Source organism: Paenibacillus tengchongensis, assembly GCF_008973665.1.
In the GTDB taxonomy this organism is placed as follows: Bacteria; Bacillota; Bacilli; order Paenibacillales; family Paenibacillaceae; genus Paenibacillus_AQ; species Paenibacillus_AQ tengchongensis.
In genome coordinates this window covers 230686-283170 of record NZ_WACP01000009.1, presented here as the reverse complement: position 1 = coordinate 283170, position 52485 = coordinate 230686, and the positions used below count along the sequence as shown (strand labels likewise).

42 protein-coding genes, 6 tRNA genes and 2 rRNA genes (1 of these 50 only partly in view) are annotated in these 52485 nt (G+C 55.5%); 42 read left to right on the top strand and 8 right to left on the bottom strand.

The genetic code is table 11. The features are described from left to right. The 9 genes from F1381_RS16835 to F1381_RS16795 form a co-directional block, all read left to right on the top strand. Positions 1–678: ribosomal RNA gene (locus tag F1381_RS16835) — 23S ribosomal RNA — on the top strand; the annotation flags it as partial. 214 nt (positions 679–892) lie between these two features. Beyond that, positions 893–1009, top strand: a 5S ribosomal RNA gene (rrf, locus tag F1381_RS16830). An 82-nt stretch (positions 1010–1091) separates the two neighbouring features. Beyond that, complete coding sequence (locus tag F1381_RS16825) at positions 1092–1625, top strand: AAA family ATPase (protein WP_151735999.1); 534 nt, start codon at positions 1092–1094, stop codon at positions 1623–1625. Positions 1626–1722: 97 nt separating this feature from the next. After that, positions 1723–1794, top strand: a tRNA-Glu gene (locus F1381_RS16820). Positions 1795–1864: 70 nt separating this feature from the next. Then, positions 1865–1940 (top strand) — tRNA-Val (locus F1381_RS16815). Positions 1941–1969: 29 nt separating this feature from the next. Further along, positions 1970–2043, top strand: a tRNA-Met gene (locus F1381_RS16810). 37 nt (positions 2044–2080) lie between these two features. After that, positions 2081–2157: transfer RNA gene (locus F1381_RS16805), tRNA-Asp, on the top strand. Between the two features lie 35 nt (positions 2158–2192). After that, positions 2193–2267 (top strand) — tRNA-Gly (locus tag F1381_RS16800). A 5-nt stretch (positions 2268–2272) separates the two neighbouring features. After that, positions 2273–2349, top strand: a tRNA-Arg gene (locus tag F1381_RS16795). A gap of 77 nt (positions 2350–2426) precedes the next feature. On the opposite strand, the gene F1381_RS16790 is transcribed toward F1381_RS16795, so the two are convergent. Both F1381_RS16790 and fabV read right to left on the bottom strand, forming a co-directional pair. Next, positions 2427–2939, bottom strand: coding sequence for a hypothetical protein (locus tag F1381_RS16790; RefSeq protein ID WP_151735998.1), 513 nt, complete (start codon positions 2937–2939; stop codon positions 2427–2429). A gap of 150 nt (positions 2940–3089) precedes the next feature. After that, positions 3090–4283 (bottom strand): enoyl-ACP reductase FabV, encoded by a 1194-nt coding sequence (fabV, locus tag F1381_RS16785; protein WP_151735997.1) that lies wholly within the window; start codon positions 4281–4283, stop codon positions 3090–3092. A gap of 188 nt (positions 4284–4471) precedes the next feature. Here fabV and F1381_RS16780 point away from each other — a divergent pair, with 188 nt between their 5' ends. From F1381_RS16780 to yajC, 9 genes are all read left to right on the top strand, one after another. Next, positions 4472–5716, top strand: a complete 1245-nt coding sequence (locus F1381_RS16780) for a serpin family protein (RefSeq protein ID WP_187355389.1) — start codon at positions 4472–4474, stop codon at positions 5714–5716. Positions 5717–5831: 115 nt separating this feature from the next. Then, the gene (locus F1381_RS16775; protein WP_187355388.1) at positions 5832–6566 is read left to right on the top strand and encodes a BofC C-terminal domain-containing protein; all 735 of its coding nucleotides are present in this window, start codon (positions 5832–5834) and stop codon (positions 6564–6566) included. Positions 6567–6785: 219 nt separating this feature from the next. Further along, positions 6786–7289: a crossover junction endodeoxyribonuclease RuvC gene (gene ruvC, locus F1381_RS16770; protein WP_151735994.1), complete on the top strand. Its 504-nt coding sequence runs from the start codon at positions 6786–6788 to the stop codon at positions 7287–7289. After that, positions 7286–7903, top strand: a complete 618-nt coding sequence (gene ruvA, locus F1381_RS16765; RefSeq protein WP_151735993.1) for a Holliday junction branch migration protein RuvA — start codon at positions 7286–7288, stop codon at positions 7901–7903. The genes ruvC and ruvA overlap by 4 nt, the downstream gene beginning before the upstream one ends. 63 nt (positions 7904–7966) lie before the next feature. Continuing rightward, positions 7967–8974, top strand: coding sequence for a Holliday junction branch migration DNA helicase RuvB (gene ruvB / locus F1381_RS16760; RefSeq protein ID WP_150266598.1), 1008 nt, complete (start codon positions 7967–7969; stop codon positions 8972–8974). Between the two features lie 77 nt (positions 8975–9051). Next, on the top strand, positions 9052–11151 hold the full coding sequence (locus F1381_RS16755; protein WP_151735992.1) for a SpoIID/LytB domain-containing protein: 2100 nt from the start codon (positions 9052–9054) through the stop codon (positions 11149–11151). Positions 11152–11195: 44 nt separating this feature from the next. Continuing rightward, positions 11196–12224, top strand: a complete 1029-nt coding sequence (gene queA, locus F1381_RS16750; RefSeq protein WP_151735991.1) for a tRNA preQ1(34) S-adenosylmethionine ribosyltransferase-isomerase QueA — start codon at positions 11196–11198, stop codon at positions 12222–12224. A 22-nt stretch (positions 12225–12246) separates the two neighbouring features. Then, positions 12247–13383 carry a tRNA guanosine(34) transglycosylase Tgt gene (gene tgt, locus F1381_RS16745; protein ID WP_151735990.1) on the top strand — a complete coding sequence of 379 codons (1137 nt, stop codon included), beginning with the start codon at positions 12247–12249 and terminating at the stop codon, positions 13381–13383. 65 nt (positions 13384–13448) lie between these two features. Beyond that, positions 13449–13799, top strand: a complete 351-nt coding sequence (gene yajC, locus F1381_RS16740; protein WP_151735989.1) for a preprotein translocase subunit YajC — start codon at positions 13449–13451, stop codon at positions 13797–13799. A gap of 50 nt (positions 13800–13849) precedes the next feature. Here the strand turns inward: yajC and F1381_RS16735 are convergent, their stop codons facing one another. Both F1381_RS16735 and F1381_RS16730 read right to left on the bottom strand, forming a co-directional pair. Further along, entirely contained in the window at positions 13850–14674 is an 825-nt protein-coding gene (locus tag F1381_RS16735) for a phosphatase PAP2 family protein (RefSeq protein ID WP_151736012.1), read from the bottom strand. A gap of 111 nt (positions 14675–14785) precedes the next feature. Then, a complete protein-coding gene (locus tag F1381_RS16730; protein ID WP_151735988.1) occupies positions 14786–15178 on the bottom strand; it encodes a TIGR04086 family membrane protein in 393 nt (130 codons plus the stop codon). Positions 15179–15379: 201 nt separating this feature from the next. Between F1381_RS16730 and F1381_RS16725 the strand changes: the two genes are divergently transcribed. Beyond that, positions 15380–16141, top strand: a complete 762-nt coding sequence (locus F1381_RS16725) for a YetF domain-containing protein (protein WP_151735987.1) — start codon at positions 15380–15382, stop codon at positions 16139–16141. Positions 16142–16158: 17 nt separating this feature from the next. Here F1381_RS16725 and spoVB read toward each other — a convergent pair whose 3' ends face one another. Continuing rightward, the gene (gene spoVB / locus F1381_RS16720) at positions 16159–17745 is read right to left on the bottom strand and encodes a stage V sporulation protein B (RefSeq protein ID WP_151735986.1); all 1587 of its coding nucleotides are present in this window, start codon (positions 17743–17745) and stop codon (positions 16159–16161) included. Positions 17746–17970: 225 nt separating this feature from the next. Here spoVB and F1381_RS16715 point away from each other — a divergent pair, with 225 nt between their 5' ends. From F1381_RS16715 to F1381_RS16690, 6 genes are all read left to right on the top strand, one after another. After that, a complete protein-coding gene (locus F1381_RS16715; RefSeq protein WP_151735985.1) occupies positions 17971–18225 on the top strand; it encodes a post-transcriptional regulator in 255 nt (84 codons plus the stop codon). A gap of 219 nt (positions 18226–18444) precedes the next feature. Beyond that, the gene (gene secD / locus F1381_RS16710; RefSeq protein WP_151735984.1) at positions 18445–19695 is read left to right on the top strand and encodes a protein translocase subunit SecD; all 1251 of its coding nucleotides are present in this window, start codon (positions 18445–18447) and stop codon (positions 19693–19695) included. Continuing rightward, positions 19685–20587: a protein translocase subunit SecF gene (secF, locus tag F1381_RS16705; RefSeq protein WP_151735983.1), complete on the top strand. Its 903-nt coding sequence runs from the start codon at positions 19685–19687 to the stop codon at positions 20585–20587. Before secD ends, secF begins: the two co-directional genes overlap by 11 nt. Positions 20588–20715: 128 nt before the next feature. Further along, positions 20716–21681, top strand: coding sequence for a cation diffusion facilitator family transporter (locus F1381_RS16700; protein WP_151735982.1), 966 nt, complete (start codon positions 20716–20718; stop codon positions 21679–21681). A 30-nt stretch (positions 21682–21711) separates the two neighbouring features. After that, positions 21712–24111, top strand: a complete 2400-nt coding sequence (gene recJ, locus F1381_RS16695; protein WP_151735981.1) for a single-stranded-DNA-specific exonuclease RecJ — start codon at positions 21712–21714, stop codon at positions 24109–24111. A 531-nt stretch (positions 24112–24642) separates the two neighbouring features. Beyond that, positions 24643–25161 (top strand): adenine phosphoribosyltransferase, encoded by a 519-nt coding sequence (locus tag F1381_RS16690; protein WP_151735980.1) that lies wholly within the window; start codon positions 24643–24645, stop codon positions 25159–25161. Between the two features lie 125 nt (positions 25162–25286). Here the strand turns inward: F1381_RS16690 and uraA are convergent, their stop codons facing one another. Continuing rightward, positions 25287–26594 (bottom strand): uracil permease, encoded by a 1308-nt coding sequence (uraA, locus tag F1381_RS16685; RefSeq protein WP_151735979.1) that lies wholly within the window; start codon positions 26592–26594, stop codon positions 25287–25289. A gap of 382 nt (positions 26595–26976) precedes the next feature. Here uraA and F1381_RS16680 point away from each other — a divergent pair, with 382 nt between their 5' ends. From F1381_RS16680 to F1381_RS16635, 11 genes are all read left to right on the top strand, one after another. Further along, the gene (locus F1381_RS16680; protein ID WP_151735978.1) at positions 26977–29157 is read left to right on the top strand and encodes a RelA/SpoT family protein; all 2181 of its coding nucleotides are present in this window, start codon (positions 26977–26979) and stop codon (positions 29155–29157) included. Positions 29158–29181: 24 nt separating this feature from the next. Beyond that, positions 29182–29625 carry a D-aminoacyl-tRNA deacylase gene (gene dtd / locus F1381_RS16675; RefSeq protein ID WP_151735977.1) on the top strand — a complete coding sequence of 148 codons (444 nt, stop codon included), beginning with the start codon at positions 29182–29184 and terminating at the stop codon, positions 29623–29625. Positions 29626–29786: 161 nt separating this feature from the next. Further along, complete coding sequence (locus F1381_RS28365) at positions 29787–29942, top strand: hypothetical protein (RefSeq protein WP_187355387.1); 156 nt, start codon at positions 29787–29789, stop codon at positions 29940–29942. A 148-nt stretch (positions 29943–30090) separates the two neighbouring features. Beyond that, positions 30091–30597 (top strand): type 1 glutamine amidotransferase domain-containing protein, encoded by a 507-nt coding sequence (locus tag F1381_RS16670; protein WP_151735976.1) that lies wholly within the window; start codon positions 30091–30093, stop codon positions 30595–30597. A gap of 28 nt (positions 30598–30625) precedes the next feature. Next, a complete protein-coding gene (locus F1381_RS16665; RefSeq protein WP_151735975.1) occupies positions 30626–31066 on the top strand; it encodes a hypothetical protein in 441 nt (146 codons plus the stop codon). Positions 31067–31872: 806 nt separating this feature from the next. Then, positions 31873–33129: a histidine--tRNA ligase gene (gene hisS, locus F1381_RS16660; protein ID WP_246188070.1), complete on the top strand. Its 1257-nt coding sequence runs from the start codon at positions 31873–31875 to the stop codon at positions 33127–33129. A 69-nt stretch (positions 33130–33198) separates the two neighbouring features. Next, the gene (gene aspS, locus F1381_RS16655; RefSeq protein WP_151735973.1) at positions 33199–34974 is read left to right on the top strand and encodes an aspartate--tRNA ligase; all 1776 of its coding nucleotides are present in this window, start codon (positions 33199–33201) and stop codon (positions 34972–34974) included. A 70-nt stretch (positions 34975–35044) separates the two neighbouring features. Beyond that, positions 35045–35800: a tRNA threonylcarbamoyladenosine dehydratase gene (locus F1381_RS16650; RefSeq protein ID WP_151735972.1), complete on the top strand. Its 756-nt coding sequence runs from the start codon at positions 35045–35047 to the stop codon at positions 35798–35800. Positions 35801–35811: 11 nt separating this feature from the next. Further along, on the top strand, positions 35812–36453 hold the full coding sequence (locus tag F1381_RS16645) for a YdeI/OmpD-associated family protein (RefSeq protein WP_187355386.1): 642 nt from the start codon (positions 35812–35814) through the stop codon (positions 36451–36453). A gap of 177 nt (positions 36454–36630) precedes the next feature. Continuing rightward, entirely contained in the window at positions 36631–37932 is a 1302-nt protein-coding gene (locus F1381_RS16640) for an NCS2 family permease (RefSeq protein ID WP_151735970.1), read from the top strand. 147 nt (positions 37933–38079) lie between these two features. After that, a complete protein-coding gene (locus tag F1381_RS16635) occupies positions 38080–40293 on the top strand; it encodes a HelD family protein (RefSeq protein ID WP_151735969.1) in 2214 nt (737 codons plus the stop codon). 113 nt (positions 40294–40406) lie between these two features. On the opposite strand, the gene F1381_RS16630 is transcribed toward F1381_RS16635, so the two are convergent. Beyond that, entirely contained in the window at positions 40407–42410 is a 2004-nt protein-coding gene (locus F1381_RS16630; RefSeq protein WP_151735968.1) for a methyl-accepting chemotaxis protein, read from the bottom strand. A 488-nt stretch (positions 42411–42898) separates the two neighbouring features. Between F1381_RS16630 and F1381_RS16625 the strand changes: the two genes are divergently transcribed. The 6 genes from F1381_RS16625 (at position 42899) to F1381_RS16600 (ending at position 51514) form a co-directional block, all read left to right on the top strand. Then, positions 42899–43180 (top strand): CD3324 family protein, encoded by a 282-nt coding sequence (locus F1381_RS16625; protein ID WP_150266541.1) that lies wholly within the window; start codon positions 42899–42901, stop codon positions 43178–43180. A 129-nt stretch (positions 43181–43309) separates the two neighbouring features. Continuing rightward, positions 43310–44614: a replication-associated recombination protein A gene (locus F1381_RS16620; RefSeq protein ID WP_151735967.1), complete on the top strand. Its 1305-nt coding sequence runs from the start codon at positions 43310–43312 to the stop codon at positions 44612–44614. Positions 44615–44633: 19 nt separating this feature from the next. Beyond that, complete coding sequence (gene crcB / locus F1381_RS16615) at positions 44634–45041, top strand: fluoride efflux transporter CrcB (protein ID WP_151735966.1); 408 nt, start codon at positions 44634–44636, stop codon at positions 45039–45041. Beyond that, the gene (gene crcB, locus F1381_RS16610; RefSeq protein WP_151735965.1) at positions 45038–45397 is read left to right on the top strand and encodes a fluoride efflux transporter CrcB; all 360 of its coding nucleotides are present in this window, start codon (positions 45038–45040) and stop codon (positions 45395–45397) included. Before crcB (F1381_RS16615) ends, crcB (F1381_RS16610) begins: the two co-directional genes overlap by 4 nt. 355 nt (positions 45398–45752) lie before the next feature. Further along, positions 45753–48485: a glycoside hydrolase family 9 protein gene (locus F1381_RS16605; RefSeq protein WP_151735964.1), complete on the top strand. Its 2733-nt coding sequence runs from the start codon at positions 45753–45755 to the stop codon at positions 48483–48485. Positions 48486–48514: 29 nt separating this feature from the next. Then, positions 48515–51514 (top strand): glycoside hydrolase family 48 protein, encoded by a 3000-nt coding sequence (locus F1381_RS16600; protein WP_151735963.1) that lies wholly within the window; start codon positions 48515–48517, stop codon positions 51512–51514. Positions 51515–51696: 182 nt separating this feature from the next. Here F1381_RS16600 and mnmA read toward each other — a convergent pair whose 3' ends face one another. Further along, positions 51697–52485 carry the 3' portion of a tRNA 2-thiouridine(34) synthase MnmA gene (gene mnmA, locus F1381_RS16595; RefSeq protein ID WP_151735962.1) on the bottom strand. 333 nt of this gene lie beyond the right edge of the window, so only the last 789 of its 1122 coding nucleotides appear in the window; its start codon lies beyond the right edge, outside the window; its stop codon occupies positions 51697–51699.

The following is a 52485-nucleotide window of genomic DNA, read 5'->3' as shown; positions in this document are numbered from 1 at the left end:
CGGGTACGGGGACCGTGTCAGGCGGGCAGTTTGACTGGGGCGGTCGCCTCCTAAAGAGTAACGGAGGCGTTCAAAGGTTCCCTCAGAATGGTTGGAAATCATTCGCAGAGTGCAAAGGCAAAAGGGAGCTTGACTGCGAGACCTACAAGTCGAGCAGGGACGAAAGTCGGACTTAGTGATCCGGTGGTACCGCATGGAAGGGCCATCGCTCAACGGATAAAAGCTACCCTGGGGATAACAGGCTTATCTCCCCCAAGAGTCCACATCGACGGGGAGGTTTGGCACCTCGATGTCGGCTCATCGCATCCTGGGGCTGAAGTAGGTCCCAAGGGTTGGGCTGTTCGCCCATTAAAGCGGTACGCGAGCTGGGTTCAGAACGTCGTGAGACAGTTCGGTCCCTATCTGTCGTGGGCGCAGGAAATTTGAGAGGAGCTGTCCTTAGTACGAGAGGACCGGGATGGACGTACCGCTGGTGCACCAGTTGTTCCGCCAGGAGCATGGCTGGGTAGCTACGTACGGACGGGATAAGCGCTGAAAGCATCTAAGCGTGAAGCCCCCCTCAAGATGAGATTTCCCAATATGTAAGACCCCTTGAAGACGACGAGGTTGATAGGTTGGAGGTGGAAGTGCAGCAATGCATGGAGCTGACCAATACTAATCGGTCGAGGGCTTATCCAAAAGAATCCCCACAAAGTGAAGAAAAAGCTGACGAAGCCGATTCCGAGTACTTTGCGGGGGCCCCAGTAAATCTAAAACACAAATTCGTTTCGATCCAGTTTTCAGGGAGCAAGAAGGGTATTAATGTGGTCCAAGCGGCCGGATTAATATAGGATTGCTTTCAGCATTTGGCGATGCTGAAACCTGAATTATGCATTTGCACCGCAGATGCCCGTTTGGTGGCGATGGCGGAGGGGTTCCACGCGTACCCATCCCGAACACGACCGTTAAGCCCTCCAGCGCCGATGGTACTTGGACCGAAGGGTCCTGGGAGAGTAGGACGCCGCCAAGCACTGAAGACCATTGTTGATTATTCAGCAATGGTCTTTTGTGATTCACTAAGAAGAATTATGCGTTTTAGGAGAGACTGTAATATGATAATATGGATCAATGGCGCATTTGGAGCAGGCAAGACTTCGGCTGCGCAGGAGCTTCATCGAAGAATTCCCGGTTCCTATATGTTTGATCCTGAAAACGCAGGTTATTATATTCGGGAGAACCTTCCTGCTGCAATGATTAAAGATGATTTTCAGGACCATAGACTGTGGCGGGAAATTAATAATTCGATGCTGCATGAAATTGCCTTGAATTTTCCTGGAGTGGTGATTGCCCCTATGACCATTACGGATCCCGGGTATTATCATGAGATCATCGGGAGATTGCGGGAGCAGGCAGTGACTGTTCACACAATTACTCTCTATGTGCCCCGTGAAATGCTTCTAGAACGGTTAATCGCCCGAGGAGAGGAGGTGGACTGCTGGCCGGCCAGACAGATTGACAGATGCCTTGCAGGCTTTGAGCATGAGCTATTCCTTCCGCGCCTATATACGGAGAAATTAACTATCCCTCAGGTTGCCGAGGCAATTGCAGCATTAATAAATATAGATCTGTTGCCGACTGATACTTAGTAAGGCCAAGCAATTAAGAAATACTCTCGAAAAAAACTGTTGCATTATTTCCCTATAGTTGATATAATCTTATTTGTTGCTAAAAGATATTACATAAGGCCCGTTGGTCAAGGGGTTAAGACACCTCCCTTTCACGGAGGTAACATGGGTTCGAATCCCATACGGGTCACTCTTATTCTTAAAATAAGATTTGCTTTTTGAATAAAAACATGTTATGATCATTAAGTTGCTTCTTCAATGGAGGCTTAGCTCAGCTGGGAGAGCATCTGCCTTACAAGCAGAGGGTCGGGGGTTCGAACCCCTCAGCCTCCACCAGCAGAATTTAATAGCTATTCTTTTACTGACGCGGGGTGGAGCAGCCCGGTAGCTCGTCGGGCTCATAACCCGAAGGCCGCAGGTTCAAATCCTGCCCCCGCAATTATCTCCACTGGGTTGGAGAGTGAAGTTTAAATCGCGGAACCGTGGTGTAGAGGCCTAACATGCCTGCCTGTCACGCAGGAGACCGCGGGTTCGAATCCCGTCGGTTCCGCCATTCTTTCATTAAAGTTGTATCACTAGTTACCGCATGCGGACGTGGCTCAGCGGTAGAGCATCGCCTTGCCAAGGCGAGGGTCGCGGGTTCGATTCCCGTCGTCCGCTCCATAATTGCGCCCTTAGCTCAGCTGGATAGAGCGTTTGACTACGAATCAAAAGGTCGGGAGTTCGAATCTCTCAGGGCGCGCCACTTCATTCTTTATATTAATGTGTAATTTACAAGAGCTTATGAAATTGCCTTCGTGCAATTCATAAGCTCTTTTTGGCTTAATCAATAGTATAAATCGTCCATACTCCTTGGTCGGATCGCCGGATGGCGTACATCATTTTGACCTCTTCTGTTATATCGGTGTGTGTATCATAACGTTCGCCAAGTACAGTGATATGCACTTGATTCTTGATTTGCAGATTCTGCTCAATACTTTCGATGGCAGTGAACTTATATTGATATTGATCGCTGTAGTAGACCTCCATAGCATCCGCCAATTGGTTATTAACGAACCCGGACCGGAAAAGCGTATGATCATGATCAACCAGTGCAGTGAGATTCTGTTCGAGTACCTCAAGGACAGGGAGGTCGTTGGTCTTTAGTTGATCTTGATACGACTGCACATCCAATGATAGTTCCGCTTTAAACCCGTCTTTGTTCTGCGGATTGGATTCCGCAGTGCCAATAGCTGTAGGAGCAAGGGGACTGGCGGGACCGGACTTTTCTCCGGAACAACCCACGCAAAGGGCCAGTAACAGAATAATTCCGCCAATATACGTCTGCGTTCTCATTGTGATCCTCCATACATCTTAATTCTTTATTAGCGATAAGACGCTGCCGTATGAATAAAGTTGCGCTCCATTATTACATGCAGAAGAGGCTGGCCCCAGGGGTCAGCCTCTTCTGCATACTTTACACTCTGACTAAAAATGTATGTTTGTTTATTCCACCAAGTTCACAATCTCCACCGCAGGATCGGTATCGGCTTCGTAATCCACGCCTGCCGTCTGGAAGCCGAACAGGTTGAAGAAATCCTCGCGGTAGCCCTCAAGGTCGGTCAGCTCGGAAGCATTGTCCGTACTCAGCTCACTCCAGCGGCGCATGACTTCTTCCTGCACATCCTCGCGCATTTCCCAATCGTCGATACGGATCAGGTGGCTGCTGTTGGCAGCAGCCGCTTCGCCGGTATACAGATGCTCCGCGAATAGGCGGTACATTTGCTGGATGCAGTTCTCATGCAGTCCCTTTTCCTTCATCACCTTGTAGAGTGCTGAAATATACAGTGGTACAACCGGAATAGCTGCGCTGGACTGGGTAACCAGAGCCTTGTTGACGGAGACGAAAGCTCGCCCGCCGCTAGCGCCAAGCTGCTCATTAAGGGCGATGGCCGTCTTCTCCAGATCGTTCTTGGCTTGACCGATCGTACCTTCTTTGTAAATAGGATGGGTTACTTCGGGCCCGATATAGGAATAAGCGACGGTGGTAGCCCCTTCGGCCAATACCCCTGCCTCCTGCAGCTGCGTGATCCACATCCCCCAGTCCTCGCCGCCCATAACGCCAATGGTCTGGCGGACTTCATCGTCCGTTGCCGGTTCAATAGTCGCTGTGGACACCTCGCCTGTGTGGAAGTTCAGCGTTTTGTTGGAGTAGGCTTCGCCTACAGGCTTGATTACGGAAGAGAACGTCTCTCCGGTAACCGGATGCGTACGGCGCGGTGACGCTACACTGTACACCAGGAGATCAATGGAGCCGTATTCGGCTTTGATCAGCTCGATGGTCTTGGCCTTAATCTCATTGGAGAAGGCATCTCCGACAATACTGTGCGATTTGCGGCCCAGCTTGGCCGCCTCGCGTTCAAACGCCGCAGAGTTATACCAGCCTGCCGAGGCGGTGCGGCTGCCTTCTGCAGCCTTGTCGAAATAGACGCCGATGGTGTTCGCACCGGCACCGAAAGCAGCAGTGATCCGGGAAGCGAGTCCATATCCGGTCGATGCGCCGATAACGAGTACATTCGCGGGTCCATTCAGTGGTGCTTGCTCTTTAACATAGTCAATCTGCTGCTGAACCTGCTTGGCACATCCTGCCGGATGGGCGGTGGTGCAGATAAAGCCGCGTGTTTTTGGCTGAATAATCATCAAGGTTGTCCCCTTTGTTCAGTATTGGCTTGGTTTCACTATTATTGAGTATAGCAAATGATGGCCTGGAAAGATAAGTTTTGAAACAATTTCACATGGAACATCTCTCATCATACAAATAAATGCGTTATGATAAAAGAGCCCAGTAAATTTTTACCTGTACATAAATGAGGAAGGAGATAACAGAATTGAAGCTGATACAGAATATTTTGGCGGTACCCTTAATTCTTCTGCTGGCAAGCTGCGGATCCGGCCCTTCCTCCCCGGCTGCGCCAGCGGATGGGATTCATGCGGAGCAGGCGGGAAACGGACTTGCCCGGCACATTAACAGTATGGGAATACAGGTGCTAGATGAATTGCGGCAGGAGAAGCAGGGGAATCTTATCATTTCACCTTACAGCATTTACACAGCGCTGGCGCTTGCCTATAACGGCGCTGCCGGAGAAACGGCCGGGGAATTGGGCAAGCTGCTCGGCTACGCACCGGATGAGCGGGAGGTGATGAACAATAACCACCGAAACCTGTTTGAATCGTTTGAGAAGTGGGGAGACGGGGCTGAGCTGAAAACAGCGAACTCAGTATGGGGCCAAAAGGGGCTGAAGCTGCTGGGGTCTTATAAGGAGCTGGTAGGCGATAACTATTCTGCTTCGGTCCACACTGCCGACTTGTCCAGTGACCAGACGGTTGCAGACATTAACCGGTGGGTATCGGACCACACGGAGGACAAAATCACTGAACTGCTGGATACTCCATTCACCACCAATCCGGCGGCCGTATTGCTGAATGCGCTTTACTTTTCTGCCGCCTGGAAGGAGGCTTTCCCGGAGCAGCTTACAGCAGCGGGTGAATTTACGTTGGAAGACGGAACCGCTGTCCAGGCAATGATGATGCAGCAAGGAACTGTGTATATGTACGCGGAAACCGCAGACTGGCAAGCCGTCCGCATTCCCTTCAGCAGTAGAGGGTTGGGAATGCTGGTTCTGCTGCCTGGGGAGCATTCCTCGGTAGAGGATATACAGCGGCAGATGATGCGGGGAGAGATTCCTGAGGCCCAGCGAATGGAAAGCAAACAAGGTAGACTGATCCTGCCGAGGTTCTCGGCCAGCTTTGCTGCGGATTTGCGGGAATCGGTGCAGGCGCTGGGAGTGGAGCGGGCATTTAGCCCGAAAAAGGGGGATTTCTCGGAGCTGGTCCAGCTAGCAGACCCCATCTACATCGACTGCATCCTTCATAAGACCTTCATTCATGTCGATGAACAAGGCACGGAGGGTGCGGCCGCCACACTGGCCGGTTTGCTTGTAGGAGGTGCAGCGCCGGAGGAGGAGCCTTTTGAAATGAAAGTGAACCGTCCGTTTCTCTTTGCTATCGAAGATTGGGCGAGCGGAGTCTGGCTGTTCCTTGGAATCATTGCGAATCCGCTGGATCCGTCCTGAACGGGAAGGCTCTGAAGAGTACCGGTAGTTCATGCGGACAAGCGCATATTCTTTCCCTGCACAGGCCATAATAGGCAAAAAGCAGAATGAAGGGATGAACGTGAACGCTTTTCGTTTGAAAAAACAGTTGTGGCGGCGGTGGCGGCGGTGGAAGAATGCGCCGTGGGTGGGTGCGGCCTGTATCGTTCTGACGCTGCTGGCCTGGCGCGGCATGCAGGTGCCCGAGACCATGAGCCGCCTCTTAAGCCGCTCGGCCATCAATATGACGAATGTGCTCGGCGGGCGTCCGGGAGGTGCAGGCGAGAGTAGCAGTATTGCCGCTGTTGCGCCGGCCGCCGGAGGCGGGGAGGAAGTTGCTCCGGCGTTGGAACGCGAGGAACTGCTGGATGCCATTGTAAGGGAGAACCATTACCGGAGGGTCCACCTGCAAACCACTTATGTATCCGGTGAGGAAGTGACGACGCTTCCGGGGGAGCGGAGCCCGGCGGAGCAGAAGCTCCTGGTAGAGGGACATCCGGGCTGGAACGGCTGGATCAGCAGCGATGGCAGTCTGTGGCTGGAGCATACGGTGAACGATTTGTCGCCGGTCACGAAGAAGGATGCCTACATCGGTGTGGACGAGCAGGGCAACCTGACCCTGTTCAAGGGCAGACCTGCGGCGGACAAGGCGCTGAAGACTTTTTTTCAGATGGATATGGGCTCCATGAAGTCATCGCTGCCTGAAGAAATATGGGAACAGCTTCATCAAGGGATCCGTGTGCAGGATATTGAAGAATACAACAGCGTGCTCTCCACATTCAGCGATTATGCGAGGGATTCGGCGGAGCAGGCCATGCAAAGAAAACAATAAGCAGCATTTCACATGGGTCGTTCTTGCCGTTATAGCGGGGGCGGCCTTTGTGGCATTTCAGGAGAGTACCGTATGGAATAGTTGGTGTACTGGGTCCAAAGTTCGTTTTTACAATAGGGAACAAAGTTTTTCTCTCCGGCGGGGCGATTTTTGTTATAATGTTATAAAGGAATACATATGTTCGCTTTAAGCGTGCTTGTTATAGAGGAGAGATCGGATTTGCGCATTCTGGGAATTGACCCGGGGCTGGCGATTGTCGGCTTCGGATTTGTGGATAAGCAGGGGAACAAAGTAACGCCGGTGCAATACGGGAGCATTCAGACCGAGGCGCATACGCCGGAGGGGGAACGTCTGCAGCATGTCTATGAAGGCATGGTACAGCTGCTGGAACGGTACAAGCCCGATGCCGTGGCGTTTGAGAAGCTGTTCTTCAGCCGCAACGTGACGACGGCCCTTCCCGTAGCCCAGGCGCGCGGCGTTCTGGTGCTGGCCGCTGTGCAGCGGGGGCTGCCGATTGCGGAGTATACGCCGGTTCAGGTGAAGCAGGCCGTTGTCGGTTACGGCAAAGCAGAGAAGAAACAGGTTCAGGAAATGGTCAAGGTGCTGCTTAAGCTCAGCGCCGTCCCGAAGCCGGACGATGTGGCTGACGCCCTGGCGGTGGCCGTGTGCCATGCCCATTCGGTCAGCCTAAATTCCAAATTAAATGAGGTATTGCGAAAATGATAGATTTCTTGCGGGGACCGGTCGTCCATCTGGAGACCGAATATGTAGTGCTGGATGTGCAGGGGGTAGGATACCGGGTGTTCTGCCCGAATCCGTATGCTTTTGCCAAGATTGAAGGCCCGGTAACGGTATATATTCATTACCATACGCGCGAAGACGCAACGCAGTTGTTCGGCTTCGCATCGCGGGAGGAGCAGAAGCTGTTCCGCAAGCTGATTGAGGTGTCGGGCATCGGCCCGCGCGTGGCGCTGGGGATCCTGACCGGAGGAACACCGGACCAGCTGATCTCGGCGATTTACCAGGAGAACATCACGTTCCTTACCCGGTTGCCGGGCATCGGCAAGAAGACCGCCCAGCGGATGATCCTCGATCTGCGGGACAAACTCGACGGCCTGAGCGCGGTGTCCATGCAGACCGGATTATTCGCTGTAGCGCAGGAAGAGCTGGATACGGCCACGCCATGGCAGGAGGCCAGGGATGCACTTAAAGCGCTCGGATACACCGAAGCAGAGCTGGACCGTGTCTGGCTGACGATGAAGAAGGAAGGCTCGGATCTTGGTACGGTCGACGCGCTGATGAAGAAGGCGCTCGGTCATTTATTTATTGCCAAGTAAGCTTAAAGCGGGTCTGCCTCTTTAGAAGGATGGGGAACCCCGGAGAATTGGAGTGATTAACTTATGGACGACCGGATCATATCGGCGAATCTGATGATGGACGAGCAGGCGGTCGAATTAAGCCTGCGGCCCCGTTATCTTGGCGAATACATCGGCCAGACCCAAGTGAAAGAGAACCTTAAAATATACATTGAAGCGGCCAAAATGCGCAGTGAGGCTCTGGATCATGTGCTGCTCTACGGGCCTCCGGGCCTTGGCAAAACAACGCTGGCCAATATTATCGCCAACGAGCTTGGCGTTAATCTGCGGACCACCTCCGGACCGGCGATTGAACGGGCGGGGGATCTGGCGGCGCTGCTGACCAATCTGCAGGAGGGCGATGTACTCTTTATCGACGAGATTCACCGCCTGCACCGCACGGTGGAGGAGGTCATGTATCCGGCGATGGAGGATTTCGCGCTTGATATCATGATCGGCAAGGGGCCAAGCGCACGTTCAGTGCGGCTGGACCTGCCGCCGTTCACACTAATCGGCGCGACCACGCGGGCCGGACTACTGTCCGCGCCGCTGCGCGACCGCTTCGGTGTCGTCAGCCGGCTGGAGTATTATACGATCGATGAGCTGAGCTACATCATCTCGCGCAACGCCGAGCTCCTGGGCGTGGAGATCGTCGGCGATGCCGCCGAAGAGATCGCCCTGCGGTCACGCGGAACGCCGCGGATTGCCAACCGCCTACTGAAGCGTGTACGCGATTTCGCCCAGGTGCGCGGCGACGGCATCATTACCCCGGACGCGGCCGGCGAATCGCTGAAGATGCTGCAGGTTGACCCGCGCGGGCTGGACAGCATCGATCATAAAATGCTGCGGGCGATGATCTCTTCCTTCCGCGGCGGCCCTGTCGGGCTGGATACCATCGCCGCAACCATCGGTGAAGAGAGCCAGACCATCGAGGATGTCTATGAGCCGTATCTGCTGCAGATCGGCTTCCTGCAGCGTACGCCGCGGGGCCGGGTGGTCACCCCGGCAGCCTATCACCATCTGGGCTTGCCGCTGCCGCCGGAGCAGCACTAGCTGCTGAGCCTTGCTCTAAGTAAATTCGGGGAACGCCACTCATAAATGAGATAACGACATATATTAGGAGGCTTACGATGAATTTTCGCAGGCGCACATCAGGACGGACAGGACCGCTTGGCCGCAGTCTGCTGGCGGCAGCGCTGCTGGCCGGCAGCTTTCTCGCTCCGGCAAGCTACAGCCATGCTGCAGCGGGTCAGACGATCCGGGTAGCTCTATATGCCGATATCGGCAGCAAATATAAGTCCACCACACAGCAGGTTACGCTGCAGTCGGAGAATGCTTTTACACTGAACTCTGTTCAGGGCGCATCGGCTCCGTTGTTCACAGTGCCGGCCAGAAGCCAAATCCGCGTCAGCCTCGACAGCTATAAGGTCAAGGTGCTGGAGACGGCTTCCTGGCAGGAGGCTGCCGAAGCTGCGAAGAAGCTGCAGTCCACCTCGGACAAGCCGCAGCTGTTCTCGGCTTCGCGCAGCGGAAGCAAGGTCTACCAGCTGTACACCGGACCCTACGCCAGCGAGAGCGCGGCCAAAGAAGGCCTCGCCCGCGTAGGAAAGGCGGGCCTGTCCATACCTACCGGTCAAGCTCCGGCCTTGGCCGGGCCTAAGCATTTGTCGGCCGGTCAGTACGCCACTCTAGAGGAAGCGGCCGGCACGGCAGACCAGCTTAATACGGCCGGCTTCGACGCCTGGCAGGCGGCGGTAACGGGTACGGACGGCGCCGCTCGCTATGAGGTGTGGACCGGCGAAGCCGCCAGCGATGCCGAGCTTACCGCGCTGCAGACGTCGCTGGCAGCGGCGCTGCCGCAGCTGACGCTTACTCCGGCATCGTCATCCGGGCTGCTTCTGCGCACCGACGCAGGGCTTGACTGGAGCAGCGAAACGCAGGCTGCGCACTATGTTGTCTCCGGAAGCGGGGCCAAGTTTATGGCGGTGGGCAATGAAGCCGGCATCAATCTGGCCGAGCGTTCGAAGCGGACTTACCGCGGCAATCTGGAGCTGGGCGGCTTGTCCGGCTCGCTGTCAGTCATCAATGAGGTTCCATTGGAACAGTACCTCTATGCGGTGGTCGGCGGCGAGGTGTCGGCGAGCTGGCCGGAAGAGGCGCTGAAGGCGCAGGCGGTCGCCGCGCGCAGCTATGCTCTGGCGCAGGGCACGAAGTTTGATGTGGCCAATGTGGTGGATACTACACTGAGCCAGGTATATAACGGCATTGGAGCGGAGGCGTCAAGCATTATCAAGGCGGTGGACGCCACTGCCGGCGAAGTGCTGAAGAACGGGGGCAAGATCGTTGAGGCCGTCTTCTCGGCCAACGCCGGCGGCATGACGGCTGAGCCGGCGGAGGTATGGGCAAACGGCGGCGACGCATTCGCAAGCAAGCCAAGCAGCGGGGATGTATCTGCCGCCGCTGCCAAGAAGTGGTATTATCTGCAGCTTCCGAGCGGTGTCTCGGGATATGCCCGGGAAGACAACATCAAGCTGACGGGACAGTCCACGGCTGGCGGGCTGCGGATGGCCACAGCTACGACGGAAGGGGTCAATATCCGGCCGCTGCCGGTGATTGAGAGCAGCGTCAAGCCGGTGGGGCAACTGAATCCGGGTGACAATGCCTATGTGCTGGATCTGGTATACGAGTCGGGCAGCTACAGCTGGATTAAGGGGCCTTTCACCTCCGCAGATCTGCTGAAGAGCCTGGCCGGAAAGACCAGCAGCACGCTGCCTTCCTCGATTGTCAGCCTGCAGGTCACGCAGCGCGGCGCTTCGGGCCGGGCTACGCAGGTGAAAGCAAACGGCAACATTCTTGAGGTAAAGTATCCCGATTTGTTCCGCTCAGCCTTCGGGGGGCTGCCAAGCACGTTGTTTGATATTGTACCAGCCGGCAGTTATACTGTACTAGGCGCTGACGGCGCTACAGCCACCGTAGGCTCCAGTCAGAACGCCGGCGTGCTGACTGGCTCGGGAACAGTCTCGGCCAAAGGCTCGGGAACGGTAGTCATGGGCGCTGACGGCAAGTCAAGAGCGGTCAGCGGCAGCTCCGGCTTCTATTTTATCGGCTGGGGCAACGGACATGGTCTGGGCATGTCGCAATGGGGCGTCAAAGGCATGGCTGATCAGGGGTATGATTACAGGGAAATATTGCAACACTATTTTAATAACGTTACTATAGTTAAGGAATAAATGGTTAGGGAATAAACACTCAAGTTAAGGAATGAAAAATCAACATGAATGTAGACGAGTATGACTTCCATTTACCGGAGGAATTGATCGCCCAGACTCCGCTGGCTGAACGCAGCGCTTCCCGGCTGTTGATGCTGGACAAGGAGAACGGGGCGGTGGAGCACCGGATTTTTAGCGATATTGTGGACCAGTTTCAGCCGGGGGATACACTCATATTGAATGATACCAGAGTGATTCCGGCCAGACTATTCGGCATCAAGGAAGATACAGGCGCCAAAGCGGAGGTATTACTGCTCAAGAACCTGGGCGAAGACCGCTGGGAAGCATTGGTTAAGCCGGGCAAGAAGCTGAAGACCGGTTCGGTTATTGTGTTTGGCGATGAACTGCGCGCGGTCATCGAGGAAGAGTCGGATATGGGCGGGCGGACGCTGCGCTTCATATACAAGGGCATCTTTCAGGAGATTCTGGACCGGCTCGGAACGATGCCGCTTCCGCCGTACATTAAGGAGACGCTGGAAGACAGGGAACGTTATCAGACGGTATACGCCCGCCATGAAGGCTCGGCCGCTGCGCCGACGGCAGGCCTGCATTTCACCGAGGAACTGCTGGAACGTATTGCCGCCAAAGGCGTAACCATCGCTTACCTGACTTTGCACGTCGGTTTAGGCACCTTCCGCCCGATGTCTGTCGAGAAGGTGGAAGAGCATGTGATGCATGCGGAGTATTATGAACTGTCGCAGGAGACGGCCGAGGTGCTGAACGAAGCCCGGGCGCGGGGCGGACGGATCATTGCGGTGGGAACCACCTCCTGCCGGACGCTGGAAACCGTGGGTCGGCAGTTTGGCGACGGACCGCTTGAAGCGTGCAGCGGCTGGACGGATATTTTTATTTATCCCGGCTACCGGTTCACGGTTGTAAATGCCCTGATCACTAACTTCCATCTGCCGAAGTCGACGCTGGTCATGCTGGTAAGCGCCTTGGCCGGACGGGAGCGGATTATGGCCGCGTATAAGGAAGCAATTGAGCGGGAATACCGCTTCTTCAGCTTCGGCGACGCGATGTTTATCTATTAAGCACGAGAAAGGGTTAAACCAAATGGCAGCAATTACCTATGAGCATATTAAGACCTGCAAACAGTCCGGAGCACGGCTAGGCCGGGTGCATACACCGCACGGTATTATTGAGACTCCGGCATTCATGCCGGTAGGCACGCAGGCGACCGTCAAGACGATGAGTCCTGAGGAACTGAAGGAAATGGACGCGAAGATCATCTTGAGCAACACTTATCACCTGTTCCTGCGTCCGGGCCATGATATTGTCCGCGAAGCAGGCGGGCTGCATAAATTTATGAACTGGGACCGGCCGATTCTGACCGACAGCGGCGGCTTCCAGGTGTTCTCCCTGAGTGAAATGCGCAAGATTTCCGAGGAAGGCGTTCATTTCCGCTCCCATTTGAACGGGGACCCGAAATTTCTGTCACCTGAGGTGGCGATGGAGGTCCAGAACGCGCTTGGATCGGATATTATGATGGCTTTTGACGAATGCCCTCCTTATCCGGCTGAGTATGATTACGTGAAAAAGTCGCTGGAGCGCACGACCCGCTGGGCCGAACGGTGCCTGAAGAGCCATGCCCGTCCGAATGATCAGGGGCTGTTCGCCATCGTCCAGGGCGGCATGTACGAGGATTTGCGCCGCCAGAGCGCGGCAGATTTGACTTCCATGGATTTCCCGGGGTATGCTATTGGTGGACTCAGTGTAGGTGAATCGAAGCAGATTATGTATGAAGTATTGGATTATACCGTTCCGCTCCTGCCGCAGAATAAACCCCGTTATTTGATGGGTGTCGGCTCGCCCGACGCGCTGCTGGAAGGTGCGATCCGCGGGGTGGACATGTTCGACTGCGTTCTGCCGACCCGCATCGCCCGCAATGGCACGACTATGACCAGCCAAGGACGACTCGTTGTACGCAATGCCCAGTATGCCCGCGACTTCGGACCGCTCGATCCGGAATGCGGCTGCTATACCTGCCGCAATTATTCCCGTGCGTATTTGCGTCATTTGATCAAAGCCGACGAGACCTTCGGCTTGCGGCTGACAACATACCATAACCTGTACTTCCTGCTGGACCTGATGCGCAAAGTGCGCGAAGCCATTATGGAAGACCGGCTGCTTGATTTTCGCGATGAGTTTTTTGCACAATACGGATTACATGAGAATTCCAAAGGATTCTAGTACGCCCGCAACCTATCACTTGTGAGCAATTGACGGCGTTTTTACATGTACTAGAGAATTATGGTATGCGGGTACGTATACCGAAAGGGGGGAATACAGTGTTTCAAACGCAGTTACTGAGCGCGGATGCAGGCAGTGCCGGCGGTATCCTTGGTTTGGTCGGCCCGTTCGTCCTTATGTTTGTCGTGTTCTATTTCCTGCTTATCCGTCCGCAGCAGAAGAAGACCAAGACGCGCAACGCGATGCTTAAAGCCTTGAAGAAGGGTGACAAGATCGTGACTATCGGCGGCTTGCACGGAACGATTATGGAGCTTTCCGACGATATCGTCGTACTGAGGGTCAATGACGTTACCAAGCTGACCTTTGACCGGGGTTCAATCAGCCACGCGGTGGTTGAGCCGGAGGATAAAGAGTAGAGATCAATAAGAAAGCGGCTTCTCTTCTAGGAGAGAGCCGCTTTTTTTGCTTACCTGGTATCAGCTGCGCTGCTCCGCAGAGCCAGCGATTCCTCCTTGCCGCGCAATGTTAGCTTGGCCAGCTTGACAGCCACCGTTGTGGACAGGACTGCAAGCAGTGCACCGCCGAGCATATCGCTGAGCCAGTGAATGCCCAGATAGAAGATGCCGAAGATAATGAACGCGGCCGACACCGTAGTAATCGCCATCCAGCGCCGGTTGCCTGAGCGGTAAGCGAGCAGTGCCGTAGAAAGCGAGATCGCCGTGTGCAGGCTGGGAAAGCAATTGTTCAGGCCGGAAAGCGGCCGGTATTCCGTTTCAAAGCGGGGAAAGACATCCAGCATCACGAACCGGACCCCTGCAGGGGCATAAGACCATACCTCGTTGACCGGATAATAGAGAAAGAACGGGATCGCGATGGCATAGTTCAGGATAATGGCATAGCAGGTCGCGTAAAGCAGCACGCGGTTCTTGTCCAGCAGGTACACGCCCAGTGAAGCGGCAAGTACCGACTGCAGCATAAAGATATAAAAAAAGACGATAACAGGCGTCAGCCAGGGGGTATAAAACAGCTCCTGCACGAAACGGACAAAATGACCCTCCAGCCCAAATACAAATGAGGTAAAGTCCGTATGCAGGCTAAGGCGCTGTTCAATTCTCAGCTCAAACTTATTGAGAGCCAGAATGCCTACCATAGAAGCAACAACCAGCACAAATTTGTAGGACCGCAGCATTTCTTTGCCGATTTCGGCGAAAGCGAGCAGCGGATTGCGCCTGCTGCCCAGCCAAATAAGCAGAAAGACCAGCGCTACCGTATAAAAAACCACATTGTTCATGGATTGGTAAAGCAAAACAATCGAAGCCTCCTTGGGTGCTGACTGAATCATAATGCACAGACAGTGTAACATATATTCAGGAGCAGTTTCGATTTTGTTCAATACAATCTGTCAGGATTTCTGTAAATTGACTCCAAACATCCCGCCAAGCGCCCCGATGGCTGCCGCGGCCAGCACCCACAGCGTATCCATGCCTGACGGCGAACTGTCCAGCGCCAGAAACCCGATGAGCAGGACGATGACGCCGTAAAAGATTCCTGTCAGCGCTCCCTGGTACCAGCCTTTGCGGGAGGCTCTGCGGCCGGCAGTCAACCCTCCGAATGCAGCTGCAATGCCGTGTACCATATAAGTATAAGTCGCCAGGTCCTGCTCGGTAAGGCCGCTGCCCCACAGGAGCAGGGATAACACGAATGCGCCCAGCAGCATCCACAGGAAGGAGCGGCATAAGCCGGATAATACCGGGTTTGCGATTCTCCAAGAGAACAGGCGCCGAATAAATTGCATGGTCCAACCTCCTAATGATTGATTTGCTAATATCATTCTATGGGAAGGCTTGCCCCGATAGTACAAGAATGACAAGCCTTGCTCTTTTACCAGTAATTATAAAGGTGCTTGCCGAATGTTCCCTTGGCAGGCAGGCCAGAATAGGGTTACATTCCTCCACCTGCCTGCGCGGGTGAGAACCGTAAAGGGAGCGAAGAGCATATGTTCCAGCATATCCTGAACCATGTGGCGCTGACCGTGCTGATGTATATCTTCATTTTCCTGAGCATGCGGATCATGGGCAAACGGGAAATCGGCAAGCTGTCGGTCTTTGACCTGACCATTTCCATATTGATTGCGGAAATTGCCGTTTTTGTCATTGATGATATTGAACGGCCAATCAGCGACGGACTGGTGCCGATGATCACTCTTGTGCTAATCCAGGTCATCGTTGCCTGGCTCAGTCTGCGGAGCAGAAAGCTGCGGCTGCTTGTCGACGGCAAACCGAGCATACTCATCTCCGGCGGTAAGCTGCACCGCGAGGAGATGCGCAAGCAACGCTATAACATTGATGATCTGCTGCTTCAGCTTCGGGGCCAGAATATCGACAGTCCGGCGGATGTGGAATTTGCCATTCTGGAAACGAGCGGACAGTTGACAGTTATAGAGAAAAACAAAGGTGTCTCTTCCTCGAACCAGAGCGGGAACAGCAGCGCCGGCAAGGATAAACAGCAGGAATCAACAGAGAGCGCCCCCGCCGGAAAAACGGTGAAGCTGCCCAAGCATAAAATCCGTTATGAAGGCCTGCCGATTCCGCTGATTATGGACGGGAAAGTCCAAGACGACAACCTGGAACTGATCGGAAAGACGCGGTTCTGGCTCAGAACGCAAATCCGGCAACAAGGGGTATCTGAATTCCGCGAAGTGTTCCTCTGCTCCATCGACCATAAAGGCCAAATTTATGTGGACCCGCAGCGGTCATAACCTGAAGGCTTCTGCAATCAGCGCCGCCGCTTCAGAAACGGCAGGTGCTCCAGGTCGCGCGCGGAGATAAGGCCGGTCAGGAGACAAAGGCCGAGATAGATCGCCATTCCGCACGCGGCCGAGATCAGGAATTGCAGCCAGTCCGCTCCTGGAAGCGGTACAGAGGAATAAATATAGGACATGCCCGCAGCCATGATGATTAGTGCCGCCACCGTTTTCAAAGGGTCCCCGAGACGTACAGAGAGCTTGATCAGCCTGACCACGCTATAGCCATGCAGCAGGGTAACCAGGATGCTGTTGACGATGATCGCAATGATTGCACCGTATATGCCGTACTCGGGTCTTGAAGCCAGCATAAGAATCAGCGCAATCTTGATCACCGCGCCGATTAGGGTATTGAGCAGCGCCCGTCCGGGGCGGTCCATCGCCTGCAGGGCCGCCTGCAGCGGGGCCTGGATATACAGAAACAAGGCGAACGGTGCCATCAGCCGCAGCATGGGGGCGGTATCCGGGCTACCGTACAGCAAGGTGCAGAGCGGTACCGCAAAAATATACATAACGGCCACGAAGGGGGCCCCGGTGACCATGGCCAGCCGCAGCGCCTGCTGCAGCCGTTTGTGGATGGTCGGCATATCCTTCCTGGCTGCCGCCTCCGACAACGAAGGCACCAGTGAGACCGCCAGCGAGGAGCTGAGGACGCCGGGCAGCAACAGCAGGGGAATGACCATCCCCTGCAAAGAGCCGTACTGCGCGGTGGCCGCCGCCGCGGCAATGCCGGCCAGCGCCAGGCTGCGCGCGGTAATAATGGATTCCAGCAGGTAAGAGAAGGAGCCGACCAGCCGGCCTGCGGTAACCGGAACGGCGATGCGCAGCATCCGTCTCAGCAGGCTTGTGCCTGAGAGCTCCTGTTCATCGCCGGGCGGCGAGTTTGCCGGGTATTCTGCGGGAACGGGGGATTCCGTCTTGTCCTTTTTTAACGTAGACGCATACTGCCAGAGCAGGACCAGCATTCCCGCCAATTCGCCTACGGTTACCCCAAGCATCGCACCGGCCGCCGCAAAGGCAAGACCCTTTGGCAGCAGCAGCCAGGCGAACCAAAGCATAAAAAAAATCCGGATAACCGATTCCAGCACCGAGGAGAGCGCCGACGGAATCATATTTTGTCTGCCCTGGAAATATCCCCGGTAAACTGAAGAAACAGCGACAATGGAGATCATCGGAATCATGCTGACAAAGGTGTGATACACGCGGCTGTCCGTCAGGAGGACATTAGAGACCCAAGGGGCGGCAAAATAAGCGGCCAGGGTAAATATAAGGCCTAAGGATGCGCTGAGGACAAGCCCGGTATGCAGAATACGGCGGGACTTATCCGGCTGGCTCTGGCCGTCCGCTTCGGCGACCATTTTTGCGATGGCCAGCGGGATGCCGCCTGTAATGACGGTGACCAGCACAATAAAAAAGGGATAAGCCAGCTGATAGAGACCTACCCCTTCAGCGCCCATGACCCGGGGCAAGGCGATGCGGGGAATGAACCCCAGCATGCGGTTGACAATGCCGGCCGCCAGCAGAATCAGCGTACCTTGGATGAAGCTTTGTTTCTTCAAAGGGCATTCCCTCTTCCCACAATAAAATCAAACCCGTTCCCGTTGTTTGTCCGTATAATTTATAGATATGCTGTGACAAGGCATCTGCATGACAAGCTTTGGCAGGACAACTTTGCGCAGGCAAGCAGGAAAGCGAAAGAGCTGAGGCGAATAATATTTTGTGCGAATGTATAATGGTGTGGAACGCCATGCGGTGAATAGCGGAATGTGGGAGGTGTAAGACACTTGGGATCGGCGGAATGGGAATTTGACGAGCTTTGTACGGATATCGAGGCCATGTGTGACAGCAAAGCGGAAGAATTCCGGCTCCTTGGCTACGAATATGTTACCGGCCAGGATATTTGGGCGTGTGTCAGCCGTAATTATGCCAAGGAAGGCAGGCCGCCCCTGCACAAGCTGGTGAACGATATCTATTCACTGAAAGCCGGAACTTATATGAATTATTTGACAATTTCCGCATATCGGGGCTTAAATCTATAAAAAGGAACGTTTTTCTTTTGCAATGAGGTACCGGAAGCAGTAAAGTAAAGGAGTGCCAATCAAGCTTTTCCAATCCAAACGGAGGGCTTTCCGCAGGCAAGCGGAGCCGGCCGTTTTCTTTGTGTAACCGGCAGACCGTCAGTGTGATGGAAATTGACGGTGATTTCGCACGTGGCTATAATAGGAATATTGAGTAATGAAAGGGGAACTAGCAAGAGCATGAAGAGACTTATGGGCTTTATCATTACCGTGCTCGTATTAACAGGGGTCATGGCGTTTACCACTCCCGGCCTGCTGGACAAGGTGCGGCTTGGCCTTGATCTGAAGGGCGGATTCGAGATTCTGTATGAGGCAGAGCCGATGGAGATCGGGGCGGAATTAACCCGGGCATCCCTGCAGAAGACGGCGGAAAGCCTCGAGAAACGGGCGAACGCGCTGGGTACCAGCGAGCCTGAAGTAACTACCGAAGGCACCAACCGTATCCGTCTGAAGATTGCGGGCGTAACCGATGAAGCGGAAGTCCGCAAGAAGATGAAGGAACCGGCCGTACTAACGTTCCGCAGCGCCGCCGAGGGTGACGCAGAGGGAACGTACAGTAAGATTGAGTTAGTCGGCAGTGATTTCGTGGAAGGTGCGGCCGAGGTTCAACGGAATAATCTGAACCAGCCGATTATCCAAATTAAGGTGAAAGATAAGGATAAATTTGCTGAAATCACCAAGCGTTTGCTCGGTCAAAAACTCGTTATTTATCTGGATGACCGTCTGCTGTCCGACCCAGGTGTGCAGGCAGTAATAACGGATGGGGTGGCTTCGATCTCCGGCAACTACACGCTGGATTCGGCCCGTGAGCTTGCGGATACCATTAATCTGGGCGCACTGCCGCTGAAGCTGACCGAAAAGTATTCGCAAAGCGTAGGCGCGACGCTCGGCAAGCAGTCTCTTGAACAGACCGTCCGTGCGGGCCTTGTGGGTTCCCTTATTATATTGATCTTCATGATCGGCATGTACCGGCTTCCCGGCGTTCTGGCCAGCTTTGCGCTGATTCTGCATACCTGGCTGCTGATCGCCGTGTTCGTGGTCGCCGACTTTACGCTGACCCTTCCCGGCATTGCAGCGTTCATTCTCGGTATAGGGATGGCGGTCGACGCCAATATCATTACGAATGAACGGATCCGCGAAGAAATGCGCAGCGGCAAGAGCATTATGTCCTCCGTTAAAGCGGGCAATAAGGTCTCCTTCCGGACTGTTATGGACGCCAACATAACTACCATTATCGTTGCCGCCGTAATGTTTGCCTTCGGTACAGGCGCTGTTAAAGGCTTCGCTCTGATACTGATTGTCGAAATTGTGCTCAGTATCCTGACTAACCTTTATTTTGCCCATTGGCTGCTCACGCTGCTGGTGAAAGCCGGCGCGCTCAAGAAGCCGAAGCAATTTGGGGTAAAGGAGAGTGAAATCCGTGCGCTTTAAGAAAGAACTGGATTTTGTGCATTTAAGCAAATATTTCTTTATATTCTCCATTGTGTTGACGATTCTCGGGGTACTGTTTCTGGCGATCTTCGGCTTGAACTACAGTGTTGACTTTAAAGCAGGCTCTAACGTTGATGTGTCGTTGTCCAAGAATATAACGTCTGAACAGCTGCAGCCTGCACTGGATGCCCTTAAACTTTCCCATGAGCCAAGCATTACAATGGGTGAGAACCGGGTGAACATCCGTTATGATGAAGTCCTGGATGACACGCAGAGCCAGGCTCTGCAGGCAGAGATCACCAAGCTTGATGATCAGGCTTCGTTTGAAATCAACACGGTGGATACGGAAATGGCCAAGGAGCTGGCGCGCAATGCCATTTACTCCGTGCTGCTGGCATCCATCGGTATTATCATCTATGTAAGTATCCGCTTTGAATGGCGTTTTGCACTGGCGGCCATTGTCGCATTACTGCATGATGCGTTTATGGTCGTATCGATCTTCTCCATCTTCCGTCTGGAGGTAGACCTGACCTTTATCGTTGCGGTATTGACCATTATCGGTTATTCCATCAATGATACCATCGTTATCTTTGACCGGATTCGTGAGAATCTCCGGTTCGGCAAACAGAAGAGCTATGAAGATCTGAAGGCGCTTGTCAACAAAAGTGTGGCACAGACGCTTATGCGTTCCCTGTATACTGCATTTACTGTATTCGTTGCAGCGTTCTTCCTACTGGTTCTCGGCGGGGAATCGATTAAGATGTTCTCGCTGGCTATGGTCATCGGACTTCTTTTCGGGGCCTACTCCTCCATCTTTATCGCGAGCCCGCTCTGGCTGCTGCTTAAGAAGCGCCAGAAGCCGTCCGGAAAGAGCGCCCCGGCCAAAGCCTAATAGCTTAAATAGCTGCTGTGCCCCAGAAAGCCGCGTCAAGGCGACGCGGCTTTTCCAACTTCTTTTGTGACCAATGATGCGAATGCCATCATCAAGAGATTACTTGCCAAGGTAAGGAGGGCCGCGTTATGAACGATGAACAATCACCGCGCACTGAAACGGTTGCCTGGGGCGGAATTGTTACTGATATCGCCCTGGCTGTGGTCAAAGGAAGCTTCGGATATTATTCCGGCAGCAAAGCCTTGCTCGGGGATGCGGTTTATTCCGGAGCGGATGCAGCTTCCAAGCTGGCCGAGATGTTTCCTTGGCGCCAGATGCGCAGTAAGGACAAACGTAAAATCCGTACTCTGGAACGGCGCGATAACAAAGAACCAGTAATAGCGATTCTGATGTCCGTGCTGATTCTGATGTTCGGGCTGCAAATTGCCTTTTCGGCAATTCGTGATTTGACAAGAGGGCACTTTTCCGCACCGGGAGAGCTTGCGATTGTTATTGTCCTGATTTCCATCGTACTGAAAGAGGCTGTGTTTCAATATCAATACCGTTATTTCCGCAAAAAAGGCGACGGCAGCCACGCTGCTTATGCCGAAAGCCACCGTTTCAGCTTATACAGCTCTTTTACCGTTTCGCTGGGAATTGCCGGGGCGGTGGCCGGGGGCGAGAATTATCTGGATTTTCATCCTTTGCTTTATCTCGATCCGATTGCGGCGCTCTTGACCAGCTGTCTGATTATGCGCAAGGGCTATCAACTAATCGCTTCCTCGATTTACGGCAAAAAACACCAGGAGCTGCCTACTGCCGAAACTGCCAACTTTATTGAGACTGTGCAGCGGGTACACGGCGTAATCCGCGTGGAATATTTGAAGGCAACGGAAGAGGGCCGCTTTGTCGACCTTGAAGTTACAATCAGTGTCAACCCGCGGATTAGTGTGATGGAGGCACAGGATATTTCGGAATGTGCGCGCAAGCTGCTGCAGCACCGTTTTGTCCATGTGGGCGAAGTGCATATGGATGTCGTGCCGTATGATCCGGGGTATCCGTATAAGAGCAACCATGAGCTTGTGGACAACGAGCTGCCCACGTTGCTTCAGTAGGCTGCAAGCCTGAGAGAAGGGTGAATACAATTGCTTTATCCGAAAACCAAGTGGCATTCTCCGGCGACCGATCCCGCAGCTTCTGTGGAATTGGCCCGGAGCCTTTCCATTTCTCCTCTGCTGTCCAATCTGCTCGTTACCAGAGGGCTGGATACGCCCGATAAGGCGCTGGCTTTTCTGGACGGAGGAACCGATGACCGGCATGATCCTTATCTGCTAAAGGGCATGTCCCAGGCAGTTCCGCGGATCAGACGGGCACTGCAGGAGGAAGAACATATTCTGGTTTATGGTGACTACGATGCGGATGGTGTATCCAGTACTTCGCTGATGATCTATCTGCTCCGGCATCTGGGTGCTTCCTTCGATATCTATATTCCCCACCGGGCCAATGAAGGCTATGGCCTGCATAACCATGCGCTCGATTGGGCACTTCAGCAAGGGGTATCGCTGATCATCACGGTCGATACGGGGATTAGCGCCCGTGATCAGATCGCTTATGCAGCAACGCTGGGGATCGATGTCATTGTAACGGATCATCATGAACCGCCGGAACTGCTGCCGGATGCCTATGCGTTAATTAATCCGAAGCAGCATGATTGTCCTTATCCGTTCAAGGGGCTGGCCGGTGTAGGTGTCGCCTATAAGCTGGCGGAAGCGCTGCTTGGCGGAGAGGTGCCGGCGGAGTGGGCAGAGATTGCCGCGATCGGTACGGTTGCCGATCTGATGCCGCTGCTCGGCGAGAACCGCCGGCTGGTACGGATGGGGCTGGAAAGCATGCGCAACTCGCCCTATCCTGGCATCCGCGCCCTGCTTGAGGTTAGCGGGATCACGATGAATACGGTAAGCTCCGTCAACATTGCCTTCGGCATGGCGCCGCGGATCAATGCGAGCGGCCGGCTCGACCACGCCGGACGGGCGGTCGCCCTGCTGACCGCGGAGCAGCCGCAGGAAGCACTGGCCCTCGCCGATGAGCTGGATCTGCTGAACAAGGAACGCCAGCAGGTGGTCGAACGGATCGTCGGTGAAGCGGCGGCGCGGCTGGAAGCGCAGATAGAAGGCGGTTCGCTGCCGCATATCATTGTCCTGGCAGGCCAGGGCTGGAATGTCGGTGTCGTCGGCATTGTGGCCTCCAAGCTGCTGGAGCGTTATTACCGTCCGGTTATCATTCTTGACATTCATCCCGAGACGGGAATGTGCAAGGGCTCAGCCCGCTCGATCCCGGGTCTTGATATTTATGCGGCGCTGACCTCCTGCGCCGGGCTGATGGACCATTACGGCGGGCATCCGGCCGCCGCCGGGATGAGCCTGCACCAGGATCAGCTGGAAGCCTTCGCAGCAGCGCTCAATGATTATGCCGCGTCTGTGCTGACCCCGGAGCATCTGGTGCCCGTAACTGCCGCCGACGGGGAAATCCCGGTCGCCGAGCTGACGCTGCGGGCGGCGGACGAACTGGAGCGGCTCGCGCCCTTCGGCATGGCTAATCCGCTGCCGAAGTTCATCGTGCGCGGAGCTGTGGTAAAAGAGACCCGGACGATGGGCCAGGAGTCCAGGCATTTGAAGCTTGTCCTCCAGCAGGGGCGGCACACGATAGAAGCTGTTGCCTTCGGCAAGGGACCGCTAGCCGGCCTGCTTCAAGCAGGAACGCCGGTAGACGTTCTCGGCGAGCTGACGGTCAATGAGTGGAACGGCTCACGGAAGCCGCAGCTGATGCTCCAGGACCTCTCCGTACCGGTGGCACAGCTGTTTGATCTGCGCGGCGCCGCCGACGCTGTGAAGCGGGCGGCTCAGCTGAAGGAGCTGCTGCAGAGCGGCGGAGGGAGCATCCATGCGGCGGCGGTGTTCCGCAGCAGCCGCACATCGCAGCTGGGCGAGCTGAAAGGGATGCAGCTGTGGGTCTACGATGAGGAAGCGGGTATTGCCCGGCTTCATCCAGGAACGGCTGTCGGCGCCGGCAATGAAAGGGTTTCCTTGCTCTGCCTGCTCGATTCGCCGGAAACGCCGGAGCAGCTTGATGCGCTGCTTGCCGTCTTTCCCGAGCCGGGCAACATCGCACTGCTGCATTCGGTACGCGAACGGCGGGACCGGTTGCAGACTCCGACACGTGAGCATTTTGCAGTTCTATACAAGCTGCTTGCCGCAGCTGCCGCTTCGCCTGCACCGGAGCATGAGGTGCTGCTGCAGCTGAGCCGTCAATCCGCGCTCGGAGTGCGTATGGTGGGCAAGATGCTGGATGTATTTGCCGAGCTGGATTTCATTACCCGAGAGGACGGAAGGATTGCCTTCGTAACGAAGCCCGCAGCCAAGAGCCTGACGGCTTCACGGCATTTCGTCCGCCTGGAAAGGGCAGCAGAGATGGAGCGTTACTTCATGGAGGGCAGCCCCCATGAGCTGGAGCATTGGATGCAAACCCGGCGTTTGGGCGCATCCTAGTACTGAAACGGAGCTTGCATCCCGGTCGAGGGCAGGGCAGGCCTGGCCGATGATGGGCTCAGCTCTTACGGACCGTATAGCCGCTATTTCGCCCGGACACAGTTGCCGTTATTATTGTTAAAACAGGCAATAATTGCGCTGAATTGAGACAATAAGAGCGCTGGAGTCCGTTACGCTGGCTCAAGCCATATGGAAATAGAACATAAGGGCTTCTGTGTCCGTTAGCGTTAGTGTGCGGCGATATCAGTAACTTTTTGAGGCGCAAACAGAAGCATATTGCCGGGGAGCGAGCGTTTAAAGACACATTTGCTTGAGGCGTAGTTGAGATTTTATGCTTCCGATGCAAGTTTTGTACGACGCAGATTCAGTGAGGAACTCCTCATAAAACTAAGCTAATGCTTACGAAGTGAGTTTGTTCGAAGATAATCAGTGCAGCTTATGCTCACAAACTAAGCGTATGCTTCCGATGCAAGTTTTGTACGATGCAGATTCAGTGAGGAACTCCTCACAAAACTTTTAGGAGATGATTCTATGGATTTTAAGAACAGTATTCGTGTTGTGCCTGATTTCCCGCAGCCGGGGATCAGCTTTAAAGATATTACCACACTGCTTAAGGATGGCGAGTTGTACCGTGAGGCGATCAACGAACTGAAGGCCCGCGTCGCTCATTTGAAGATCGACGTCATCGCCGGGCCGGAAGCGCGCGGCTTTGTTGTCGGTGCACCGCTGGCTTACGCGCTGGGCGTCGGCTTTGTGCCGATCCGCAAGAGCGGTAAGCTGCCGTATGAGACAATCGAAGTCGGTTACGATTTGGAATACGGCAAGGACACGCTGGCTATGCATACCGATGCCATCCAGCCGGGACAGAATGTGCTGATTGCCGACGACCTTCTGGCCACTGGCGGCACCATCGCCACTTCGGTCAGCCTGGTGGAACAGCTTGGCGGCAATGTGGTCGGCGCAGCATTCCTGATTGAGCTGTCCCAACTTGCCGGACGTAACAAGCTTCCGGGTGTTGAAGTCGTATCCCTGCTTACTTACGAGGACTAAACGGGAGCTTCTCTTTTCCCGGGAAATAAAAAGCGGAATGCCGTCGGTTCAAGACGGCATTCCGCTTTTCTGCATACTATTTCTAAAATACTTCCTTCATTATATCAATCCACACTATTCAGGGTTTAATGAGCGGATTTCTCGTTTTCCTTCTCATTGGACAAGCCCAGCACCTCGATCAGTTTGAAGAACAGGGCCAATACCATGCCGACGATCGTTGCCAGTGCCATGCCTTTCAGTTCAACTTCACCAAAGGTCAGCTTGGCGCCGCTGATGCCGACGACCAGGACCAGGGAAGCCATAATCATGTTGGTGGCCTTGGAGAAATCCACCTTCTGTTCCACGAAGATGCGCAGACCGGAAGCGGCGATAACGCCGAAGAGCAGTAAGGATACGCCGCCCATGACAGCTTGCGGAATATGGGCAATGACCGAAGAGAAGGTTCCGGAGAACGACAGCAGAATGGCGATGATGGCCGCGCCGCCAATGACGAATATGGAATAGACTTTGGTAAGCGCCATAACGCCGATGTTCTCCCCGTACGTTGTATTTGGCGTAGAGCCGACAAAGCCGGAGATGATAGTGGAAATGCCGTTGCCCATCAGCGAGCGGTCAAGTCCGGGGTCTTTGGCCAGGTCTTTGCCTACAATGTTGCTGGTAACCAGCAGATGGCCGATATGTTCAACGATAACGACAATGGATACCGGGATAATGGTGAGAACAACATCCCAATCAAAGGACGGTGTCACAACATGTGGAGCCGCCAGGAAGCTCGCATCAGAAATGGCTGCAGTGTCGACCTGTTTCAGGATCAGTGCCAGCACATATCCGGTTACGATACCGATCAGGATATGGATGATCTTGGGGAAGCCGCGGAACAGTACGGCGCCGATTACGGTCACGCCCAGTGTCACCATGGACAATGCAACGGTCTTCGGATCGGGAGACCAGTCTGCAGGGGCATTATTGGGAGCAATCAAGCCGGCCATCTGTGCAGCTACGGGCACCAGTTCAAGACCGATGGTGGCGACGATGGCACCCATAGCGGCCGGAGGGAATACGACATCAATCCAGCCGGTTCCGGCAAAACGGATGAGCAGAGCGATAAGCACGAAGATTACGCCGGTAACGATAAAGGCGCCCAAAGCAAGCGAATATCCATGCTCGTGGTTCCCTTCATATTTCTGGAGTACGCTTAGCACCGGAGAAATAAAGGCAAAGCTGGAGCCGAGATAAGCGGGAATTTTGCCGCGGCAGATTAAAATATACAGCAAAGTGCCGATACCGTTCATCAGCAGGATCATGCCGGGGTCCACCCCGAACAGGTTAGGAACAAGCACTGTACTGCCGAACATGGCGAACAGATGCTGCAGACTCAGCAGAAATCCGGGCCCAAACGGGAGCTTTTCATTAACTTGAATTTCGCGTTGCAATGAGTTCACTTCTCTTTCTTTATGTAGTTTTTGGGTGCATCTGCGGAAAACCGCTTTTTCTAGATTAATGAGTACGGCGACATTTTACAACAACATTTTTTGGCCGCCACGAAATTGCCTATTCTTGAGCCCATTAGTGGACGGGAATGCCACACGATGGGAAGTGTTGACGTAATCCGCCGCAAGCGTCATAATAATAGACAACTTTAAACTTGTGTGAAGTTTGCCCGTGCTCGCCCGTCTTTAACCATGAAGGCAGCAGAGGGCCGCTTCTGCTTCAGTTAAGACTCCGGCAGGAGTTTTTTCTTAACCTATAATCATATAAGAATAGAGAAATCCCTCAGGGAATTTTTCATATAGAAAGGAAACGGATACGACGAGAATGGGCATAGAGCAATTAATCGAAAAGGCCAGCGCCTATATAAAAGAAAAGGATCTGCTCCGCATCCGCGAAGCGTATGAATTTGCCGATCAGGCCCATCACGGCCAGGTCCGGAAGTCGGGGGAGCCGTATATCCTGCACCCTCTGGCCGTGGCGGATATTGTCGTCAATATGCAGATGGATCTGATCTCGATTATTGCGGCGCTGCTGCATGATGTCGTTGAAGATACCACCGTTTCGCTGGAGCAGATCCGCGAGAAATTCGGCGAGACCTGCGCCATGCTCGTGGACGGACTCACCAAGCTGGAGCGCATCCGCTTCCGGTCCAAGGAAGAGCAGCAGAACGAGAACTACCGCAAGATGTTTATTGCCATGGCCCAGGATATCCGGGTCATTGTGATCAAGCTGGCGGACCGTCTGCACAATATGCGCACACTGAAATATCAGTCGGAAGAAAGCCAGCGGCGGATTTCTTATGAGACGTTGGAGATCTTTTGTCCGATTGCTGACCGTCTGGGGATTTCCGCGATTAAATGGGAGATGGAGGATATCGCGCTCCGTTATCTCAATCCGCAGCAGTATTACCGCATTGCTAATCTGATGCACAAGAAACGGGCGGAACGCGAGCAGTTTATCGATAGCGTCATCGGCCGGATCCGCGCCAAGCTGGAGGAAATGGGAATTGAAGGCGACCTGTCGGGCCGTCCGAAGCATATTTATAGCGTCTATAATAAGATGACCACCAAGAACAAGCAGTTTAACGAAATTTATGATTTGCTGGCTATCCGTATTATCGTCGATAACATTAAGGACTGTTATGCAACTTTAGGCATTATCCATACCCTTTGGAAGCCGATGCCCGGCCGCTTCAAGGACTATATCGCCATGCCCAAAGCGAATATGTACCAGTCGCTTCATACCACGGTTGTAGGGCCGGGCGGGGAGCCGACGGAAGTGCAGATCCGCACCTGGGAAATGCACCGGACTGCCGAGTTCGGGATCGCCGCCCACTGGGCGTATAAAGAAGGGACAGCAAATGGAGCCAATCCCGAGAACCGGATGCCGTTCTTCCGCGAGATTCTTGAGCTTCAGCATGAAGCCAAGGATGCCGAGGAATTTGTCGAATCGCTGAAAATGGACTTTTTCTCCGACCTGGTCTTTGTGTTCACGCCAAAAGGCGAGGTAGTGGAGCTTCCGGCAGGCTCTGTGCCGCTGGATTTTGCGTTCCGCATCCATACAGAGGTCGGCAACCGGACCATCGGCGCCAAGGTCAACGGCCGGATCGTGCCGCTGGACCATAAGCTGAAGACCGGCGATATCGTGGAGATTCTCACCTCGAAGAACTCGTACGGGCCAAGCCGCGACTGGCTGAAGATCGCCCAGTCCTCGCATGCCCGCAGCAAGATCAAGCAGTGGTTCAAGAAAGAGAGACGCGAGGAGAATGTGGAGAAAGGCCGCGAAGCGGTCGAACGCGAGCTGAAGCGGCTCAATATGGAGGTCTCCGATTTCCTGACCGAGGATAAGCTCAGCGAAGTCGCCAAGAAATTCGCCTTCGGCGATGTGGAGGATATGCTCTCCGCTGTAGGCTTCGGGGGCATTACCGCCGCGCAGATTGCCAACAAGCTGACGGAGAAGGTGCGCAGGGAGCAGGAGGAAGCTGCCGGACATCTGGAATTGTCCACAGAAATGAAGGAGATCAAATCCAGCGGCGAGAAACGCAACCAGCCGACCAACGGCGTCCGGGTCAAAGGGATTGACAATCTGCTGGTCCGGTTCGCCAGATGCTGCAACCCGGTTCCCGGCGATGATATCGTCGGCTATGTGACCCGCGGACGCGGCGTTTCGGTTCACCGTGCGGACTGTCCGAATATTCCGGCCGATGGTGAAGGCGAAGATGCCGCCCGGGTGATTGATGTGGAGTGGGAAGGCAGCATGGAGGCGAACTACAGCGTCGACATTGAGATTACCGGCCATGACCGCAACGGCCTGCTGAATGAAGTGCTGCAGGCCGTCTCGGAGAGCAAGACGAATATTTCCGCCGTCACCGGACGCTCCGACAAGAACAAGATGGCGATGATCCATATGACCATTCTGATCCGGAACACGGATCACCTGCAATCGGTGGTGGACCGCGTCAAACGGGTTAAGGACGTCTATACGGTCAACCGGATTATGCAATAACGGCAAGGAGCTGAACGGGAAGACATGAGAGTGGTTGTACAGCGCTGCAAGGAAGCGCAGGTTACGGTGGAGGGCACGGTTACCGGAGCCATCGGTGCGGGGCTGATGCTGCTGGTCGGTGTCACCCACGGGGATACGGAGAAGGATGCGGCTTATCTGGCCGAGAAGGTGGCAGGCTTGCGTATTTTTGAAGATGAAGCCGGCAAAATGAACCATAGCGTAACTGACACGAACGGAGCAATCCTCTCTGTATCGCAGTTTACGCTTTACGGAGATTGCCGCAAAGGGCGGCGGCCGAATTTCATGGCAGCTGCGGCTCCGACAGAAGCCTCACGGATCTACGATTATTTTAATGAAGTGCTGCGCCAGGGCGGACTCCAGGTGGAGACCGGTGTCTTCGGAGCAATGATGGATGTGTCGCTGGTGAACTGGGGACCGGTCACCTTGTTGCTCGACAGCCGCCCGTAAATCGAATAGTGGTCAAGAAAGCTGTATGCAGCTCCCGGGATGGGGCAGCATACAGCTTTTTTATATCCGGATTCCTGTCCAGAAGGCGCCGGCGGATAGAGCCTTACCAGACTGGGCAGACTGGAGAGAAGCATATCTTTGCAAAAGGACGGGATAGACGCATGAGGCAATCGCAAAAAGCATGGACGCTCGGCCGGGCTTCGGCCGCAGCGGCTTCAGGAACGGCCGAAACGCTGGCATCGGCCAAAGAGGCTGCTGAGCTGCAGGAGCTGCAGCTGCTCAGCGGCTGGCGGCGCACGCTGCTTCCGCGTGCCTAAAGACCGCCCTGTCCGCTGCTGCTTCAGCCGGAAAGCATCTGCAGCAGGCGTACGCTTTCACCCCGAAAGCGTTAACTTCTGGTTAGAAAGCACGGGAATCAGGGTAATAGAGAATCGAGAACAAGAAAGCAGAAAGGAGAACTTATCCATGAGTAAAGTTGCATTTCTGCTCGCCAGCGGATTCGAAGATTCGGAAATGAAGGTACCTTATGATGAAGTCATCAAAGCAGGGCATCAGGCGGAGATTATCGGCCTGAAGAAGAATGAAACCCTGCAGGGCAAGAAAGGCGAAGCCTCCTACACCGCCGACAAAGCGATCAGCGATGTCAAAGCGGAGGAATACGACGCTGTCGTTATTCCAGGCGGTTCTTCACCGGAGAATTTGCGGCTTGATCCGGGAGTGCTGACCTTTGTAAAAGAGGCGAATGCGGCCGATAAGCCCATCGCTTCGATCTGCCACGGTCCGCAGATTCTGATCAGTGCCGAGCTGCTTCAGGGCCGTACAATTACATCCTATCCGCCGCTGAAGGATGACGTAGTTAATGCAGGTGCGGAATTCAAGGATGAAGAAGTCGTCGTTGACGGCAATTTCATTACATCACGCACACCGAAGGATGAGCCCGCTTTTGTGCGTGAGCTGCTGAAGGTGTTGTAATATAACCAACTTTAAGGAGGGAAAGATCATGAGTAAAAGAATTCAGGCGTATTTCAGGTCGGAAGATGAAGCGGAAGGTGCCAAAACATCGCTGATCCCTTACGGTGTAGGGGATATGGAAGTATCGGCATTAACCGATCCGCTGCGCATCGACGGAAAGCACAGACGCAATATTCTATTGCCGCTTGTCCCCTACAATAACTCCGCAATGGCGGGGGGCGCCTTTGGTGCCGTGGGCTCTGCGGATATCGCAACCGGACCTGTAGTTGTGCCGTCTGTCGCCCTGAACGACGATGAACTGGACCGCGGCGATCTGGGCCGGGATTCAGAACACAGCGAGGTCTATGCCAATGACGGCGACCTGGACGATATAAATTACGTGATGGACCTCAAAGTTGCCGATGAAAGTTACCACGAAGTGGTGGAAACGCTGCGCGGCAAACATGCTTATGTTGAGGTATTCGATTAATAACCGTTATAAGTCTGCCGGTTAAACCGGTGCCAAGCTTCGGCCACTCCCCTACGGGATGGCCGAAGCTTTTGTTTGAAGGAGCTTACGATATTTTTTGTCTGAATACCGCATATCTTCGCATAAAACGGCTAGACAATAAATATGTTGGTAGTGTAAAGTGGATGAAGTGAATGTAAGGGGGATGTACGGATTATTAAACCGCTTTCTTGAATGTAATATAACTGTAATATTACATACATGATTCCTTAATATAGCGTGTTTATAATAAAAGCATGACCCCCTTTTTTATAATATATGTTGTTGGACCTGCAGGATTCGCCTGCAGGTCATTTTTTTATAATCCGTGGTAATGAGGGTTAGTTGAGCACTTTCCGCTTTTTTTGACATCCTTTCTTGACTTTAGCGCAGTGGTTCAGTAGAATCTAACAATATACGGAATGTTATAAAGGTTTTGATGACGGGAACAAGTAATCCGGTACCCACAACCCCAGAGAGGAATCCCGGCCGATAGCGGCATTTCCCGCTGCTTCTGCCTGTGCTGCAAGGATTCTGTTGATGAACGGATGAATGACCTCCCCGAGAACGCACGGCGAAAGCGGGCCTCTAAAGAGCGCTCCCTTGTCAGTAGCCGCAGCGCGTAGGCGGGCGTTAACCGCTGAGAGCGGATGCAGCTGGAGTAGAGGCTGATCCGGAATGTGGGTGGCACCACGGGTGATTACATTTGGAATGATAATCCCTCGTCCCTGTTTGTTTAAACAGGGATGGGGGATTTTTTGCTTTTTATACTCAGGAGGGATCAGGCTGTGGCTAAAGAAAGATTTGAGAAACCGACAGGCACGCAGGACGTGCTACCCGGCGCCGTAGAGAAATGGCATGTGGTGGAGGCCAAGGCGAGAGATCTGTGCCGGCGCTTTAATTACCGGGAGATCCGGACGCCGATGTTCGAGCATACCGAGCTGTTCGAGCGGGGTGTAGGCGAAACGACGGATATTGTCGAAGGCGAAATGTATACGTTCAAGGATAAAGGCGACCGTGATCTGGCGCTTCGTCCGGAAGGAACAGCCGGCGTCGTGCGGGCTTACGTGCAGAATAAGCTTTACGGAGAACCGGATGTCAGCAAGCTCTATTATATCGGGCCGATGTTCCGTTATGAACGCCCGCAGGCCGGGCGCTACCGCCAATTCCACCAGTTCGGCATTGAGGCGTTCGGTGCAGTCGATCCGGCCATTGATGCGGAGGTTATCTCCCTCGGCTACCAGTTCTACAAAGACTTAGGTCTCAAAGAAGTCCGGGTTGAGCTGAACTCCGTCGGCAATGCGCCAAGCCGCGCGGCCTACCGTGAGAAGCTGCTGGCGTTCTTAAGACCGATGCATGATACGCTGTGTAAGGACTGCCAGCGCCGGATGGAGCGCAATCCGCTGCGCGTGCTGGACTGCAAGGTGGATCAGGATAAATTCGGCGATGCGCCGTCGATTCTGGACAGCCTGGATGAGGAATGCAGCATGCATTTTGCCAAGGTAAAAAGCCATTTGGACGCGATGGGCGTGGAATACAGCATCAATCCCCGTCTGGTGCGCGGCCTTGATTACTACACCCACACTGCTTTTGAATACAAGGCGGCGGGAATCGGCACCATCGATACGGTCGGCGGCGGAGGCCGGTACAACGGGCTCGTTGAAGAAATCGGCGGACCGGACCAGCCCGGCATCGGCTTCGGAATCGGCCTGGAGCGGATTCTGCTGATTCTGGAGAATCAGGGTGTGGAACTGGAGACGGTTAAACCGCTGGATGTGTATCTGGTGGCGCTTGGCGAAGCGGCCGATCTGGAAATTACGAAGCAATTGTTCATCCTGCGCAGCCAGGGCATCTCGGCGGAGCGGGATTATCTGGGCCGCAAAATGAAGGCGCAGATGAAGTCGGCCGACCGCTTGTCGGCGCGGTATACGGCGATTCTTGGCGAAGATGAGCTGCTGGACGGCGTCATCACGGTGAAAACAATGGCTACAGGCGAACAGCGCACTATTAAGCTGGAAGAGCTGGCCCAGGCGCTGGCCGAGTAAACGGTTTTTGGCACCCGCGGGTAGAGACAACGATAGCATGTCTATATTAATCATAAAGGGGTAAATGAGATGAGTAGAAGCCATTGCGGACAATTGACACTGGAGCATATCGGCCAGACTGTAACACTGAACGGCTGGGTACAGACCCGCCGCGACCTTGGGGGCGTGCTGTTCATCGACCTGCGCGACCGCACCGGCCTCGTGCAAATCGTCTTCAACCCGGACTATTCCGGTGAAGCCTTGCAGGTGGCCGATAAGGTGAGAAGTGAATACGTCCTCTCCGTTACGGGTAAAGTTGTAAAAAGAGATCCGGAAACGGTCAACCCGAATCTGCCGACCGGCGAGATCGAGGTCCGCATTACGGAGATCGAGGTGCTGAACTCCGCCAAGACGCCGCCGTTCTTCATCGAAGACGGGGTGGAAGTCGATGAATCGCTGCGCATGAAATACCGTTATCTGGATCTGCGCCGCCCGGAAATGCACAAGACGCTGCTGCTCCGCTCCAAGACGACCAAGATTTTCCGCGACTTCCTGGACGGTGAAGGCTTCATTGATGTCGAAACGCCCATTCTGACCAAAAGCTCTCCGGAAGGCGCACGTGATTATCTGGTGCCAAGCCGGGTGCATGAAGGCGAATTCTTCGCCCTGCCGCAGTCGCCGCAGATTTATAAGCAATTGCTGATGGTCGGCGGTATCGAGCGCTATTATCAGATTGCCCGCTGCTTCCGCGATGAGGACCTGCGCGCCGACCGCCAGCCGGAGTTCACCCAGGTCGACATCGAGACCTCTTTCATGTCGCAGGAAGACCTGCTGGGCATGATGGAGCAGCTGATGCAGCGCCTGCTCAGAGAAACCGTCGGCGTAGAGGTGGCTCTGCCGTTCCAGCGCCTGACTTATGCCGAAGCGATGGGCAGATACGGTTCAGATAAGCCGGACCTGCGTTTTGGTCTGGAACTGGTGGAAATGAACGATATTGTGGCCACCAGCGGCGTGAAGGTATTCGCCTCCGTCATCGAAAAGGGCGGCGAAGTGAAGTGCCTGAACGCCAAGGGCTGCGGCACCTGGACCCGTAAGGAAATCGACGACCTCGGGCCTTACGCCGCCCGCTACGGGGCCAAAGGTCTCGCCTGGATTCAGGTGAAAGACGGCGAGTTCAAGGGACCGATCGTGAAGTTCTTCACCGAAGAAGAAATCGCTGCCGTGAAGGAACGGACCGGCGCCGAAGACGGCGACCTGCTGCTCTTCTCAGCCGACACTAAGAAAGTGGTTGCTGATGTACTGGGCGCCCTGCGCCTGAAGATCGGTCGCCAGCTCGGCCTGATCGACGACAGTGTGTTCAAATTCGCTTGGGTGACTGACTTCCCGCTGCTCGGCTATGACGAGGAACAGAAACGGTATGTGGCCGAGCATCATCCGTTCACCCGTCCGAATGATGAAGACCTCCATCTGCTCGAATCTGACCCTGGCGCTGTCCGTGCCCAGGCCTATGACCTTGTCCTGAACGGATACGAAGTCGGCGGCGGCTCCCAGCGTATTTACAAGCGCGACGTGCAAGAGAAAATGTTCGACGCCCTAGGATTTACCCCGGAAGTAGCCTATGAGAAGTTTGGCTACCTGATGGATGCGTTTGAATACGGCACCCCGCCGCACGGCGGAATTGCTTTCGGCCTTGACCGTCTGGTGATGCTGCTGGCGGGACGCAGCAATCTGCGCGAAACCATTGCCTTCCCTAAGACAGCCAGCGCCACCGACCTGCTGATGGACGCACCGTCTCCGGTAGACGACGTACAGCTGGAGCAGCTCCACATCAAGTTGGCTCCAAAGCCGGTTAAAGCGAAAAATTAATCATGATCCGGCCCGCCGCCAGGCTTGTTATCAGCCTGCGGCGGAGCCGTTTAAAGGAGGATTTATCCTTATGCTGCATCAGTTCTCGCGTACAGAGCTGGCAATCGGGCCGGAAGGCCTGGATATTCTGAAGAACAGCACCGTTGCGGTGCTCGGCATCGGCGGCGTCGGTGCAATGGCTGTGGAAGCGCTGGCACGTACCGGCGTAGGCCGCATTATCCTTATCGACAAGGATTCGGTTGATATCACCAATGTCAACCGCCAGATCCATGCGCTGACCACGACGATCGGCCAGAAGAAGGCTGACCTGATGGTCGACCGGGTGAAGCTGATCAATCCGGAGATCGAAGCGATTGCGCTGAATATGTTCTACACGGAAGAAACCTATGAAGAGCTGTTTAAATACAAGCTGGATTTTGTAATTGATGCTTCCGACACCATCATTTACAAGATTCATCTGATCAAGGAATGCCTCTCCCGGGGCATCCCGATGATTTCAAGCATGGGCGCAGCCAACAAAATGGACCCGACCCGCTTCCGGGTAGCCGATATCTCCAAGACAGAGATGGACCCGATTGCCCGCGTGATCCGCCAGAAGCTGCGTAAGGACGGCATCAAGAAAGGCGTGAAGGTCGTGTTCTCGACCGAGCAGCCGGTGAAGCCGCGCGTGGACGTTACGGAGCAGATTGTACCTGCGGATGCGCCGGACCGGCGCAAGGCCAAGCAGCCGCCGGCGAGCAATTCCTATGTACCGCCGGTGGTCGGACTGATCATGGTCAGCGTGGCCGTGAAGGACCTGCTGGAGGCGGGCGGCATCAGCGTATGAATGCGGCGCTAATGAAGAAGCTGCGACTGCCGGAAGACGGCAAAGTGCTTGTGCTGCAGCCGCCGGACGGCTTCCTGCAGGAGCTGGGGCTGGACGCGGACGCCGCATCCGTTCAGGACGGCTTGCAGGGCGTCTATGATTATGTCCAGCTATTCGCGGCAAGTGTCAGTGAACTGGAGCAGTATGGCCCGCAGGCGCTGGCAGCTATCAAGCATGACGGTCTGCTGTGGCTGTGCTACCCGAAAGGCAGCGCCGGACTGAAGACCGACCTGAGCCGGGACAAGGGCTGGGAGCTGGTCTGGAACGCCGGTTATGAAGGCATATCGCTCGTCTCTATCGATGCGAAATGGTCGGCGATGCGGTTCCGCCCGCTGGGCGCGACTTCCCGCCGCCGTCCGGAAGCTTCCGGTTCAGCCGCCAAGCCGAAAGCGCCTGGGGCTGAACCGGCTGTGCCGGACGATCTGCTGGCGGCACTGGGCCAGAACGAGGCGGCGCATGGCTTCTTCCAGGGGCTTGCCCCATCCCACCGCAAAGCCTACATCACCTGGATTACCGAAGCGAAGCGGGAGGAGACGCGCGTTACGCGAATTGCTCAGACCGTGGAGAAGCTTGTGCTTGGACGCAAGAATCCCTCAGATAAGGGAACAGTATAAGCTAAGAAGAATAAGGGCAGGAGGGGCGTGCAGCCGGGAAACCGGCTGTTTTCGCCCTTTTAATGGTTCTGCGGCTCAACTCACCGGCATAATAGCCCAGGCCGGATGAGGCGCTGATTATGCGGCGTCCATACCGGGTAAAGCTAAGCGGAACCGAAGATTAGTGGAGGTTAGGATATGAATGTGAATTTTTGGCGGAACAGCGTGGGGCTTCAGCCGGGCGATAACTGGAAAAAGGAAATCCCGGCAGGCATCCTGTCTTATTTTGCCTCTGTATATATTGTAATGGTCAATGCGGCGATTCTGCATGATGCGGGTGTTCCGCTGCGTCCGGCCATGGTGGCTACACTGCTGACGGCGATTACCGGCTGCCTCTTGATGGCCTTTGGCGGGAAATCGCCGATTATTGTGGTGCCGGGAATGGGGATTAACGCCTTTTTCACCTATACACTGGTGCATTCGATGAAGCTCGATTGGCGGGAAGCGTTCGCTGTTGTGGTGGTTACGGGTGTGCTGTTTGCCATCGTCGCTTTCACCTCGCTGTACCGGATTCTGAGCGAAGCGATTCCCCGTAATCTGCAGCATGCCATTACCGCCGGGATCGGCCTGTTCCTGACCTTTATCGGTCTGCAAAAGAGCGGAATCGTCATCGCCCATCAGACTACCTTCGTCGCCATCGGGCATTTCAGCGATCCGGCGGTCATCACGTCCTGCGTCACCTTGATTCTGGCGCTGGTGCTGTTCATCCGCGGCACGCGCGGCGGACTCCTGATCAGTATGGCGGCGGGCACGGGGCTGGCTTATATCCTGGGTGCAGCGCACAAGCCGGAGCAGACCGAAACGGGGCATGTCTTTACCGGATACGGGGGCCTGTTCGCCGGCATGGATTTCGGCGGGCTGATCAGTCTTGTCTTCTGGATTGCCGTGTTCCTGCTGCTGCTCATTGTTGTGTTTGAAAATATCGGGCTGATCGCGTCCCAGACGCTGATGGCCGGACGGCCGGAACGGTTCAAGAGCAGCCTGCGGGCGCTCTCGCTGGCCAACATCGCCGCCGGCGTCTTCGGCAGCAGCCCGGTCGTTGCCGCTGCGGAATCAACGGCGGGCATCGCCGCAGGGGGCCGTTCCGGCTTGACCCCGCTCGTTACCGGCGGCCTGTTCGGGGCCACCTTCCTGTTCATTCCGCTGCTGGCCTATGTTCCGGACAGTGCCATAGCCCCGGTGCTGATCGTGATTGGCGGCCTGATGCTGCAGAGCGTCCGGGAGATGGAGCTCGGGGACTTGACGGAGCTGTTCCCGGCCTTTCTGATCATGGTGATGATTCCGTTCACTTACAGCATCGTTGACGGTATGGCCTTCGGCTTCATCGCCTATCCGATTGTCAAGCTGGCGATGGGCCGCGGCAAAGAGGTGCCGCCCGCTCTGTACGGCATCGCAGCCCTGTTCATCGCCAATTTTGTAGTTCATGCTCTGATGGGATAACCGTTAAATTGAAGGCTTCAGACCGATAAATTCTGGATGCCATGAAATAAATGGCTTTTCCGCCGGCGCTGTGATATACTGAATTTCCTTTTTGTGTGAGCATGTTCAGTCTTGCACGAAGAAATAACTTTTAGGAGGTAACTGAAATTGGCGGACAACTTTCAAAGTGCCTATCAAGAGGAACAGGACAGGCTGAACGACACGCTGACGGAGATTGATTCGGTGCTGGAAAGGCTGCGGGGCATCCCGGTATACACGGGCGACGACTATACCGAGCAGGTGCTGGAGGATTCCAGAGAGCAGCGGCGCCAGAACTTAAGCAAGATCAGGCAGGAGCCGTACTTCGGACGGCTGGACTTCCAGGAGAATGGAACGGGAGAACGAAAGGCGCTATATATCGGCAAAATCGGCGCAGACCGCGAACAGGTAAGCGACCGTCCGCTAGTCATTGACTGGCGCGCACCGGTTGCAAGCCTGTTCTATTCGTTTACCGGGGGCACAGAGCCGGCCTCCTATGAAGCTCCGGAGGGGCTGATCGAGGGCTTGGTCTACCTGAAGCGGAATGTGGTGATCCGCAAGCAGATTCTGGAACGGGTGGCGGATACCTATGACCGCGACAGCGATGCTCCGGCCGTATCCGACGAATTCCTCGTCTACCGGCTCGGAGAGAACAAGGACAACAAGCTGCGTGATATTGTCTCCACGATCCAGGAGGAGCAGGACAGAATTATCCGCGCCGCCAAGAACACCGCTCTGATTATCCAGGGTGTAGCGGGCAGCGGCAAAACGACGGTCGCCCTGCACCGGCTGGCTTTTCTGCTCTATCAGTACAAGGAGCAGGTCTCCGCGGAGCGGATGATTATCTTCGCGCCTAACCGGATGTTTCTCGACTATATCTCGGATGTGCTGCCAGAACTGGGCGTCGGCAACATTATGCAGAGCACGTTCCCGGATTGGGCGGCGGGCGTGCTCAATCTTACGCTGCCGGAGCAGGATACGGCGGAAACGCTGAACCGCTGGTTTGAGCGGGAGGGCGGAATGCCGGAGATTTCGGCAGAGACGCCGGGCCGGTTCAAAGGCTCCACCGTGCTGATGGGCGTGATCGAGGAAGCGGTCCGGCTGCTGGAGCAGGGCGCTGTGCCTGAGGGGGACTTCAGCCCATGGGAAGGAGCGGTACTGCGCCGTTCCATGATTCTGCGCTGGTACAATGACGAATATGCCCCTTACCCGCCGGCGAAGCGCAAAGAGCGGGTGATGGCACGTATTCACCGTTGGATTGAAATGGAGCTGAAGAAGAGCCCGTCGGCGGCCGCGCTGAAAGACCGGAAGAAGAAAGCCGCTGCCCGCGAGAAGAGCTACAGCGGCAAATGGCCGAAGTATGATCCGCTGACCATCTACAAGCAGATTTTCCGCGCGGCCAAGACGCCGGAGCACTGGCCGGCCGAAGTGCCGGAGGTAATTCCGGCAGGCGTGCTGAAGGAGACGGCCAAGGACCTCAAAAAAGGGTGGGTGCGCGAGGAAGACCTGCCGCCGCTGCTGTACATCCATTATTTGCTCAGCGGCAACGAAGGCGGCGAGCGCTTCGACCACGTTGTCATTGACGAAGCGCAGGACTTCTCGCCGTTTCAAATCGCCATCCTTGATTTGTATGTGCGCGGTCATTCATTTACCATACTGGGCGATCTGTCCCAAGGCATCCATGCCTATAAGGGCGTACATGACTGGGAGGAGATGCAGCGGCTGTTCTCCGCTGACCATACGGCTTACCACGCATTGACCCGAAGCTACCGGTCCACGATGGAAATCATCGAATTCGCCAACGGTATTCTTTCCGCCGGTGTCGGCAGCCCGCTGCTCGCCGTGCCGGTATTCCGCAGCGGCAACCCGGTCCGGCTGATCTCTTACTTCGATGAACGTCCGGGTGCTCAAGCAGCGGCGGAACAGGAGGCCGGCAGCGCGGATGGCCGCTTTGAAGCCATCCGCGCTGCGCTTGCCGCGCTGTCCGGCCGGGAATACCGCACGGTGGCTGTATTGACCCGCACGCTGCGTGAAGCGGAGGAGCTGTATGCCCGGCTGGCCGGGCAGTTTGCCGAGCTTCATCTGATCGACGGCAGCATGACCGAATACCTGGGCGGACTGTCGGTCCTGCCGGTATATCTGTCCAAAGGGCTGGAGTTCGATGCCGTCATTTTGGCGGATGCGGACAACGCCCATTACGGCCCGGCCGCTTGGGATGCGAAGCTGATGTATGTCGGATGTACCCGGGCGCTGCATGAGCTGTGGCTGATGTCCGGCGGGGAACTGCCGGCATACATCGAACCGCAGGCAGAGACAAGCGTCCAGGGCTGGCCGGAGCAGTAAGCAGCTTGAAGCCAAGCTTTTACCGATGAAGCAGAAGAGTTCAGCAAGATAAAATAAAACAGCGCCAGTCCCGGACTTTACATTCCTGTCCTTGACTGGCGCTGTTTCCATGTTCAGCTGTCGAACCGGAACCGTTCCACCTGCTTCTGCATGTCTTCTGCCATGGCAGACAGCGAGGCCGAGGAGGAGGTGATCTCCTGCATGGACGCGAGCTGCTCTTCCGTCGCGGCAGTTACGCTCTGGAACGAGTCCAGCGACGCACGGGAGATGGAGGCCATCTCCTGGACGGAGGCGGCAACTTCGGCGGAGCTGGCCGACATTTGCTCGGCGACGGCCGAGACCTCATGAATCTGCTCGCTCACATGACGGGTGGAATGCTCGATCTGCCGGAAGGCTTCGCTGGCCTCCAGCGTCAGCGTCATGCCTTGATCCACATCGGAGGCTACCCGGTGCTTCATTAACTCGTAGGCGCTGGAGATCAGGCCAAGCATCTCGGTAATCGTGTCGTGAATCTCGCCTGCGCTCGTATTGGAGGCATCGGCGAGCTTGCGCACTTCGCCGGCGACGACGGCGAAGCCGCGTCCCTGTTCACCGGCGCGGGCCGCTTCAATCGCTGCGTTCAGCGACAGGAGGTTGGTCTGCTTGGCAATGGCCGCAATGGAGGCGCTGGCTTCGGCGACCTTGGCGCTGAGACCGTTCAGCTCGGCAATCAGGCTGCCGGACTGCTGCACAGACTGGCGGATGGTTGCCATCTGCTCGCTGACATCCCGGATCTTGCCGCTGCCGGTGCCGACATCCTGCTCGGTCGTTCCGGCGGCGCCGACAATGGACGCTGCGGCCGAAGCAATCCTGAGGATGGCGGTGGACATCTCGTCCATCGTGATGGACACCTCGGCGGAAGCATGGGCTTGAGCCTCCGCTCCACGGGTCGATTCCTCTACCAGTTCGGTCACGTACTCCACGGCTTTACTGTTCTCGTTCGTGCTTGCAGAGAGCTGCTCGCTGGCTGCAGCGAGCTGGCCCGATGTATCGGCCACCTCCTGTACCATTTGCCGCAGCGAAGTCACCATGGCATTGTAATTGCCGGCAAGCTGGCCGATCTCGTCAATGCGCGCCGTCTGTACGGCTTCGTCCAGATGTCCCTCGCTTACTCTCCGGGCGGATTGATTGAGCCGGAGGAGAGGGGCGGTAATGCGGCGGATGATCAGGAAGGCTGCGGCCGCGGCCAGAAGGACGGCTACAACCAGCACAATTGCCGATTTAGCGAGAATAGGGTAGACGGCCTTGGTGTATTCTGCTTCCGGCAGCACTCCGGCCAGCTTAAACCCGCTGATCGCGTTGGTGGTATAGAAGCCGTCCATCTGTGTCTTGGCGGTATAGTCTGTATAGGAAATCCTCCCCGACGGCCCCGCCTGCAGTTCCTCCAGCAGCTCACCTTCCAAGGGCTCCGCTACTTCAATGGAAGGGTGATAAATGACTTTGTTGTTGCTGTCGAGGATATATACATAACCGCTTGAACCAATGCTGGCCATCTGCGCCAGATCTCTGACACCCTCCATGCTGAGGCTGACCGTTACCGCCCCTTGACCGCCCGTTAACGCGCGGGAGATCGGCAGGATGTAATTGCCTGTGACCTGGGAAAAGATCGGATCAATGATCGAGGTCTGTTCCGGCGTCTTCAGCGCATCGGTATACCATGCGCGCTCCCGGGGATCATAATCGTCTATCTCGGTCGGCGGTGAGAACATATAGTTCCCGTCGCTGTTCCCGATGGCGACAATATCGATCTCCGGATGCTCGGCTTTGAAATTGTCGATCAGCCGCTGAATCCGCGGAGCGTCATCCTTCAGGTCGGCGGCGGAAATCTGATAGGCCAGCTCGTTGACGGCGGCGCTTTCGAGTTCAATAAGCTGGGTCAGCGTCTTGTCCAGCAGCTGCACACTGGAGAGGGTGGCATCCGCCATTTTGGAGCGGAGCTCAGCTTTGGCGGTATTCGACGAGATCATGGCCAGTGCAAAGGACGGGAGAGCGATGGCGGCAATGATAAACAGCATCAGCTCGGTGCGAAGCTTTTGGATGCGGAACAACCGTTTCAGGGACAGCCGATGTTGCGGCATAATATCTTCCTCCTATTTTCCATATCTCGAATTTTATAGAGATTTATAATATTTTTCGACATAGATCGACTGAATAATTAGTATTTCGCCTAAATATTTTCGGCTCAGTTTGATCCCGGTCTGGTGAAGAACGGTTATAACTGTTCTTGGTCTTGTAACCCTCCCCCGGCTATGGCTTAATAATAAGTGTCCGGCCGGGCGAATCTTTCTGGAAGGAGGCTGATTGAAATGATTTCAGTATACGAGGTGGTTTCCGTCTAAGACGGAAGCTTTATAAACCGGGAGGCCGCGAGGCCTCCTTCTTACTAACCGAAGGTAAGTGGGATAGGCATAACTTTAAGCGTAGACGATAACCGCAGGGTTTAATATAATGAAATTACGGTATTTACCAAATCTGAGGAGAAGAAAGGAGGCAGGTGCTATGAAATGGACTGTGAATGCAGTGGTCGGAACGTCGGCAACACACCTGTTAGAGGAGGAAACGCAACGTGAGTTACGTAAACGGAAAGGATGTGCTTCCCCCCCGCCTGCTCGAAGAGCTTCAGGGGTACATCCAAGGTGAGCTGCTCTACATACCCAAGAAGAGTGAACAACGGGTAAGATGGGGCGAGAACAGCGGATCGCGGCAGGAAATTGCCAGCCGTAACGCGGAGATCTACTGCAGCCACAGCGAAGGCTGTTCGGTGAACGAGCTGCAGAAACGCTACCACCTGTCGGAAGAAAGCATCCGCAAAATTATTTCAAAAATGCGATTGGCGATGAACCGCTAGTCCTTCACTTTGAACAAAGAGCATGGCGCCCGCTGGCAGCGGAGGTCATGCTCTTTTTTATTTGTGGTATGATAGGGAAAGGTGTTTGGGTGTAATAGAGACTAAGCTTACAGGCAAGGAAGTGGACATATGGATTTATTCTCGTTCGGACAAGAACAGACCGGCGGACGCCTGCTTGCGGACCGCATGCGTCCCGAGAATCTGGATGAATATATCGGCCAGGAGCATATCGTGGGCAAGGGCAAGCTGCTGCGCAGAGCCATCGAAGCGGACCAGGTCTCGTCGATTCTGCTCTACGGCCCGCCGGGCTGCGGCAAGACGACGCTCGCCCACATTATCTCCAAATCGACACAAGGAGAGTTCGTGCGGCTGAATGCCGTGGAAGCTTCTGTGAAAGATGTGCGCGAGGTGATTGAGCGCGCCCAGAGCAACAAAGCATTATACGGCACCAAGACGATTCTGTTTCTGGACGAGGTGCACCGCTTTAACAGCTCGCGCCAGGATGCGCTGCTGCCGGCGGTTGAGAAGGGCACGATTATCTTTATCGGGGCCACCACAGAGAACCCGTTCCATTATGTGAACGGGGCCTTGATCAGCCGCTCCACGCTGTTCCAGCTGGAGGCGCTGACCAGCGAGCACAGCCTGCTCGCGATGAAGCGGGCCCTGGCCGACGAGCAGCGCGGCCTGGGCTTTATGCAGCTGCAGGCGGACGAGGACGCGCTGCAGCATATCGCCGCCATGGCCAACGGCGACATCCGCCGCGCGCTGAACGCGCTGGAGCTGGCGGCCATGACGACGGCGCCGGAGCCGGACGGCAGCGTGCACCTTACGCTGGAGGTGGCGGAGGAATCGATCCGCCGGCCGACGGTCAAAGCCGACGAGTCGACGCAGTACGATGTGCTGTCGGCCTTTCACAAGAGCATTCGCGGCTCCAGCGACGCTGCGCTGTTCTGGTTCCTGTATGCCGTCGAGAAGCTCGGCATGGACCCGATGACCTTCATCCGCCGGCTGATCGCCGCCAGCAGCGAGGATATCGGGCTGGCCAATCCGCAGGCCATGGTGCAGGCCGTCAGCGCGCTGGAGGCTTACCGCAACCACGGCTGGCCGGAGGCCAAGCTGAACATCGCCCAGGCGATCCTGTTTGCGGTGGAGAGCCCGAAATCGAACGCCGTCGTAATGGCGATCGATAACGCCATGAACACGATCGAGGAGCTTCGTTCGGCCGAGGTGCCGCTGCATTTGCGCGACACCCATTATAAAGGCGCCTTGAAGCTGGGACATGAGGGTTACAAGTATCCGCATAATTATCCGGGACATTATGTGAAGCAGGATTACTTGCCCAAAGAGATATCAAGGCGTGTATTCTATGAAGCAACCGAGCAGGGCAACGAGGCCAAGATCCGCCACAATCAGGAACTGCGCCGTAAGCAGTAGCAGCCGGGAGACGATACCAATGATCAATTTAGTCTACATTGCGCTTGGGGCATTTGCCGGGGCGATATGCCGGTATGGCCTAACGCTCGCCCTGCCGGTGCAGGAGAGCGGCTTCCCCTTGGCTATCCTGCTGATTAATTTTCTCGGCTGCCTCTTTCTTGGCTGGTTCTTTACAAGAAGCAGCCGCCTTGCGGGATTGTCCCCGCAGCTGCGGCTGATGATTGGCACCGGCTTTACCGGCACCTTCACGACGTTCTCGTCGTTCACAGTCGATACGGTGCGGCTGCTGGAGACCGGCAGCGGCAGGATTGCCGCGCTGTATCTCATTCTCAGTATCGCTGGCGGGCTGCTGCTTTCCTGGCTCGGGATCTGGCTGGGCGGTCTCGGCGGACATGCCGCCGCCGCAAAAGGAGGAGGCCGGGTATGATCTGGTGGGTAGGCGCAGGCGGAATCCTGGGAGCACTGAGCCGCTACGGGCTGGGCCTGTATATCGGCCGGAAGGCAGGGAAGCGTTTTCCCTGGGGCACACTGCTGATCAACCTTGCAGGCTCTCTATTGCTCGGGATACTCGCGGGTTCCCGGGGCAGACTGCCGGAGGCGGTATATTTATTTGGCGGAACCGGGTTCTGCGGGGGCTTCACAACATTTTCAACGTTCGGATATGAGACGATGCAATTGCTGGAACGGAAGCGGACGGCCGGGGCAGCGCTTTATGTGCTGGGCTCCGTTCTGCTGGGGCTGGCGGGGGCCTTCAGCGGTTTGTGCTTAGCCGACTGGCTATAGCGGCCATTGCCGGCGGAATAAAGATCATAGCTGCCGTTTTTGCCACCAGGGAATTGCCTGTTGCGGCAAAGCGGCAGTTTTTTGTATGGAAAGAAGCTGGAAAGCTCGCATTCTCTCGAAATATTTACAATACTTACTATATTTTATATACATTTTACTATTTTCATGTAGAATTTCTGTTCCCTTCATGGTATATTTTTACATAGGATGCAAAACATCCTAATATCTGCAGGGAGCGGGTGATAATCTTCGATTTTTACAGCGTAAAAGGTTGTGATTATTACTTGGGGAGGTTTGGTAGCCGGAAAGGGTAGCAAGGAACGGAATACATTTGAACCGGAAGGAGAAAGGCTAAATGGGCAAAAGAAGCAAAAGAAATGCGGCGTTGTCCTTGAGCTTTATGTTAGCGGTTACATTGACAGGTGTAGCACAACATCCTACTGTGGGCAAAGCTGCGGCGGCCGACTACAATTATGCCGAGGTCTTGCAAAAATCGATTTATTTCTATGAGACTCAGCGTTCAGGCGATTTACCGGCAACCAACCGGGTACAATGGCGGGGCGATTCCGCGCTGCAGGACGGTGCCGATGTGGGCCATGATTTAACCGGCGGCTGGTATGATGCGGGAGATCATGTCAAGTTCGGGTTCCCGATGGCTTATACGGCTACTATGCTGGCCTGGTCGGTATACGAGTATAAAGACGGATATATTCAGGCCGGCCAGTATGAGGAGATTCTGGACAATATCCGCTGGGCGACCGATTATTTCATTAAAGCCCATACCGCTCCCAATGAGCTGTATGGACAAGTCGGCAACGGCACGGCGGATCATAACTGGTGGGGACCGGCGGAAGTGATGCAGATGGCGCGGCCGGCCTACAAAATCGACGCCACCCATCCCGGCTCCGATCTCGCCGGAGAAACGGCGGCGGCACTGGCATCGGCGGCTATTATCTTCCGGGATTCGGACCCCGCATATGCGGACAAGCTCCTCTTGCATGCCAAGCAGCTGTATTCCTTCGCCGATACGTATCGCGGCAATTATTCGGACAGTATTACCGACGTCAAGCAATTTTATAATTCGTGGAGCGGCTATGCCGATGAATTAAGCTGGGGCGGCATCTGGCTGTATCTGGCAACCGGCGAGCAGACTTACCTTGATAAGGCAGTCGCGGCCAGCAACCTGTGGGGCAAGAACCAGTCAGGCTTGTGGGACTACAAGTGGACACAATCCTGGGACGACAAGCATTACGGCGCCCAGCTGCTGCTGGCCCGGCTTACCGGCGACAGCAAATTTGTCCAATCGACGGAACGCAACATGCAGTTCTGGACCAGCGGGGTGAACGGAACCGGCGAGCGTGTTACCTATACGCCGGGCGGTCTTGCCCATCTGGACCAGTGGGGGGCGCTGCGGTATTCCGCCAACCAGGCCTTCCTGGCCTTTGTCTATGCCGACTGGGTCAGCGATTCCGCCAAGAGCACAGCAGCCCGCACATTTGCAGAACGGCAGATTACTTACATGCTGGGCGACAACCCGCGTAACAGCAGCTACGTGATCGGCTATGGCAGCAATTCACCGCAGCATCCGCATCACCGCACCTCACACGGCTCCTGGGCAGACAGCCAGACCGTTCCGGCCAACCACCGCCATATCCTGTACGGCGCACTGGTCGGCGGACCGTCGGCAACCGATGCGTATACCGACTCTATCGGCGATTATGTCTCCAATGAGGTTGCGACCGATTACAATGCAGCTTTTACCGGGGCTCTGGCCAAAATGATGCTGCTGCACGGACAAGGCGACCAGCCGCTTGCGAGCTTCCCTGCCGCAGAAACGGTGGAGGACGAAATGTTCGTCGAAGCCTCTGTCAATGCCAGCGGCAGCAACTTCGTAGAAATCCGGGCGTTGCTGAACAACCGTTCCGGCTGGCCGGCCCGCGCCAGCAAGACGATGTCCTTTAATTACTATGTGGACATCAGCGAAGCGGTGGCCGCAGGATACGGTCCGGAGGATATTACTGTTACTGCAGGGGGGTACAACCAAGGGGCGACGGTATCGGCTCTTCAGCCGCATGATGCTGCCAACAACATCTATTTCACCCATGTGGATTTCACAGGCACCAATATTTATCCCGGCGGCCAGTCTGCCTACCGCAAGGAAGTACAGTTCCGGATCGCCGCTCCGACGAATACGACTTTCTGGAACAATGCCAATGACTTCTCCTTCCAGGGAGTAGCAACCGGCGGTGCCTCTGCTGTGAAGACGCCTTACATCCCGGTATTCGATGCGGGAGTAAAGGTATTCGGGGAGCTGCCGAGCGGCGGAGGCCATCCGGGTGAACCCCAGGTTCCCGGCCGGCCGGCCGGGCTTGCAGCAGTTGCCGGTGACGGCAAGGTCAGCCTGAGCTGGAACGCGGTCAGCGGCGCAAGCAGCTACAGCGTGAAACGCTCCACTACGAGCGGCGGGCCTTATACGGCTCTGGCGACGGTAACAGGTCCTTCGTACACGGACAACAGTGTGGTGAACGGAACGGCCTATTATTATATAGTAACTGCGTCTAACAGCGTGGGAGAGAGTGTTGCATCCGTTCAAGTCAGCGCGGTACCTGCGGATACACCGGCTCCGGTCATCGGCGATCTGCGAGTGGAATACCGCACGAACGACACGAACCCGGCGGATAACCAGATGCGGCCGCTGTTCCGGATTACCAATACCGGTAACACCACCGTACCGCTGAGCGGACTTAAGCTCCGTTATTACTTCACGGTAGACGGGGATAAAGCGCAGCAGTTCCACAGTGATTATGCTGTGGTCGGCAGCGGCAATGTCAGCGGTACCTTTGTGCAGGTAAATCCGGCCAAGACGGGCGCCGATTATTACCTGGAGATTTCGTTCGCAGCGGGTGCCGGAAGTCTGGCTCCGGGAGCGAGCAGCGGCGAAATTCAGACGCGTACCAACAAGAGTGATTGGAGCAACTATAACGAGAGCAATGACTATTCCTACAGTGCAGCGCAAACTGCATATGGCGAATGGACGAAGGTAACCTTGTACCGCGATGGCGCACTTGTCTGGGGCATTGAGCCCTAAAATCCGATATGGGAAAGGAGCATGAAGAGATGAAAAGATTAAAGGCTGTCAAGAAAGCAAAATTCGTGAAAAAGCCGGCCACGGTGCTGATGTCCTCCCTGCTGGCGCTCGCGCTTTCTACCGGAGGAGTGGCGTACAGCCCGCAAGCGGTCCATGCTGCCGCGGCTTCTACGGAGGCGACGAGATTCCTGACATTGTACGATCAATTGAAGAACCCGGCGAACGGTTATTTCTCTGCGGAGGGCATTCCGTACCATGCGGTAGAGACCCTGATGAGCGAAGCCCCGGATTATGGGCATATGACCACTTCTGAAGCCTACAGCTACTGGATGTGGCTTGAGGTTCTGTACGGCTACCATACCGGTGACTGGAGCAAGCTGGAAGCCGCCTGGGACAATATGGAGAAATATATTATCCCGATCAATGAAGGCGACGGCAAGCAGGAGCAGCCGACGATGAGCTATTACAATCCGAACAGTCCGGCCACCTATGCTTCTGAATATAATCAGCCGGACAAATATCCGAGTCTGCTCAGCGGCCAATATGCCGCAGGCAAGGACCCGCTCGACAGCGAGCTGAAGGCCGCGTACGGCAATAACCAGACGTATCTGATGCACTGGCTGGTGGATGTGGACAACTGGTACGGGTTCGGCAATCTGCTCAATCCGACCCATACCGCCGCTTACGTCAACACCTTCCAGCGCGGCGAGCAGGAGTCCGTGTGGGAGGCGGTCCCGCATCCGTCTCAAGAGGATAAGAGCTTCGGTAAGACGGGAGAAGGCTTCATCACCTTGTTTACCAAGGAAGCCAGCACGCCGGCGGCCCAGTGGCGGTATACCAACGCGACGGACGCCGATGCACGGGCAGTGCAGGCCATGTATTGGGCCCAGGAGCTGGGCTACAACAATACTGTATATCTGAATAAAGCCAAGAAGATGGGCGACTATCTCCGCTACGGCATGTACGACAAATACTTCCAGAAGGTCGGCAGTGCAGCGGACGGTACGCCGGAAGCGGGAACCGGCAAGGATTCCAACCAGTATTTGCTGGCCTGGTATACAGCCTGGGGCGGCGGCCTCGGCAATACGGGCAACTGGGCCTGGAGAATCGGCGCCAGCCATGCCCATCAGGGCTATCAGAATGTAGTAGCCGCCTATGCGCTGTCTGAGGGCGGGCTGGTGCCGGCATCGGCCACCGCCGGCACCGACTGGGCCAACTCGCTGAAGCGGCAGCTGGAGTTCTATACTTGGCTGCAGTCTGACGAAGGCGCAATCGCGGGCGGAGCTACCAACAGCTATGATGGTGCCTACAAGGCCTACCCGGCCGGCACAAGCACCTTCTATGGCATGGCCTACGACGACGCTCCGGTCTATCATGATCCGCCGTCCAACAACTGGTTCGGCATGCAGGCCTGGAGCGTGGAACGTGTAGCCGAACTGTACTATATCCTGGCAGCCAGCGGCGACACAACCTCCGATAATTTCCGGATGGCCAAGCAGGTGGTACAGAATTGGGTGGACTGGTCCACCGATTACGCCTTTGCCGGCAAGCGTCCGGTTACCGACGCCGACGGCTATTACCTCAACAGCCAGGGTGGCCGTATTCTCGGCGGAGACAACCCGCAGGTGGCCACCGTATCCGCTCCCGGCGAGTTCTGGATTCCGGGCAATGTGGAATGGTCCGGACAGCCGGACACCTGGACCAGCTTTGCTGCGAGCGACGGCAACAGCAACTTGAAAGCCGTCACCAAGAGTCCAAGCCAGGATGCCGGCGTGCTCGGCAGCTACATTAAGGCGCTGACCTTCTTCGCGGCAGGAACCCAAGCGGAGACAGGCAGCTACACTGCACTTGGTGCCCAGGCCCAGACGCTGGCCAAGTCGCTGCTGGATAACGCCTGGGCCTATAACGACGGCATCGGCATCACGACGACCGAGGCCCGCGGAGATTACTTCCGTTACTTTACGAAGGAAGTCTATTTCCCAGCCGGCTGGACCGGTACCTTTGGCCAAGGGAATACGATCCCGGGCAGCAATACGGTAGCCTCCGATCCGGCCAAGGGCGGCAACGGCGTCTATGCCAGCTACACGGATATCCGTCCGGATATTACGAGTGATCCGAGCTGGTCGTATCTGCTGAACAAATACAATACATCCTATAACAAAACCACGAAGACCTGGGAGAACGGAGCGCCGGAATTCCAGTATCACCGGTTCTGGGCCCAGGTGGATATGGCTACGGCCTATGCCGAGTATGACCGCCTGATCAACAACGGCGGACCGGTGGAGCCTACAGCTCCCAAGGCGCCGTCCAAACCTGCTGCCACAGCGGGAGACAAGCTGGTCACGCTGAGCTGGAATAACGTGTCCGGCGCAACCAGCTATACGATGAAACGCGCAGTAACCAGCGGAGGCCCGTATACCGATGTGGCCACCGTGACACAAGCATCCTACAGTGACAGCAGTGTGGTAAACGGCACGACCTACTATTATGTAGTCAGCGCCGCCAACAGCGTGGGCAGCAGCCCGAATTCGCCGGAGGTCAGCGCCAAGCCTGCTGCGGTGGTGGTACCGGCCGGAAATCTGGCCGTACAATACAAGACGAATGATACCAGTCCTGGCGACAACCAGATCCGGCCGCAGCTGCGGCTCGTCAATAACGGAACGACTGCGGTGAACCTGAAGGATGTGAAGTTGCGGTATTACTACACGATTGACGGGGACAAAGCGCAGCAATTTAATGTCGACTATGCGACCATCGGCAGCGGCAATGTGCAGGGTAGCTTTGTGAAGCTGACACCGGGGGTCAGCGGAGCCGACTACTATGTAGAGATTTCCTTTACAGCGGCGGCAGGAAGTCTTGCTCCCGGAGCGAACACCGGTGAAATCCAGCTCCGCTTCAATAAGTCGGATTGGAGCAATTACAATGAAACCGGCGACTATTCCTACGACGCCACGAAGAGTGCCTACGCCGACTGGAACAAAGTCACGCTGTATTTGAATGGAACGCTGGCTTGGGGGATTGAGCCTTAAGCAGCTCCTGTCTAAGCCGGCGTGAGATGAGGAGCGGCGATAGGCCCCCATTACGCGCCGGCGGTACCGGGTATATAGTACAAAACCTCCTATTCCCGCTGTATGCGGATAGGAGGTTTTTGTAATGCCGTTTGTGTGGCAGTGTTGCTGGAATAGGAGCCTTCGTACGGTTTCGTTCCGGCTCAGTGCTGCGGCAGCGGCGCCAGCTTCTCGGCATATTCGATGGTTCCGCCGCCCAGGCATTCTTCCCCTTGGTAGAAGACGACGGCTTGTCCGGGAGTAATGGCCTTCTGCTGCACGTCGAAAGCCACATGCAGAGTGCCGTCTTCACGCGTTGTCAGGGTTACTCCCTGGTCCGGCTGGCGGTAGCGGAATTTGGCCGTGCATTTCAGCGGCTCTGCGCCGAGTGCATTCCCGGCTGTCCAGGAGACGCCCGAAGCGACCAGGCCGGTGGAGTACAGGCTTGCGTGCTTGTCGCCCTGAACCACATACAGAATATTGCGTTCCAGATCCTTCTCGGCCACGAACCACGGTTCACCCGTGCCGGAGCCGCCGATACCCAGTCCCTGACGCTGGCCCAGCGTGTAATACATCAGGCCGTCATGGCGGCCCTTAACTTCGCCGGTAGCAATATCGATCATGTCTCCCGATTTAGCCGGCAGGTAATTGCTGAGGAACTCGCGGAAATTGCGTTCACCGATAAAGCAGACACCGGTGCTGTCTTTTTTCTTGGCGGTGTACAGTCCTGCTTCCTCGGCGATCCGGCGTACCTCCGGCTTCGGCAGATGTCCGATCGGGAACATCGCTTTGGAGAGCTGGTACTGGTTCAGCGCGTTGAGGAAATAGGTCTGGTCCTTATTGCTGTCAACGCCGCGCAGCAGCTTGTACACGCCGTCCTCCTGAACCACCCGGGCATAATGTCCGGTAGCCACGTAATCCGCACCGAGCTGCAGCGCTTTATTCAGAAATTC

Excerpts from the sequence above, each read along its gene's own strand:
- F1381_RS16825 (WP_151735999.1), top strand. The coding sequence starts at position 1,092 with ATGATAATATGGATCAATGGCGCATTTGGAGCAGGCAAGACTTCGGCT.
- F1381_RS16790 (WP_151735998.1), bottom strand. The coding sequence starts at position 2,939 with ATGAGAACGCAGACGTATATTGGCGGAATTATTCTGTTACTGGCCCTT.
- fabV (WP_151735997.1), bottom strand. The coding sequence starts at position 4,283 with ATGATTATTCAGCCAAAAACACGCGGCTTTATCTGCACCACCGCCCAT.
- ruvA (WP_151735993.1), top strand. The coding sequence starts at position 7,286 with ATGATAGATTTCTTGCGGGGACCGGTCGTCCATCTGGAGACCGAATAT.
- ruvB (WP_150266598.1), top strand. The coding sequence starts at position 7,967 with ATGGACGACCGGATCATATCGGCGAATCTGATGATGGACGAGCAGGCG.
- F1381_RS16755 (WP_151735992.1), top strand. The coding sequence starts at position 9,052 with ATGAATTTTCGCAGGCGCACATCAGGACGGACAGGACCGCTTGGCCGC.
- queA (WP_151735991.1), top strand. The coding sequence starts at position 11,196 with ATGAATGTAGACGAGTATGACTTCCATTTACCGGAGGAATTGATCGCC.
- tgt (WP_151735990.1), top strand. The coding sequence starts at position 12,247 with ATGGCAGCAATTACCTATGAGCATATTAAGACCTGCAAACAGTCCGGA.
- yajC (WP_151735989.1), top strand. The coding sequence starts at position 13,449 with ATGCGGGTACGTATACCGAAAGGGGGGAATACAGTGTTTCAAACGCAG.
- F1381_RS16735 (WP_151736012.1), bottom strand. The coding sequence starts at position 14,674 with ATGAACAATGTGGTTTTTTATACGGTAGCGCTGGTCTTTCTGCTTATT.
- F1381_RS16730 (WP_151735988.1), bottom strand. The coding sequence starts at position 15,178 with ATGCAATTTATTCGGCGCCTGTTCTCTTGGAGAATCGCAAACCCGGTA.
- F1381_RS16725 (WP_151735987.1), top strand. The coding sequence starts at position 15,380 with ATGTTCCAGCATATCCTGAACCATGTGGCGCTGACCGTGCTGATGTAT.
- secD (WP_151735984.1), top strand. The coding sequence starts at position 18,445 with ATGAAGAGACTTATGGGCTTTATCATTACCGTGCTCGTATTAACAGGG.
- F1381_RS16700 (WP_151735982.1), top strand. The coding sequence starts at position 20,716 with ATGAACGATGAACAATCACCGCGCACTGAAACGGTTGCCTGGGGCGGA.
- F1381_RS16690 (WP_151735980.1), top strand. The coding sequence starts at position 24,643 with ATGGATTTTAAGAACAGTATTCGTGTTGTGCCTGATTTCCCGCAGCCG.
- F1381_RS16680 (WP_151735978.1), top strand. The coding sequence starts at position 26,977 with ATGGGCATAGAGCAATTAATCGAAAAGGCCAGCGCCTATATAAAAGAA.
- dtd (WP_151735977.1), top strand. The coding sequence starts at position 29,182 with ATGAGAGTGGTTGTACAGCGCTGCAAGGAAGCGCAGGTTACGGTGGAG.
- F1381_RS28365 (WP_187355387.1), top strand. The coding sequence starts at position 29,787 with ATGAGGCAATCGCAAAAAGCATGGACGCTCGGCCGGGCTTCGGCCGCA.
- F1381_RS16670 (WP_151735976.1), top strand. The coding sequence starts at position 30,091 with ATGAGTAAAGTTGCATTTCTGCTCGCCAGCGGATTCGAAGATTCGGAA.
- F1381_RS16665 (WP_151735975.1), top strand. The coding sequence starts at position 30,626 with ATGAGTAAAAGAATTCAGGCGTATTTCAGGTCGGAAGATGAAGCGGAA.
- aspS (WP_151735973.1), top strand. The coding sequence starts at position 33,199 with ATGAGTAGAAGCCATTGCGGACAATTGACACTGGAGCATATCGGCCAG.
- F1381_RS16650 (WP_151735972.1), top strand. The coding sequence starts at position 35,045 with ATGCTGCATCAGTTCTCGCGTACAGAGCTGGCAATCGGGCCGGAAGGC.
- F1381_RS16645 (WP_187355386.1), top strand. The coding sequence starts at position 35,812 with ATGAAGAAGCTGCGACTGCCGGAAGACGGCAAAGTGCTTGTGCTGCAG.
- F1381_RS16640 (WP_151735970.1), top strand. The coding sequence starts at position 36,631 with ATGAATGTGAATTTTTGGCGGAACAGCGTGGGGCTTCAGCCGGGCGAT.
- F1381_RS16630 (WP_151735968.1), bottom strand. The coding sequence starts at position 42,410 with ATGCCGCAACATCGGCTGTCCCTGAAACGGTTGTTCCGCATCCAAAAG.
- F1381_RS16620 (WP_151735967.1), top strand. The coding sequence starts at position 43,310 with ATGGATTTATTCTCGTTCGGACAAGAACAGACCGGCGGACGCCTGCTT.
- crcB (WP_151735966.1), top strand. The coding sequence starts at position 44,634 with ATGATCAATTTAGTCTACATTGCGCTTGGGGCATTTGCCGGGGCGATA.
- crcB (WP_151735965.1), top strand. The coding sequence starts at position 45,038 with ATGATCTGGTGGGTAGGCGCAGGCGGAATCCTGGGAGCACTGAGCCGC.
- F1381_RS16605 (WP_151735964.1), top strand. The coding sequence starts at position 45,753 with ATGGGCAAAAGAAGCAAAAGAAATGCGGCGTTGTCCTTGAGCTTTATG.
- F1381_RS16600 (WP_151735963.1), top strand. The coding sequence starts at position 48,515 with ATGAAAAGATTAAAGGCTGTCAAGAAAGCAAAATTCGTGAAAAAGCCG.